Consider the following 55,321-nt stretch of genomic DNA (forward strand, 5'->3'; position numbering starts at 1 on the left):
TTCGTTATGTAAATTGTCCACAGCGAATAACCCATTGGAATTCCGAATACGACGAGAACTGCTGCCGAAATATGACCGAATAACACTGACCCGATTAGGAAACCGAACGAACCAATCTCAAGCCCGTATAGTAACCATTTGGTTTTACTAACTCCAAGAACTATCGGAAGTGTTGTAACTCCAGTACGTTTATCGCCATCGATATCGGGTATATTACAAATTTCAACAGTTATTGCGAACTTTACTATGAAATAAAAGAATATTATAAATAATTTGGTAGAATTAGATTCTCCGGTAAAAGTAACTGGGATCACCGTCGCAATAACTGATAGCGTAACGGCAACAAGAACAGTATTTAAAAGCAGTATGTTCTTGATTCTGTACTTCTTTGCGCTATATAGTATCCCAGATACGAGGCACAGTAGAACCACGAAAGGAGTATATATTCCTCCAAAGACTGAAAGACAGATAGCAACTACTGATGAGATAACCACAAGTGTCGTTACTAATCTCCGATTCTGTAAAGCAAAGTCGGCATTATTCGGGTTGTTGATCTTATCTTCGTCTACATCGTATAGACTATTGATATTGTATATCGAAAGAGTAGTGAAGAAAGCGATAAAGATGGTGATCGGTGAAAATACGTCGAGTAGTAATGAACCCGCAACAGTTACTGCTGCCGCATATATTGCTGGAAATACCCGCCAATAAGCGATCTGGTTGTACACTGTAGAAATATTGCTCCTGAGCATTCTCGAAGTCAGTCGTAATAATCCCGACATCATGTAAAGTTGTAATAGACTTTGATTATATATTTATTGATTTAGAAGAATATTATATCTGCGTGAACGGACAAAGACAGTCGGTTACGCCACCGGTTAGCTAAGTAGTGGCCAAAGTCCACCGACGAAAATTGGAATAGAGACAAGCAAGTTAATTATTGGAATGTAATACAACAGGTCTTGAACATCGATATCAGTAATAACTGCAATGGCAACAAGAGCAGGGTATACCGCAAAGAGAGCGCCAGCGTACACGTAAACTTCTGCTAAGGCCAGAGCGGCGATCAACCAGGTGAGTCCGCAATAGGTGAGCGACAACCTCTTCCCGAGCACTGTTGCCAATGTTTGGATGTTTGCTTCCCTGTCTGGTTTTATGTCTGCTGTAGCAGCGAGTGTATGGTAGCCCATTGTCCAGATCCAAAACCCAACGATTGCGAGGATTGGTGGTATTGTCTCACTGACAGCGATGTAAGCAGCAATACCTGGAAGGATGTACACTCCATTAGAGATTGAGTCCAAAAGTGGAACCGACTTGAAACGGAACGGTGGCATATTATAGGTGATATTTATACCGATCCAGGCTGCAATTGTCAGAAGGACTGGAACTGAAGTAGTGAAGAATATGACTGTTGTTATCAACAATCCACTTCCAATAATCGCAATGACTGTCTCGAACCGTTGGTTGAATTTCCCCTCGATGCCGCCTTCACTTCGTTTCCGTGGATTGTGCTCATCTGTTTCCTCGTCATACATATCATTTATTCCATAAAGGAACAAATTCCCAGGCAGAAAAAAATACAAGACGAACCACAGCGAGATTGGAGTCAACACTTGCTCGATCGAATTCGCGCCGTAGAGGATCGCAAACAATACTGGTGCAACGAGATGGAACCAGTAATGCGGTCTAGAGATCCGAATCCATTCTTTAAACAGCGGCTGATATTGGTGTAGTACCGACAGATTTTGTCTTTCCTCGGATGTCATCCCACCCATAATCCCAATTATAACTATATATTTCTAACTATTTAATACATATGCTAAAAACTTATATTCTATTTACATTAGAAAAATACATATATGTCAATGCCTATCTGCCGTACATGAAAGAATACGTGTATCTTGCGGGTGCGATTCTGACAGAAGTGATCGGAACGACGGCCCTCAAATCATCGAACGGGTTTGAGAACGTCTTTCTTGGTGTGCTAGCGATCGGATTGTATATCGCCTCATTCTATTTCATTAGCCTCACATTGACGAGTTTGCCCGTCGGTCTCGTTTATGCTACTTGGTCGGCAGTAGGAATTGTCCTACTAGCGACCATTGGAATTCTCTTCTTCGGTGAACGAGTCGATGCAGCGGGCATCGCTGGATTCGTATTCGTGATCATTGGAATTACACTTCTTAACGTGTACTCTGAGGCATACACTCCCGCATAACGTATGAAAGCCGCGGGGATTCCGAATCGAACGAACCGAGGGGGTTCAAGGAAGGACGCCCTCTCGCTATGCCGAACGGCGTAAAGTACCGTTCGTCACGATCTCTGCCCCTCGTATATCGCTGTCGACGAACGCGCCTCGAGATCGGCAGCTTGCGGGACGGTCCGCGTGGTTGAAACGCTATCTACGACAGCACCTCAAAAACGTCAGAACTGCGTTTCGACTGTCCGAGAAACTCGCTTCCGGCTACGCGAGTTTCGCGATGTCACCAGACACCAACGGTGTCTGATTGCTCGAAAACTGGCGTTATGCCAGTTTTTCGATGTTCTCACGGCAAGGCCGTGAGAGGACGAAAAGCTCGTTTATGCGAGCTTTTCGATGTTGTTGACGACTTCCTCGGCGAACTCGCTGGTGGCGAGCTTCTCGGCGTCGTCGAGCTGACGCTCGAGGTCGTAGGTGACTTTGCCGGAGGAGATGGTCTCCTCGACGGCGTCGCGGACGAGGTCGGCGGCGTCGGACCAGCCGAGGTACTCGAGCATCATGCGGCCCGAGAGGATCATGGCGGTCGGGTTGACCTTGTCCTGGCCCTCGTACTTGGGTGCGGAGCCGTGGACGGGCTCGGCGAGCATGCGGCCGTCGCCGAAGTTCGCGCCGGGCGCGATGCCGAGGCCGCCGATCTGGGCGCCACAGGCGTCGGAGATGTAGTCCCCGTTCAGGTTCATCGTCGCGAGGATGTCGTACTCGTCGGTGCGGGTCAGGACCTGCTGGAGCATGTTGTCCGCGATGCGGTCGTTGACGACCACGGCGTCGTCCGGTGCTTCGCCGTCGCGTTCCTCCCAGAGGGTGTCCTCGGTGATGACCTCGTCACCGTACTCCTCTTCGGCGACCTCGTAGCCCCAGTCGCGGAACTGGCCCTCGGTGAACTTCATGATGTTGCCCTTGTGGACCAGCGTGACGGAGTCACGGTCGTGCTCTAGGGCGTAGTCGATGGCACGGCGGACGAGTCGCTTCGTTCCGAACTCCGTGATCGGCTTGACGCCGATGCCGACGGGACCGTCGTGGATGACGTCGTCGAAGCCCATGTCCTCTTCGACGAACTCCTTGACCTCCTCGACTTCGTCGGTGCCTTCCTCCCACTCGATACCGGCGTAGACGTCCTCCGTGTTCTCACGGAAGGTGACCATGTCCATCTGACCGGGCTCGGAGACCGGCGACGGGACGCCGTCTAGGTGGTAGGTCGGTCGAACGTTCGCATAGAGGTCGAGCAGCTTGCGCAGACCGACGTTCAGCGAACGGAAGCCGGCACCGACGGGCGTCGTCAGCGGGCCCTTGATCGCGACGCGGTGTTCCTTGATGGCCTCGACGGTCTCGTCGGGCAGGTTCTCGTCGTATTTCTCGCGGGCGGACTCGCCGGCGTAGACGCGCATCCAGTTGATCTCGCGGCCGGTCTCCTCTGCAGCGGCTTCCAGCACCTTCTGTGCGGCCGGACCGACGTCGCTTCCGACACCGTCACCGTAGATGATCGGGATAATCGGGTTGTCCGGAACCTCGAGCTCGTCGTCCGTACCCTCTTTCAGCGTGATCTTTTCTCCCGCTTCGGGAACCTCGATCTTGTCGTAGCTCATCTCGTCTAGACGGTGCTGCAAGCGGGGGTAAAAGGTCTACCATTTCCGTCTACGGCCGGCAAACGTCGGTTCACTATCGATCGAAACGAGATCCCAATTCGACATAGAAGGGGGCATTACCCCGCCGAGACGTCAAAAATCCCTCTCCGATCTCGTACGAAAGACCATTATATAATCGCCCTACTGTGTCAAAAAATTGATGGCTGTTGGTGAACGACCGCGGTCGCACGACCGAGTGATCACTCCCAGTAATGGACGACTACCGCCACGCCGGCGCCGCCGACTCCGAGTCCGACGGCTACAATCAGTACCTGACCCGACGACGAAAGCAGCGACGACTCCCGAATCGCCCACGACGCACTCACTAGCGTGATCCCGATGACGGTAAGCGCCGAGCCGACGTCGACGGGGCTCGGCGTGTCGTCGGTCGCCAGTCGCCCGAGCGCTACGGCCGCCATCGCCGCACAGAAGCCCACGAGAAAGGCAACTGGCGTCATCGTCGTCGTCGCTACACAGGCCGCTCTCGTAAGTGTGGGGGATTTCGTCGCGCCGCGAAACGCCTTCCCCCGATCGGGTCGATAGCGGACGTATGCAGGTACTCGTCCACGGCGGTGCCGGAAGCGAACCCGACGAGCCCGGGCCGCGACGGCGCGTCCTCGAGCGGGCAGCCGCCGTCGGCGCGGATCGATCGCGACCGGTCGACGCAGTGGAGACGGCAGTACGTGTCCTCGAGTCCGATCCCCGATTCAACGCCGGCGTCGGAAGCGCCGTCCAGAGCGACGGCGAGATCCGAACCGACGCGGGGATCATGACCTGTGACCGGTCGGTCGGCGCTGCCTGTTCGATGCCGGGGGTCGAACACGCCGTAAGCGTCGCTCGGCTCGTTATGGACGAGACGCCACATGGGTTCGTCGCGGGCCAACACGCCGTCTCGCTGGCCGACGCCTTCGGGATCGAGACCGACGTCGACTGCTGGTCGGATCGCAGCCGGGAGCGGTGGGCCGCCCTCGAGACCGCGGTGGCGACCGACGAGCCGAAGGCACAACTCGAGTGGCTCCGCGAGCGCTATGGACGGTCGGATCACGACACGGTCGGCGCCGTCGCCTTCGACGGCGAGGCGTTGGCCGCGGCGACCTCGACCGGCGGCCGCTGGCTCGCACTCGCCGGCCGCGTCGGCGACGTCCCGCAGGTCGGCGCCGGCTTCTACTGCTGTCCCGCCGCAGCGGTCAGCGCTACGGGTGCCGGCGAGGACATCGCCCGCGTCACGCTCTCGAGACGCGTCGCCCGCCACGTCGAGGAGGGCCGTGACGCCGAGGACGCAGCGACGCTCGCACTCGAGGAGTTCGCCGAACTCACCGGCTCGTCGGCCGGTGTGATCGTCGTCGACGCGCGTGGTACCCTCGGCTCGGCGTACAACAGCGCCGCGATGCAGACCGCGCGGGCGACGCGCGACGCGTGAGCGCCACCGCTCTCTTGCTGTGTTCGTGACTCGAGCGGAGACGGAACCTCTTTTTGTCGACCGGTACAAGCCGGTTGCATGGCCGAATCCGAGGTGGATCTCGAATCCGAGAAGTACGAAAAGCACCGCGAGGCCGGCGAGATCCTCGCACAGGTGCGCGAAGAGACAGCCGAACGCGTCGAGGTCGGCGCGAGCCACCTCGAGGTCGCCGAGTACGCCGAGGAGCGCATTCGCGAACTCGGCGGCCAGCCCGCATTCCCAGTCAACATCTCCGTCGACGAGGAGGCGGCCCACGCGACGCCGTCGATCGACGACGAGACGACCTTCGGCGAGGAGATGATCAACCTCGATATCGGTGTCCACGTCGACGGCTGGCTCGCCGACACCGCGATCACCGTCGACCTCTCGGGTACCCCCGAACTCGCCGAGGCCTCTGAACAGGCCCTCGAAGCCGCGATCGACGTCATCGAGCCCGGCGTCGACACCGGTGACATCGGCGCCGAGATCGAGGCCGTCATCGACGGCTACGGCTACAACCCCGTCGTCAACCTCACGGGCCACGGGCTGGGCCACTGGGAGCAACACACCAGTCCGAACATCCCGAACCGCGCCGTCTCGCAGGGGACGACGCTCGAGGTCGGCGACGTCGTCGCGATCGAGCCCTTCGCGACCGACGGCGGCGGCAAGGTGACGGAAGGGGCAAGCGAGGAGATCTTCGCCCTCGAGCGGGAGGGGTCGGTGCGCAACCGACAGGCCCGCCAGGCGCTCGAACAGATCACCGAGGAGTTTCGGACGCTGCCCTTTGCGACGCGATGGCTCGAGACCGACCGCGCGGAGATGGCGCTGCGTCGGCTCAAGCGCAACGACATCGTCCACGGCTACCCCGTCCTCAAGGAAGACGACGGTTTCCTCGTCAGCCAGAAGGAACACACGATCATCGTCACCGAGGACGGCTGTGAAGTGACGACCGCGAACTGACACTCGAGAACGTCAGTTTCCCGTCTCGACACGATCACGGGAGCCGCCGTGGTCGTGACGGCACCGACGGAGTGTCGTTCGAACGAGGAAGGCACGTTCTCGAAGACGGGAGACGAAAAGAGAAACGGGTGACCGAGCAACGAGGGCGAGCGCGTACGGTCTCCTGGAGTAGTCCCGCCGATCGCCGACCCCGCGTGGCGATCGGTGGGGCGGCGGTCCAGCAGTCCGTATCAGGCGTTGTTCATCCGCTGGCTCGTGCGATTCCCACACCGTTGACACTCCGCAACGCGATAGGGCTCGCGAGAGAACTGTGCGTTTTCCTCTTTCAGGCTCTCGGTCCGGAGTTGGACCGACACCTCGTGGAGGGTGTCCAGCCCACAGTCCTCACAGTGCTCGGTCATCCCGTTGACGGAGTCGTCTGTCGTTGCCATTACCGAACCACTTCGGGGGTGCTCGCTTAAATCCTGTTTCATTTCGAGTTTCGTGGTGAAAATCCCAAGGGCTACCCCTCGCTCACTACCGAGGCAAAACGGAACATCGGCACCGCTCAGCCGCCTCTCCAACCGTCGCTTTCGAAACTCAATCGTATACGACAGGAACGAGAATTGTATTATATAAAATTCGGGCCGAATCACCTGACTGATATCCGTGGCTCGGCCGTGGGCGTAGCTACCATATCCGGGAGCCCGGGACAGGGAACCGTATGAAACGCTTTAGTTTCGTCCCGAGTGGTCTCTGACATGGAGCAGGTATTCGCACCGTGGCGGATCGAGTGGATCAAACGCGACGACGGCAACCCCGAGGTCGACGACTGCGTGTTCTGTGAACTGCCCGAGTTGGGTGCAGACAGGGAACACCTCATCGCCGCCCGAAGCGAGCACGCGTTCGTCATGCTGAACAACTACCCGTACAATCCGGGCCACGCCATGGTGATCCCCCACGCCCACACCGGCGACTACACCGACCTCACCGACGAGCAACTGCTCGATCACGCTCGCCTGAAACAACGCACCTTCGACGCACTCGAGACTGCCCTCGAGCCCGACGGCTTCAACGCCGGGCTGAATCTGGGCGACGGTGCCGGCGGCTCGATCGACGACCACCTCCACACCCACGTCGTTCCTCGTTGGGAAGGCGACACCAACTTCATGCCAGTCCTGAGCGACACGTCGGTGATCGTCGAGGCCCTCGAGGACACCTACGAGCGCGTCCACGAGGCGTTTGCCTCCCAGGACGGAGCTACCGTTCCCGACGAGGAGAGCGCCGTCGTCTTCGAGTGATACTGCCGGTCATACCGATCACGCGTACGTCGTCTCGAGAAACGTTCCTCGAGACGGTCGACGACGCGTTTACAGCACGGACAGCCCTCGAGCAGATACAGCGTGACCATACGTCGCCTTCGCGTCGCGACGCCAACACGGTCGTCTACGGTTTATACTGTCGAAGCCGCGGACACTCGAGTATGGATCGCTCGACGGAACCGATGCGATCGTTTGGCTCCCGAATCACGAGTCGTTCGCTCGTTGACGCCATGCCCAATATTGTCTGGTACGCACAACAGAAGTAATACTATCGAGCGATCTGTGTCGGTGCCTGGTGCTGATATTCACCGTTTAGGTCGACCGAGGGCGTGTTAGCAATCCATAGACGAGTATATGATCCCTGTTCTGTCAGCACTGGTTGTATAGAATTGGGGAATCACCGCAATACTTATGGCGATGGTCTCCCAACCCAGTATTGCATGTCAACTGAAAACCCGAGATCGCTGGCGTTCGACTACGAGTGGGAGTACTCCCCACGCGTGTCGTTCCTGTTCGGCGTCTTCACCCTCGTCGCCGTGATGGGCTGGTTAGTGACCGTTGCCCTCACGGCGATCCACCTCTTCGCCATTCCGGCGATCCCCGCAGACGCACCGGTACAGGGTAGCATCGAAGTCATCACGAGCCAGTGGGCGTACGTCTTCGGCGTGCCACTCGCGACGTTGGGTGGGTTCTACTACCTGACGACGATCGGGCTCTCCCTCTGGTGGTTCGACACGCGCCACCCCCTGATCATCAAGATCCTGACGCCCATTACCGCAAGTGGCGTGGCGTTCTCGTCGTACTTCGTCTACCTCCAGTTGGGCGTGATCGGCGAGATCTGCCCGTTCTGTATGATGTCGGCGGCCGCGACGGTCATCCTGTTTGCCCTCGAGCTGGTGATCCTACAGAAGAGCGCAACGCCGTCGCTTTCGAACATGGTTGGTGACCTCGGCGGCGTGGTCGGGAAGACGAACGTTCCGCTGATCGTCTTCCCGGTGCTCGTCGGTCTGGTCACGCTTGCCGGCATGTTCATGGTCCCGCTCCTGCCGCTTCCGGAGCCGGTCCCCTTCAGCTAAATCGGTTTAATTTCTGTTCGATGCCTCTAAGCTTGTTTGACGTCGTTCGACGCGACGCGTGATACGGACTGCTGTCCCGCGGTCCCGCCGATCGCCACACGGGTCGGCGATCGACGATAACTGACGACAGGAGACCGTATGAGCGGTTCGAACTGGCCGCTGCTTTCGATATTTTCGAATTCAAAACACCGCTCGGTCGACGACAGTCCCGTCTTCGACCGTTGCTAGATCGGCTCGCCGAAGGCGTACATCGTCTCGTGGGCCGTCACCTCGAGGTCGACGAAGTCGCCGGGCTCGAGGCCGTAGTCGCTTGCGTTTTGGACGATGAGCTGTCGATACGCGGAGTCTCGGCACTTGACGGAGTCGGCGGTCCCTTCCTCGACGACGAGGGCGTCTTTGCGGGTCTCGCCGACCATCGATTCGTAGGCGTCGCCGACGATATCGCGCTTGAGGGCGCTCATCTCCTTCGAGCGCTCCTTCTTGACGGTGCCGCCAAGCCCCTTCATCTCGGCGGCGTCCGTTCCGGGTCGCTTCGAGAAGCGGGTGACGTTGATCTTCTCGGGGCGAGTCTCGCGCAACAGTGCCAGTGACTGCTCGTGGTCGTGGTCCGTTTCGGTCGGGAAGCCGACGATGAAGTCCGTCGACAGGGTCCAGTAGTCGAGTCGGTCGTCGAACGTCTCGACGACCTCGAGATACTCCTCGACCTGATGTTGGCGGCGCATGTCGCCTAAGACGTCGTTCGAACCCGACTGAACGGGCGCATGCAGGAAGTCGTAGAGTTCGTCGTACTCGGCGAAGACGTCGGCCAGCTGCTCGCGGATGCCGTGGACACCCTTCGGGTTGGCCATCCCCACACGGACGCGGAAGTCGCCGTCGATCTCACAGATGCGCTCGAGCAAGCGATGGAGCTTGCGCTCGCCTTCCTCCCAGCCGTAGACGCCGGTGTCCTGGCCCGTGATCCGGAGCTCCTTCGCACCGGCGTGGATCAGCGCACGAGCCTTCTCGACGTTTTCCTCGATCGGCGGCGAGTCGATCTTCCCCGTCGCGTGTTTGGTGATGCAGTACGAACAGTCGGACATACAGCCCCTGGCGATGGGGAGGATGCCGACGACACCGTCGAGGATCGGTTCGGCGTCTGGCGTCGTCGTCGGACACTCGCCGTTAGTGACGGCCTCGGGGACCTCGTCCCAGTGGAGCACCTGGCCGTCGATGTCGGCCTCGGCGAACTCCTCGCCCTGTGCGAGGGCCATACAGCCAGTAATGAACAGATCCGCCGTCTCCTCGGAGAGTTCCTCGGCACGGCGGAGCATGTTCCGCTCGGTCTTCTCGACGACGGTGCAGGTGTTGAGGATGGCGACGTCGGCCTCCTCGACCCCGTCGACCCGGTAGTGGCCCGCATCGCGGAGCCGGCGCTCGATCTCGCGGCTCTCTCCGCGATTCGACGTACAGCCGTAGGTTTCGATGTGATACCGGGCCATTCGCGTATCCATTGCTCGGGGCTCGCGGGTCAAAAGCGCGACGGATCCCATCGCCTTCGGATTCGTGTGTCGCGCCGGTCGCACTCGAGTGTCGCTTCCGAGCCCGCGCCTGCGGGCGCCCGTATGCTTCACAGCGGACTACATCAGTCGGTGGACTGCTCTCCGTTCGGCCACAGGGCCCACAGCAGGAGGAGTCCGATCGCGACGACGCCGATCACGATCGTCGCGCTAAAGGAGAGTTCGATCCCGACGAACGCAAACGCCGTCCGAAGCTCGACGAGGATCACGAGCACCAGCGCGAGTAAGATGAACAAGCGAGGGAGAGACGTCCGCATCCAGCGATCACCGGCCGAGGTTAGCGAGCAGGGATTCGGCGACGGTGGTGATAAACTGGACGCTTACGATCGTCTCGAGGGAGACTGGGAAGGGGCTGACGTCCGGTCCGAACAGGCCGCCTCGACTCGCGATACTGGCCAGTGGAACCACGTACGCCAGCACCACCAGGACGGCCGCGATGGCGACCCACAGCTTCAGGTTGTCGAGGACGGCCGGCGAGTCTTCGGGACCGGACAGCGGGGCCGGGATCGTCCGTTCGTCGATCGGCTCGCTGTCGTTGTTGAACAGCGTCAGGAGCATGAGCGAGAGAAACAGCAATGCCGAGACGAACAGGAGCACGCCACCGAGGGCGAGCTGGACGTTGAGTTCGCCGACCGAGCCGGCCGCGATCTCGTACTCGAAGCCGTCGTACTCCGGCTCGGCCGTTCGACGGGGCATGCCGATCAGCCCGCCGCGGTACATCGAGTTCGTCATGAACACGATTCCGACGAACCAGAGCAGGACCTGAAACAGTGCGACACCACGGCCGACGAGACGGTTCCCGGTCAGTTGTGGGATCAGCCAGTAGGAGCCGGCCATAAACGTCAGTGCGACGGCGGTGCCGACCTGCGTGTGGATGTGACCGGGCACCCACAGCGAGTTGTGGACGAGGTAGTTGATGTTCATCCCGGCGTTGACGATGCCGGTGAAGCCGCCGAACGCGAACACGAGTCCTGCCAGTGCCATCCCCGTAAACGCCGGCTCACGCCACGGGAGTGCCTTCAGCCAGCCGAGATAGCCCGTCCCGCCACGTTGGCGAGCGCCGTGTTCCATGCTGGCGACGACGGTAAACGCAGTCAACAGACTCGGCAATAGCAGGAACATCGTGTTCGTCATCGCAATGTATTTGAATCCCTCGGCGATGCCGGGGTCGAGATACTGGTGGTGGATTCCCACCGGAGTCGACAGGAGAACGAACAGGATGAAGACGACGCGTGCGAGCGGATCGCTGAACAGCCGTCCGCCGGAGAGTTTCGGCAGCAGAATGTACCACAGCAAGTACGCCGGCAGCAGCCAGAAGTAGACGACCGGGTGCCCGAAGTACCAGAACAGCGTCCGCGTCAGCGTTGGGTTGAGCGACTCGATGAGGCCGATCGACCACGGCAGGATAAAGAGGATGATCGATGCGGCGACACCGATCGACGAGATGTACCACATGATCATCGTCGTCAGTACCATAAACGTCGGCAACGGGATTCGTTTGTCCGGATTGTCCTTCGTCCAGGCCCACCAGGTACGGAACCAGTCGGCACCGGCAAGCCAGGTCCCGACGACGAATATCACGAGCCCGATATAGAAGAGTGGGTGGCCCTGCAGTGGCGCATAGAACGTAAAGAGGACGTCCGCGCTGATGTCGATCGCGTCCGTAAAGCCAGCCAGAATGGCGATCGCCGCCAGCAGTGTCCCGAATACCATCGCTCCATACCAGAACCAGGTAAAGCGCATGTCGACGGGCTCGCGTTCCAAGCTCTCCGTCACCGCCCACTGATAGACGCCGACGAGGAAGAAGATCGTAAACGAGACGACGAGGAAGACGCCGTGACCCGTCAACACGGTGTAGTATGTCGATGACTCGATCGGTCTCCAGATGTCCGTTCGGTGTAGCGCCTGGAGAAGACCGAAGAACGCACCGACCCCGAGCGCGACGAACGACGTCAGAAACGCCTGCCGAATGAGACGGGACTGTCTCGGGTAGGCGTCGACGAACGTGTTACTCATCGCCGTCACCTCCGTCGTTCTCGTCGTCGCCGTCGTCCTCGAGTTCGTCGACGACGGTCACAGTGTCGCTGTCCTCGTAGTCGTCGACGGTGACAGACCAGTCGTGGTCGCCCTCGCCGAGGTCGGCGGCGTCGACGGTGATCGTCGTCTCGTAGGTACTGTCACCCTCGACCGTGACGTCCTCTTCGAACGTCTCCTCGCCGATCTCGGCTTCGATCGTCGTCTCGAGGTCGTCGAGCATGCCGTTCTCGATGGAGACGTTGAGCGCCACCTCGTCGCCTTCGGCCACCTCGTCGTCGGCTTCGACCTCGAGTTCGGTCATGTCGAACTCGTCTTCGGGGACGACGTGGAGCTCGCCCTCCATGTTGTGGTGGCCCGAGCCACAGTACTCGTTACAGATGACACCGTGTTCGCCGGGCTCGTCGAGTTCGACGGTCATCGTCGAGATTTCGCCGGGGATGACCATCGTGTTCGTGTTGGTTCCGACGACGCTGAAGCTGTGAATAACGTCAGTACTCGTCACGTAAAACGTCACTTCGCTGTTCGCCGGCACTTCGATCGGATCCGGCTGGAACAGGAACGTCCGGGCGACGACGTAGGCTTCGTACTCGTTTTCACCCACGTGTTCGACGCGCGGATCGGCGAACCGTTCGTCTTCGTCGAGCGCGTCGGGTTCGATCGCCGGCTCGTCGTCACCGATCATCGTGATCCCGAGCCCGACGGACCCGTAGGTGATCGTCGCGATGAACCCGACGATCAACACCATCGCCGCACCCAGCCACAGCTTCTCGTAGGTGTGGATCTTCATACGATCACCAGTGGCGTCGGATCGTTACCGAGAAACTCGATGAAGTACGTAAACAGCCACAATAATACGAGAGAGAGAAAGTACAGCACGATCAGCGAGAGCGTGCCAAGTGGATCGAACTCGTCGTGTTCGACCGTTCGGTCCGGTGCCGACAGCTCGTGGGTGTTCGCGTCGGACATACTCGGTTCTCGACCACAGGGAGACAGATAAAACATTCATAAGAACGGTTGATTGTCGGTGTTTCGTTCATCTCTACCGCCGGTTTCTGTCGTCACGGAACCGTCGACGGAGCCGAACTACGACCGGCGATCGTAGACCGTTTCGCGATCGCTATCGAGGACGAACGGCCCCTCCTCGGGGGTGCGTTTCGTCACGTTCGCGGCTCGCAAGACGTAGGCGGTGAGTACGGCGTACGGCGCGAGCGCGATAGTGTATGCGAAGCTGATGAAGACCGTCAACGGAGTGTAGCCGAAGACGGTGACGTCGGGGAAGAACCCCGAGTCGAGCGCGAGCAGGACGTAGGTGATGAAGACGATGATCGGCAGGGAGACGGTCAACAACGTCGTCGAGAGGTCCGAAAGCTCGAGTTTGTAGTACAGCGTCTTGAAGTACTCGCGACTCACCATCAGTTTTCTCAGCAGTTCCATGATGTCCTCGATGCGTTCGCGTTCGGTTGGCGTGAGCTCGTCGTCGTACTCTACGAGAATGCGCCGCGTCTGATGGAGTTGCCACGAGGAGTCGTAGTTCAGCCCCGTCAGCAGCTCGTCCGTCGAGCCGTCGGGAACACGTGAGAGCGTCGTCAGCACTTCCTCGGTGTTCGCGTGGATGTCCTCACGCAGCCGGTCGACTTCGTTGTGGTACTCCCGGTCGGCAGTCCCGTCGATCTCCTGGAGTTCGTCAGCCCGCTGTTTGACCGAGCGGAGAACGACTGCCGTGAACTGTCCCGGCCGTGCCGGACTGACGTCGACGATATCGTCCGCCTCGAGGGTCTCCTGGAAGTCGATGATCGTCTCGACGCGTTCCGACTGGTCGCCAAGCGAGGTCAGCTCCTGGGAGATGCCGACGGCTGCGATCGAGACGACGATCGAGACCAGCAGGATCGTCCCCGAGAGCAACGTGTTGAACACCGTCTGCACCATCGTCGTCTCGGCCAGCAGCTCCTGATACTCGACTGGCCAGAGCCCACCCAATACGAGCATGACGGCGAAGACGGTCGCGAGCAGCGCGGTAGCGACCCACTCGCGATTGCCGTCGAACAGGACCCACCGCTTGAGGCGGTTCTCGCTCGAGCGGTCGATCCGCCCCACAGTCCCACTGTGGCTCCGGGCGGCCCGACGTGCTGAATCACCGTCGTTCATCGATCGATGACCGACAGCGTCGACGACCAAAGAAGATCCACCGGCGATCTCCGACGAACCACGGATCGGCCACAGCTCATACTGTTGGACAGCACGAGTCGACGATCGGTCGCGCGACTGCGGCCGTCCCGTAGGTGAGGTCGCGCGTTCGCGACCGACGGCGCACTGACTGCTGTCCGACAGTATCAGGCGTCGGTCGTCCCGGGCTCGTCCTCGAGGTCCTCGTAGTACTCGTCGACGACGTTGACCGTCGCGAGCAGCGCTCCGAGGACGACGGGGCCGAAGAACAGGCCCATGATTCCGAAGGCGTAGATCCCGCCGAGGACGCCGAGGATGATGACGGCGGGGCTAATCTCGGCGAACTGATCGACGACGATCGGTCGCAGGTAGTCGTCGGCGACGCCGACGACGATGGCGCTGTAGACGGCGAGTGCAAGCGCCATGAGCGGTTCGCCGGTCACGAGCAAGTAGATCGAGGCGGGGATCCACACCAGTGGCGCCCCGATCAGCGGAATCAGCGAGAGGATCACCATGATGAACGTCCAAAATGCTGCGTTGGGTATCCCGGTCGCGAACAGGCCAAGACCGGCGATGACGCCTTCGATGATCGCGATCAGGACGTGGCCGGCCAGGACCGCCCACATGACCTCGTTTAGCTCGTTGTAGAGGTCGTCCTGGACGCCCTCGGGTAGCGGTGTCACTCCACGGAGCCATCCCATGAGGTTGTCGCCGTCTTTGAGCAGGTAGTAGAGCAAGAAGAGCATGAGCCCGAGCCCGATCAGCGCGTGGGTGAACGCGCCGAACCACGCCGTCATCTGCTCGAGCAACAGCGTCCCGATCTCTTCGGCCGATTCCATCAACTCCTCCGTGATGTCGATCTCGATTCCCGTCTCCTCCTCGATCCGATCCTCGATCTCTGCCAGCTGTAGTGTCTCAGGGTCGATGTCTTGGAGGAGGTCGGCGACGTCGCTTGCGATCACCAGGCTGACGACGGCGAACGGAACGATGACGCCGATCACCGCGAGGAACACGAGCAGAAAGGCGGCAACCGTTGCCGGCACGTAGCGCTCGAGTCGCGCCTGGAGCGGAAAGAGAACGAACGCGATGAGGATCCCACCGAGAACGTACTGAGCGAACGGGAGCACGAGCAACAGCGAGAGGTAGGCGAAGACGGCGACGAGCGCCAGCAGATACCCTTTGCTGAGGTTCACGGGAATTTCTATCCACTCCGTGGCGCATAAAACTGCAACCGGATTTATCCGGCGGTAAGACTGTCGCTCTCACTCCCACATGGCTTCAAGGCACTGGTTGGAGAATGTGTGAACGAATGTCTACCCAGCTCGATCCCCTCTCCCTCTCGGCTGATCTGCTGTACGCAGTCAAGACCGAGGGTGATACCGACCGGTTGCGAGACCATCTCGCGACCGTCGAGCGGTCGCGGCTCGAGCGGACACTCGAGGAGCGGACGGACAAACTTGCCTTCTGGCTCAACTGCTACAACGCTTACGCGCAGTTGCTTCTCGAGGAAGAACAGCCCAGCTTCGACGGCAGCCGTCTCGAGCGCTGGAAGTTCGTCTCACGGGATCGAATTCCGATCAGCGGCGCCTGGATCAGTCTCAACGACATCGCACACGGCATGCTCCGCCGGTCGAAACACCCCTGGGGGTTTGGCTACGTGCCGCGGCTGTTTCCCTCGTCGTTCGAGCGGCAGTTTCGGCTTCCGGAGTGTGACCCGCGGATCCACTTCGCGATCAGCGACGACACCGACCACTGTCCGCCGGTGACGGTCTACTCCCGGCCCGACGTCGACGCAGTCCTCGATATCGCCGTCGAGTGGTATCTCGAGGAGACCGTCACCTACGACGCGGACGCAGACGTCGCCACGGTACCGCGACTCTTCCATCGCTACCGCGGCGATTTCGGCGGCAAACCCGGCGTCATTTCGTTTCTCCGGAAGTACAACGCCATCCCGCCGGACCGACGGCCGACCCTCGAGTACGAGTCGGGGAGACGAGCGCCCGACGTCGATTTCGACGCCGGTGGAGACGAGTACCGGCTGTGATACTGTCGGACAGCAGTCAGTGATCCGATAAGAGAGACGGACGAGGGTCCAACGCTGCTGCGGACCGAGTTTTTTCGGCCGCTCGACCACGAGAACCCTCTACGACGGGTCGACGGCGAGTACGACACCGAACAGTCACACGGACTGATGTCGGTCGGCCGACACAGCTGTGATCCGGCTGGTCCGGGCCGGGAATCAGGACACGGATCGTATCAGACGACCGTAAGGACTCCCATCGCCAGAAAGACCAGACCAAAGCCGGCCAGGACGACCCCGCTCAGTGCGGCGATAGCCGGTGCGAAGGCGTCGACACGGCGACCGGCCGCGACCAGTGCCGCAGGGTAGGCGACGATCCAGATCGCGATCCCGGCGAAGAAACCAGCCAGCAGCGTTGGAGACCCGGTTTGAACGACGAGTGCGTTCTCGAGTGCAGCGCCGATAGCGGGGACGTGAGCGAAGACGTCGAGTGTTCCCGGCTGGAGTAGGCCAACCCCGACGGTGAGCCAGAAACCGATCTGATACGGGTTGGTCAGCGAGAGCACGAACGTCTTGCGAAAGCCCGTCGCGGCGCTTTGGCCGGCGTCGGTAAACGACGCGGTCGCCCGGAGGTCCCGAACGGCACCCACGGCGAAGTACAGCATGAGCAGCCCACCGGCGAGATAGAGCGCCGGCCGCACGGCCGGATACCGATCGAGTACGGCAACGGCACCGGCTACTGTGAGCACGAAAAAGAGCACGTCAGCGAGCATCGCGCCGAGGCCGGCCCAGAACCCCGACGACCAGCCGCGGGTGACGCTCTCCTCGGCGATGATGGCGTTCATCGGCCCCGGTGGCGCAGCGAGTGCGAGCCCGAAGACGATCCCCGCGAGTGCTGTCGTGACGGCGGTCACTGATTCTCTCCCGAAAATCGGCGCCGAGCCGTGAAAAACTCGCTGACTTCGGCGTCCATCACCGTCGGCTACGGACGTACCAGAGACAGGGCGGACATGCGGACTCAGGTGGACTCGAGACGATGGCTTTGACGTATGGGCCGCCGTACCCGACAGTATGGTCGACGTTCTCACGGATGACATCGCCCGCTTCGTTCGCACGGTCGGACCGGATCCAGACGAGACGCTGCGTGAAATGGACGACTACGCCGACCGCGAAGGGTTCCCCCACGTCGGGCCCGAAGTCGGTGCGTTCCTCCGGTTTCTCGCCCGCGTCACGGACGCCGAGCGGATCTTCGAGTTCGGCTCCGGGTACGGCTACTCGGCCTACTGGATGGCCGAGGCGCTCCCCGAAGACGGCGAGATCGTCCTCACCGAGGTCGACGCGGACGAACTCGAGTTAGCCCGCGAGTACATGGCCAACGGTGGGTACGACGACCGCGCTCGGTACGAGCGCGGGGACGCACTCGAGACGATCGAGGCGTACGAAGGCCCCTTCGACGTCGTCTTGATCGACCACCAGAAACACCGCTACCTCGAGGCGTTCGAGGCGGTTCGGTCGAAACTGCCGGTCGGTAGCGTCGTCGTCGCGGATAACGCGATCACTGCCGGCCCGATCCAGTTCGAGAAGCTGAGCGAACTCGTCGCGGGCGGCGATCCCGGCGGCGTCAACGACGACACGCAGGGGATCGCTGCCTACCTCGAGTGTGTCGGCGACGACCCCGACTTCGAGACGATCGTCCTGCCGCTGGGGGAAGGGATCGCGGTGAGCTACCGAGTTTCGTAACTGTCGACAGAAATCGTCACCGCGTCGAGTAGTCGGAGTCGCCCTCGAGAACCTGTTCTTCGGGCGCGTCGGTGCCGGTAGTCGCGCCGTACTCACGGAAGCCGAGGAACACCGTCGTCGCGCAGGCGGTCAACAGCGTCGCCCACGTCAGTGCCGTCAGCGAGCCGACGATCGCGGCGGTGTTGCCGGGAACGGCGGCGCCGACGGTCTCGAGACCGACGACGTGGAGACTGGTGATCGCAAGGAAGCCGACCCAGAAAGCAAACGCAAGGGCGGCGAGACGCCGCCGAGTGACACGCGTCGCGTACTGGGCGACACAGTAGACCCCCGCGATGGCAAGCGCCGTCGCCACGACCGTGGGGGCGAGCGCGTCGACGGCGCCAGTCGCGACGCCGGCGACGGCAAAACAGGCGAACGAAACGACCAGCAGCAGCCGATCGGAGCGGATGGTAGTCCGGATCACGTCGTGCACCGCTTTGCTGGGACGAATAGGCGATCAGATATATAGTTGTTGGCTCAGTGTCCCGGCAGAGAGCTCATACTGTTGGACAGCACGATTCGACGATCGGTCGCGCGACTGCTGTCCGACAGTATCAGTACCGGCGAACGGACGATTCGACCGTGATTCGCCGATAAACCGTTACAGGAGACCGTATCAGTTACCGAGCGCAGCGATCTCGTCCTCGAGCCACTCCTGAAACCATTTCACCCGCTTGAGGCGCTGGTGGGCGATTCCCTCGGCGGTCTCACTCTGGACGCGCGAGGCCGCGTCGTACCCTCGTTCCAAGACGCGGTCGACCATCTCGTCGGCGTCCATGTGCGTGCGGGCCTCGTAACCCATCCGTAACAGCATCAGTGCCGTGCCGTTCGCGCCGACCTTGTCGAGCAGATCGGCCTCGATGAGACACTGCGTCTCGAGGGTGAGATCGGTCACGTCGCCCTGGTAGGAGTGGTTCTCGACGGCCCGACACACCTGATCGATAAAGGAGTCGGGGTAGTCGGCGCGTGACTCCAGATACTCACGGGCGACGCGAGCGCCGGCCTCGGCGTGGAGTTCCTGGTCGGTCTCGAGTTTTGCGACGTCGTGAAAGAGGGCGGCGACACGGGTGACGTCGACGTCTGCGCCCTCTTCTCGGGCGATCTCCTCGGCGAGGTCGACCACGTTGAGGATATGATTGTGCCGATACTCCGCGGAGTGCCAGGGATACCACCGCATTCGGCCCCCTTCCTCTTCTTTTTCGACGCTGGCCGCGAGATACTCGTAAACGAATCCTTTCATCTCCTCGAACTCGGCGTCGGTGACCCTGGTCTCCTTTATTTCGACGCCCACGAGAGATCCCTCCGCAGTAAACGAATGATAGTCATTAACGGAATGTTAGGCCGTTTCGCTCTTTAGCCTTTGGTTCAGTATCGTTTTGTCACCGCTAGACATATACATGCAGCCGATTGTCACCGGCTGAAAACCGTCTTCGAGCGCGAATCGAAAATGGGGGTCGCTCGTCGCGGCGTCACTCCACAGATCCCTCCGGAATTTCCGTTAAAGTCAAACAGGCGGCGAAGGAAACGGATGGTATGAGCAGCGAACAGGAGCAGGAGTCGATTCGATGTCTCGTCGCGAAAGTAGGTCTCGACGGCCACGACCGAGGGGCACACGTTATCGCGCGGGCATTCCGTGACGCCGGGTTCGAAGTCATCTACTCTGGACTGCACAAGGCACCGGAAGAGGTCGTCCAGGCGGCCGTCCAGGAGGACGTCGACGTCCTCGGAATCTCCATTCTGTCGGGCGCCCACGATACGCTGATCCCGAAGATCATGGACGGACTCGAGGAGTACGGCGCCAAAGAAGACACGCTCGTCCTGGCCGGCGGCGTCATCCCCGACGAAGACCGTGAGGAACTCAAAGCGGAAGGCGTCTCGGCCGTCTTCGGTCCCGGCACGTCCGTCGAGGAGACCATCGAGTTCGTCCGCGAGAACGCCCCCGAGCGATGAGCACTGACGAGGAACTACTCGAGGACCTGCTCGCAGGGGAATACCGCGCGCTGGCTCGAGTCATCTCGAAGATCGAGGACCGTGCGCCCGGCTATCGGGAGCTGGTCTCGGAGCTGTATGCCCACACCGGCAACGCGGACGTGATCGGCATCACGGGCTCGCCGGGTGCGGGCAAGTCGACGCTGGTCGACAAGCTCGCCGAGACCTACCGCGACCGAGGAGAGACGGTCGGCATCATCGCGATCGACCCCTCCTCGCCGTTTACGGGCGGAGCCGTGCTTGGCGATCGCATCCGGATGGCCTCGACGGTAGGCGATATGGACGTCTTCGTCCGCTCGATGAGTGCCCGCGGCACCCTCGGTGGGCTGTCGACGGCCACGGCCGACGCCGTCAAAGCGATGGACGCCTTCGGCAAGGACAAGATCATCATCGAGACCGTCGGTGCCGGCCAAAACGAGATCGACATCGTCCGTACTGCCGACACCGTCGCCGTCCTCGTCCCGCCCGGCTCGGGCGACGAGATCCAGACGCTCAAGGCCGGCATCCTCGAGATCGCCGACGTCTTCGTCGTCAACAAGGCCGACCGCGACGGCGCCGATCGAACCGTCCAGGAGCTACAGGACATGATCCAACTCGAGGGCGGTGGTGGCGGACTCGGCGGTGGCGGTAGCAGCGATGGCCACCACAGCCAGGAGGTCATCGACGCCCACGACGACTGGGACCCCGAAACCGACGAGACCGACGAGCCCGAGGGCTGGACGACGCCCATCGTCGAAACCGTCGCGATCCGAGGCGTCGGCGTCGAGGATCTCATCGACGAGTTTGGGGCCCACCGCGAGTATCTCGTCGACTCCGGCGAACACGCCGAGCAGGTCCGCGGACGCTATGCCGAGGAGATCCGCACGCTGCTTCGCGAGGACGTCCACGCCATGCTCGAGGACGAACTCGAAGCTGCCGGCGGGGTCGACGACCTCGCCGAGGCAGTCCGGCAGGGTGAGACAGATCCCTACTCGATCGCCGACGACGTCCTCGACCCCGTCGAGACCTGTCTCGAAGGCCTCGAGACCGACGATCGCTCTAGTGGCGGTTCAAGCCTGAACTGATGGGTCGAATCCTGCGGTGTCGTCCGATTCGACCCATTAGTCGACGGTTGGAACGGTACTAGTGGCGGTCCAAGCCTGAACTGAGACGGATTGCTGTACCGATGTACCGGCGCAACCGCCGCCGGATCGGCTGGACCGGGTTCGGCCGATCGGCCGTGCTAGCTCCGCTGACTCTCGTCCGCCAGTCGTGTTCCGACCGGAACTCTAAACCGATCGCCATTGTACGGCCGCACATGAAAGCCCGAACCGTCCTCGGTGCAGCGGTTGGAACCGTCGGCACAGCCGTACTCGGGAACCGCCTCCTGCGAACGCGGGCGGACGACCTCGAGAACCCGCTCCCGGGAGTCGAGCGGACCATCCGCTGGCGAGGCATCGAGACGACCTACACGGTCGCCGGCGATCCGAACGATCCGGAGATGCTTCTCGTACACGGGATCTACCCGGGTGCGAGCAGCCACGAGTTCGCGCCGATCGTCGAGCGACTCGCCGAGGACTATCGCGTGATCGCGGTCGACCTCCCCGGATTCGGTCGCTCTGAGCGGCCGCCGCTGGTCTACTCCGCGCCGCTGTATGCCGAGTTCGTCCGTGACTTCGCAGCTGACGTGGCCGACGAACCGATCGTCGTCGCCTCCTCGCTGACCGGGTCGTTCGTCGCCGAGGCGGCGACGGAAACGGCGTTCGAACGGCTCGTCTTGATCTGTCCGACCGACGAAACCGTCGACGAACGGCCGTGGCTCCGAACGCTGCTCCGGACCCCCGTCGTCGGGACGACGCTGTGTAACCTGCTCTCGAGCAAGCCTGCGATCCGCTATTTCTACACTCGTGACGGCTACTACGACGCCGACCGCATCGATGCAGCAGCAGTCGACTACGCCTGGCAAAGCGCCCACCAGCCCGGCGCCCGGTACGCTCTCGCCTCCGCTCGCTCCGGGACGCTCGACCCCAACTCCGAGTTCGACCTCGCGACGGAACTGGCCGCCGTCGAGACGCCGACGACGCTCGTCTGGGGTCGTGACGCCGAACACGTCTCGCTGCGTGAGGGGCGTGACCTTGCCGAGGCTGCGGATCTCGATCTCGTCGTCATCGACTACGCGACACAGCTCCCACACGCCGAACATCCCGACGAGTTCGTCGAATATCTGGCTGCAGAGTTGTTACACGTCGGCGAGTAATTATAACGCCACGACGCCCCGTAACTCGATTCGTTCGAACGTCTTCTACCACACACACATCCGATGACATTTATTCGGCTGAACTCCGATAGCTAGACGGATGTTCGTTTCCGAGCGCGAAAGAAACGAAATGGCAAATATTTAGTCCCGATACTAGGAATATAGATCGTTAAATGAAGACGCTCAAACTCGATATGGTGCAGTACGACTGTCCATACATCCGGACGACGCGCCAACACGACGTCGCGTTCCATACCCAACACTGGGAGTTCGACCAGGCCGATCGGACCCTCGAGACGCGACTGCTGGCGATCGGCTCGAGTCGATCCGAACTCAGCGACGCCCTCGAGACGTTCAGCACGTTCCAGATGTCGAATGGAATCGAACTGCTCTCGCGAAAAGCAAATACGGCGATGTTGCGCTCCCAGATCGACGAGACCAACGCCATGCGGACGGTACTCGACAACGACGGCTACGTGACCGGTCCGTTCGTCATCCGCGACGGCAGCGAGATCTGGAACGTCGGGTTCGACACCCGGGAAAGCGCCGATCGGACCCTCGCCGAACTCGAGCGCGAAAACGAGTACGACGTCGCGAGTGAGGGGTCACTGGAGGTCGACGACTTCTTTACCATCCTGCAGAACCTCGACTCGCTCGGACCGTTGCTCTCGGCCCTCCAGCAACTCACCGATACCGAACTCGAGACACTCGAGACAGCCGTCGAGAACGGTTACTTCTCGACACCGCGGGGGATGAACCTGGAGGAACTGTCGAACGAGTTCGACGTCTCGAAGATGGGTGCTTCGAAGAACCTGCGACGGAGCCAGCGCAAGGTCCTCCGGGAAGTCGTCCGCGTCGCCAACGACCTCGACGCCCAGGCGGATCTACAGGACGATTCGTCGTTCCGACTCGAGAACTGACCCGCAACGAGCGTCTTCTCTTCGCCCGCGTCCCCCGGCCGTCAACGGCTACAGGGATCGATCGCGAGAATCTGGGCCGGGACCGGATGACTTTCGAGCGTCAGCGAATGATACCGCGGGGATCGATCTCCTCTCGCAGGAGCCGGAGCTGTTCGTCCGTCGGCTCCGGACTCCGTTCGTACTCTCCGACGTCGATCTCGAACGAGCTGTGCTCGTTGACAGTGTCTTCCTCGATTCCAGGGTGGAGGAACTCGAGTTTCATCTCCCGGCTCTCCTCGTCGAAGCCGTAGACGCCGTACTGGGTGATGACGTAGCTGGGGCCGGTCTCCCGCGGGAGCCCCGCGTCGGCTCGCGAGCCGGGGCCCTCTAAGTAGCCAGGCGTCGTCCGGAAGTCGAGTTCTTCGACGAAGCTACTCTCGTCCTGGCGCATCGCGACGATCGTCTCGTGGGCAAGCGAGCCGATGTCGTTTGCGCCGCCGCTTCCCGGGAACCGGACCGTCGGCTGCTCCCAGTCGCCGATAACAGTCGAGTTGAGGTTGCCGTACTGGTCGATCTGTGCGGCGCCGAGGAAGCCGTAGTCGACGAACCCCGCCTGCATGTGTGACATCACGTCGTGCATCCCCGCCGCCTGGATGCCGTGGTGGAACGTCCGTTCGTCGCCGACCGAGATCGGGAGTTCGGGGGCGTCCGGCCCGATCCCGCCGGCTTCGTAGATCATCGTCGCGTCGGGCGCGTGGGTCTTCTGGGCCAACATCGCGGCGAGCATCGGCATCCCGGTGCCGACGATGACGGTGCTCTCGTCCTCGATGAGGCTCGCGGCGACGGTCGTCAGCAGTTCAGTCGGCGTGTAGTCGTCGCTCATACCCGATCACCTCCGTTCGGACCGCCTTCGTCCGGGCGATCGTAGTTCTCGATCGCCTCGAGTTCGGCGAGTCGATCCGGCCCGCCGACGGCCTCGAGGTACTCCTCGAAGTCCTCGGTGCCCGTGACGTAGCGCTCGAGGTACTCCTCGACGCCCTCCTCGGTCTCGGTGAGCTCCATCCACTCCTCGAGGTGGGCCTCGTCGAAGTAGTACTGGTAGGGCATCTCGCCGGGATGGCTGCCGTAAGGCGCCTCGACGACGGCGTCGACGAGGAAATAAGGAATCTCGATCTCCTTCGGTCGGGCGCGCAGTTCGTCGCTGTCGACGATCTCCTCGGCGGTGAGGATCACCCGTTTCGCCGCGCCGGCGAGTTCGGGGTCCTCGACGCTGATGCCGTCGATGACCGCATTGCCGTACTTGTCGGCTTTCGTGGCGTGGATAACGGCGACGTCGGGGTGACAGGCCGGGACGAGCGCGATCGGGTCGCCGCTCCAGGGATCCTCGACGACCTTCGCGGAACTCTTCTCGAAGGTGTCCGTCCCCGAGAGGATGCGGGCCGGAACGAATGGAACACCCATCTTCCCCGCGAGGAACCGCCACTGGAGCATCGCGTTGCTCGCTTCCGCGACGACTTCGACCTCGCCGTTTTCGACCTTGCGGCGGCCGGCGGGGGCCAGTCCGCGGGTCTCGTGGGCGAAACAGTATGCGGCTTCGACCCGGGAGACGGCGCCGGCGGCGATCAACAGGTCGGCGTCGAAGACGGTCGTCTTCCCCGAGAGCGTCAGATCGCTGATCCCCTGTCTGACGATCTCGTGGAGGATCGGCGTCGAGATACGGACGTGGCCGAAGCCGCCGCTTGCGATCAGGTCGCCGTCGTCGACGTAGCGCTCGACGGCCTCGGTCGCGCTGACGCGTTTGTCGTCGAACGCGCGCGAACGTTCCTCGCGGTTCCACCGACGGATCTCGTCGGGGTGTTCCCAGCCGACGAGTTCGCCGTCGCCCTCCTCGAGGACGTTCATCGGTCGCTCACCTCCTCGGCTGCGGGGACGAATCCGACGAGTCGCTCGTCGTCCGTTGCCGAGCGACGCACCGTCGGTTCGACCTCGAGGCCTCGTTCGACTGCCTCGGGATCGACGCCGGTGACCTGTCCCGTCAGGGTGACCGGTCCGAAGTCGACGAGCGCGACCGCGTAGGGCGCGTCGTCCGCGAAGTCGGGATGGGGGACGTGGATCGTCGTCGTCGCCGTCACCGTGCCGGTCTCCGGCAGTGGTTCGCGCTCGAGTGTCGACGACGGCCCGACGGCGGCCGGCGGCACGGTCGGTTCCCCGTCGGCAAGCAGGTAAAAGCCGTCGTCGGCCTCGAGGGCGTCGAGCCAGTCTCCGTGGCCGACGTCTCGGAGCTCGGTCGTCGCTTCGACGCTCATGCTCCCACCTCCTCGAGGACGTGTACCGAAGCAGTCGCGACCGTTCCACCCGCGTTGTGTGCGACGCCGGTCGTCGCCGCAGGCACGGCGTCGGCGTTGGGGTGGCTTCCGTCGAGCAGCTTCGTCAGTTCGACGAGCTGGCTGACGCCGGTCGCGCCGACCGGGTGACCCTTGGCCTTGAGCCCGCCCGAGAGGTTGACCGGCAGATCGCCGTCGGCAGTCGTCTCGCCGTTTCGGGCGGCGCTGGCCGCCTCGCCGGGCTCGTACAGACCCAGGGCTTCCAGCGCGAGGAGTTCGGCGATCGTAAAGCAGTCGTGGACCTCCGCGAGGTCGACGTCTGCCGGTTCGATGTCCGCCTGCTCGTAGGCGTCGTCGGCCGCCGCTTCTGCGGCTTTCGTTCGCGTGAGATCGTCCCGATCCTGCAAAGCGAGTGCGTCGGTTCCCCGACCGGAGCCGGTGATCGCGGCCGCGGGCTCGAGGTCCTGAGCCGCGGCGTACTCCGGCGAGACGAGCACCGCCGCGGCCGCCCCGTCCGTGATCGGACAGGCGTCGTACAGGCCAAGTGGGTCGGCGACCGTCGGCGCCTCGAGGACGTCCGCGACGTCGATCTCCTCGCGGTACTGGGCCTTCGGGTTGGTCGCCGCGTTCGCGTGGTTTTTCACCGCGACGTGGGCCAGGTCCTCGTGGCTCGCGTCGTGGCGCTCGAGGTAGGCGTCGGCGAGCAGCCCGTAGGCGCCCGGGAACGTTACGCCGGCGCCGACCTCGTGGACGGCGTCGGCAGCGTGGGCGAGCGTCGCCGTCGTCGCTGCCGTCCCGAGGTTGGTCATCCGCTCCATCCCACCGACGAGGACGACGTCGACGTCGCCGCTGCGGATCGCCCTGACGGCGTCGGCGACCGCGTAGCCACCGGACGCACAGGCGTTTTCGACCCGCGTGGCCTCGAGATCCGGACCGGCGAGTCCGGCGGCCATCAGCGGCGCCTGGTGGTTCTGTTCTTCTGCGGTCGCACCCAGGAAGTTCCCGTAGTAGAGAGCGTCGAGGTCGGTATCCGAGACGGTGCTTCGCTCAAGCGCCAGCGACCGTGCCTCGGCGAACAGCTCCCGACCGGTCCGGTCGGGGTGTTCACCGAAGTCGGTCGCGCCGACACCAGCGACGAGTACCTCTGTCATACCTAACACATGGGACGCTACCGATGAGAAACGGCTGGTTGATATATATACGCTCGAGGACTGTGGGCGGCGACGGTGTCGAAATCGACTGTGGCCGCTGGAATAGTAGTTTCGGTGAGTCGGAAAACGTCCGTATCGAACTGCGGCCGCGGAACCGCCGCGGCCTAGATTTTCAGGAAGAGGACGACCAGGTTGATCAACAGCATCGCGACGAAGCCGACGAGCCAGAGTGCCACGTTCTCATCACCTCCGTTAGAGCTTGAAGATCGGTTTGACGTGTTCGGGCACGTTCTCGCCGCTCGCGCCGTTGGTGAGATAGGAGACGAACACCGTCACGACGATTGCGACCGAGATCGCGATGAAGTAGAAGTCCATCCCGATCGGGAACGCGAAGCCGAGTTGGGTCGCGACGAGGAGTGCGACGTTGAGCACCAGCGCCGACACGAGGCCGGCCGCGACGCCTTCTCGACTCGCACCTTGCCAGAGCAGGCCGATGACGACGGCCGGCACCGTCCCGCTGACGAACGTTCCCCAGCCGAAGGTGCCGAGGATCGCGACGAGGTGGCCGCCGTAGAGCCCGAAGAGGACCGAGCCGACGCCGATCACGAGCACGGCCACGCGACCGAGCCACGTCTCGCGTCGCTCGTTTGGCTCCAATCCTGCGGCACGCACGAGGTCTCGAGCGATCGCTCCGGACGCGACCGAGAGGAAGAACGCGGCCGTCGACATGATCGCCGCGACAAGCCCCGCGTAGATGATCATCTGGAGGACGATGTGGAGCCGTTCGACGAACTCGAAGGCGGCGAAGTCGGGGTCGGCGAACGGCTCGATCGTCCCCGAGGCGACGAGATAGAGCGCGACGAAGCCGATGAGCATCCACAGCAGGCTACCGACGGCGTAGGTGACGCCGCTGATGAGCCCGACCGTTCGGAGCCCTTTGGGGTCGTCGATCGAGAACATCCGCTGGAGGACCTGTGGCTGGCCCATGACGCCGATGGCGAACACGATGGGCCAGATCAACAGCAGTCCAGGAGCCTCGCTTTCGGCGAGACCCCAGCCGTCGAGCATCTCGGGGGTAAACGCCTTCGTGACGTCCTCACCCGAGAGTTGGTCTGCCGTCGCGACGGTCATCGTCGTGTTCTCCATGCCGCCGGCGATCTGGAAGAAGCCGACGACGACGCCGACGACGCCGACGAGCATCACGGCACCGGTGTAGGCGCCCGCGAGCTGTGCGGAGGCCATCCCGCCGACCGCGACGTAGACGATGATCAGTCCGAAGACGAGCCAGACGGCCGCCTCGACGGAGATTCCGAGGATCACCGAGAGCACGTAGCCGCCGCCGGCGACCTGTGAGGCGAGATACGACCAGCAGGCGATAAACAGGATCAACGCGAGCAACCCACGGATCAGCCCGCTATCGAACCGTTCGTCGGCGATATCGCCGAGTGTCCCGATGTCGGCGACGTCGGCCATCCCGCGGACGCGCTTGCCGATGATCCAGTAGGCCATCGCGAAGCCGATCCCGCTGGCGAAGGTCATCCACAGCGACGAAACGCCCATCTCGTAGACCAGTCCGGGGCCGCCGATGAACCCGAAGGCGCTCATGATCCCGGACATACTCGCGAGAGTGATCACTGCCGCACCGAACATCTTGGTCGCGCCGTAGAAGTCGTCCGAGTCCTCGACCAGCCGCTTACTGTAGAGGCCGACGCCGAACACCGAGAGGATAAACAGCGCGACGAAGCCGGGCACGATGAGGTCCATCATCGGTTACGCACCTCCGTGGGCTCCGAACTCGACGTCTGGGCGCCGTCTGTGGCCTGCTCGGCTTTGATCTCTTCGACCTCCTCGAGGAACCGGTTCCACTCCGACTCGGGCAGAAACTCCGAGCGGAAGTAGAGGCCGTAGGCAAGCGTCACCGTCATGAAGCCGCCGATCCAGTAGAGCCAGTAGGCGGCGGCGAAGGAGGGATGCATCCCGGTGATCAGGAACTCGGGGGGCTGGCCGGCGAACGCCCGGGAGTAGTACTCGATCAGCCCGAAGGCCGCGAGCTGAAGGACGGTCCAGGCGCCGAGAGGATACACGAGCAGCTTCGTCGAGATCGTCCCGTTCGAACTCGCCCCGATGATGAACCACGGATGAAACAGGAACACGCCAACGAGGAGGCCGACGAACCAGTAGCCGGCCAGCCCGAGGACGAGCACGGCCAGCCACAGGACGCCGCTTGCAAGCATCAACGGCGTCGTCAACCCGTCGACGTCGATTTCTCCGTCTAGCATGTGTCGGTACCTCCACCGTGTCTCGTTTCGTTCGCTCCGTTTGCAGTGCCCATCGATCCATCACTCGTAGGTGTTGACGTAGCCGCCGTCCCATAGCAGATCGCCGCCGTTGAGGTGTTTGCCGTGTTGGGAGAGGCCGAACGCGAACAGGTTCCCGACGTCGACCGGCTCCATCATCTCCGAGGTCCGGGCCTGGCCGAGCATCACGTTCTCGACGACCTCCCGTTCGGTGATGCCCCGTTCCTGTGCGGTATCCTCGATCTGGTTCAACACCAGCGGCGTCTTCACGTAGCCCGAACTGACGGAGAACGCGCGAACGTCGCCATCACCTTCCGCGGCGATCGATTGGGTGAGCCCGCGAAGCCCGAACTTCATCGTGTTGTAGGCAGCCTTGTCGCGGGTGACGTAGTGGCCGTGGACCGACGCCATGTTGGCGATGGCGCCGACGCCGTCCTCGGCGTTCCGGATGTGTGGCAGTGCGAGCTTCGAGAGGTACATCGGCGCCCGCAGCATGACCTGATAGATCAGGTCGAACCGTTCCATCGGGAACTCCTCGATCGGGGAGATGTACTGCATGCCGGCGACGTTGACGACGTACCGAAGCTGGCCGATCGCGGCCGCCTCCTCGACGAGGGCTTCGATCTCCGCGTCGTCGGTCAGATCACACCGGATCGTCTCGAGGCGATCCTCGACGCCCAGCTCGGCCGCCTTCGTCGTGGTTTCCTCGAGACCGTCCTCGTCGACGTCCGTCGCGACCGTCGTCAGGCCGTTCGCCGCGAGGACGAGGGCGGTCGCACGTCCGATCCCGGACGCGGCACCGGTCACGATCGCGACGTTCTCCGGCGCGAACCGCGGGTCGTCGAGCGTCATGATCGCGTCGGTGGTTATCTCCGGCGGGTCGATACGTTCGTCAGTACCGTCTGCTACCATACTACCGAATATTCGACGCGAGCCCCGAAGTTACGCAGGTTTATATGTAATCACGAGTCCGATAGTGGCGTCGATCGCGTCGGTACAGATGTCCGACGCCGAAGTGACTCGAATCGGTAGAAACACTATTCACGCCCGATCGTACGCAATCGATCGGACGGTCATTGTCGTCCGGGGTTCCTAATCGTCGGCGACGGACTCGTCGAAGGTGGACTTCGATCCGGGAACGGTGACGTCGTCCTCCTCGCGGAGGAAGATCGAGTTCCGGTTGCCGAAGGCCAACACCATCGAGACGACGGCCAGCAGCGTGATGATGGCAAAGGGGCCGCCGGTGATGATCGCGGCCGCCTGCAGCGCGTCGACGCCGCCGGTGACCATCAGCAGCGACGCGAGCGCGCCGATGAGAAAGCCCCAGACGACCCGGTTGATCGTCGAAGGTTCGCGTTTCCCGCCGGTCGTCAGCAGTCCGAGCGCGAGCGTCGAGGAGTCGGCCGACGTGACGAAAAACGTCGTCACCAACACGAGGAACATTGCGGTCAGGAGTCCGCCAAGCGGCATCGACTCGAACAGCGGATAGCCGGATCCGGCTTCACCGAGGTTCGAGACGACGCTTAGGATGTCCGCCTGGCCGGTCTGCTGGAAGAAGATCGCCGAGCCGCCCATCGTGGCGAACCACGGGATCGTGACGCCGGTCGAGGCGACGACGCCGGTGACCGCGACCTGGCGTACGGTACGGCCTCGGGAGATGCGGGCGATGAACAGCCCGACGAACGGCGCCCACGAGAACCACCAGGCCCAGTAGAAGACGGTCCATTCGCCGACCCACGCCGAGACGCTGGCGCCGGTGCCCGCGTCGGCACCGGTGTAGAAGCTCATCGTGATGAACTGGTTGATGTAGCCGCCAAGCGCCTCGGTGCCGACGGCCATGATGTACCGCGTCGGGCCGAGCACGAACGTGGCGCCGAGCAACAGGAGAAACAGCGCGAGGTTGAAATACGAGAGCCGCCGGATCCCCTTCTTGACGCCGAGCGCGACCGAGATCGTGAACGCGACCGTCAGCCCCGTGATGATGAGGATCGTTCCGAGGTCGCCGACCGTAGTCCCGGTCGTCCACTCGAGGCCGACGAGGAACTGGTCGCCGACGAACCCGAGTGTTGCGGCGACGCCACCGATCGTCGCGAACACCGCGAGCACGTCGACGACTTTCGCGAGCGGCCGATCGAGGTCGTCGATCCCGAGCCAGGGCGCGAGGATCGTCGAGACGCGCAGGGGTGCCCCGTACCGGTGACCGTAGTACGCGATCGGGATCCCGAGGACGACGTAGGCCGTCCACGCGGAGATCCCCCAGTGGAAGAACGTGTACTGAATCGCTCCCACCGCGGCCTCGGGTGTTCCCGACTCGGCGCCGATAAACGGTGAGACCGAGTCGAAGTGGAAGATCGCCTCCGCGGGACCCCAGAAGACGATCCCGGCGGCGATCCCCGCCGAATACAACATCGCGAAGTAGGCGGGGAAGCTAAACGCCGGCTCTTCCCCATCTTCGCCGAGCGTGATGTTTCCCCACGGCCCGAAGACGAGAAAGCCAACGAAGAGGACGAGGACGAACATCACGAGCAGGTACGCCCAGCCGAGGTTCACCCAGAGGGCGTCGTTGATACCATGCATCAGGTCGGCCGCGGCCTCGTCTCTGAACGCGAAAGCGAGCACGGCAAGCGCCGTGACGAGGAAGCCGGCGCCGAAGACTGCGTAGTCAAGTTCGGCCGTGAATCCGCGCCAGAGTTCTTTGATGTCTGTACTGCTCATACGATACTCACTGCCATACGACACGTAGTACTGCGCATTCTCGTGGAACGCTGTGGATTTTCCGACGGTCGCTCGCTGCCGATACGTCGACGATCGGTCATCGAAACGTGAGCGTTGCTCTCACTCGAGTAGAATCAATTCGTGTTCGTTACCGTTCGCTGTCGGTATGATCGACGGTCAGCAACGGTCGTCGGTCGGTGAGGGACATCCGTCTCGATCAGAACAGTGGCTCCGGCGCGGCCGGTGGCGTTCGCTTGTGTTCGCTCTCCTCGTGGAGCGATTCGACGTGTTCGACCTTCTCGACGGTGGTGTCGGCGAGTCGTGCGGCGACCGACGCCGGGAGATTGCCGTCGATATAAAAGGCGAGGACGGCGTCGAGCGTATCGTAGTCGAGTCCGAGTTCCTCCTCGTCGGTCCCGTAGTCGACCATGTCGCCGGTCGGTGTCTTCTGGACCAGCGATTCTGCCACGCCGAGGTGGGCCGCGACCTGGCGGACCTGCTGTTTGTACAGGTTTCCGAGAGGGTTGCAGTCGACGCCCCCGTCGCCGTATTTCGTCACGTAGCCGGTCGCCAGTTCCGCGCGGTTACCGGTTCCGAGGACGATCCGGTTCTCGCGGTTGGCGACGAGGTAGGTCATCGTCATCCGGACGCGGGCGCTCGTGTTCCCCACGTACCGACCTTCCCACTGGTCTTCGGAGGCGTTGTCGTTCTCGGCGTCGGCTCGCTCGAGGGTCTCCTCGACGATCGGATCGATGCCGATCACGTCGTAGTCGATCCCCAGGTTCTCAGCGACCTGTTCGGCGTCGCTCATGTTTTCGTCTTCGTTTACCGCTTTGGGGAGGATGATGCCGTGGACGGCGTCGGCCCCGAGGGCCTCGACGGCGAGGTGGGCAGTCGCCGTGCTGTCGATGCCGCCGGAGAGTGCGATCTCGGCACCGTCGGCGTCTGCCGCCTCGACTCGGTTGCGGATGAAGGCAGTGAGATGATCGACCTGTGTCTCGAGTTCCGATTCCGAAAGTCGGAGATCGACAGGTTCGATCGCGTTCTGCGTCTGCTCGTAGAGACTCGCCATGTGGACCCGCAAGTAACCGGAAGCTCACATAAAAGCCGTGTGTTTTCGAAATCAGCCGGTACAGTATAGTGTGTGGGTCGTTTTCAAGGCTCGTGCCTGTCGATCGTGGGGTCGGTCGAGCGGTCGGTGGCGGTAGACGGACTGCTGTGCCGAGTTACTGCCGATCTCCAGAACGGGGGCGGTCAGTGACGACAGGAGACCGTATCATACGGATTGCTGTACCGATGTACCGGCGCAACCGCAGCCCGGGTCGCGGTTGCGACGGTACCGACTTACAGTAGTCCGTATCAGACCGGGGTCAGCGCCAGTACTCGCTCGCCGGTCGTCTCCGAGACCGTCACCTCGATCTCGACCTCGAGGCCTGTCTCGACGTCGCCGAGATCGATCCCGGCGATCTGCCCGGTGAGCCGAACGGGACCGAAGCTGGCGACGGCCGTCGCGTAGGGTGCGTCCTCCTCGAACGCCGGCGTCGGGACGTGCGTGACGGTGAACGTCCGAACCTCGCCCGTCCCGGGGAGGGGGACCTCCTCGAGGTCGGTCGCGCCGCAGTCGGGACAGACCTGTCGGGGCGGCAGGGAGCCGTGTCCGTTCGGACACTCGAGGTAGTACGCCTCGTCCTCTTCGGCGGCGTCGAGCCACTCGTCGAAGCCGGCGTCTCGGGTTTCGTTCTCGGACATTACTCGCTCACCTCCTCGAGGACGTGGACTGTCGCACTCGCGACCGTCCCACCCGCGTTGTGGGCGAGGCCGGTCGTCGCATCCGCGACGAACTCGCTGTTGGGGTGGTCGCCCGACAGGAGTTTTGCGACCTCGGCGATCTGGGAGGCGCCGGTCGCGCCGACGGGATGGCCCTTAGCCTTGAGCCCGCCCGAGAGGTTGACCGGCAGGTCGCCGTCGGCGGTCGTCCGGCCATCGCGGGCCGCCGAGATCCCCTCGCCGATCGGGAATAAGTCGAGTGCCTCGAGTGCGAGGACTTCGGCGATGGTAAAGCAGTCGTGGACCTCCGCGAGGTCGACGTCAGCGGCGTCGATCCCGGCGTCGGTGTAGGCTTCCGTACCGGCCTCACGGGCCGCAGGCGAGCGTGCGAGGTATTCGCGGTCGTGCAGCGCCATCCGGTCGCCGCCCTGTCCGGTACCGGTGATCGCGACCGGTGCTTCGAGGTCGTGTTCCTCGGCGTACTCCTCGCTCGTCAGCACGACGGCGGCGGCACCGTCCGAGATCGGACAGGCGTCGTAGAGACCGAGCGGCTCCGAGACCGGCGGGGCCTCGAGGACGTCGTCGACGTCGATCGCGCTCTGGTATTGGGCCTTGTCGTTGTTCAGCGCGTTCTCGTGGTTCTTGACCGCGATGTGGGCCAGATCCTCACGTTCGCCATCGAACTCGTCGAAGTACGCCTGAGCCATCAGCGCGTACGCGCCGGGGAAGGTCATCCCTGCACGGACCTCCCAGAGGTCGTCTGCGGCGATGGCGAGTGCATCCGTCGCACCGGCAGTGCCGAGGTTGGTCATCCGTTCGGCGCCGCCGACGAGGACGACGTCGTCCTCGCCGTTGCGGATCCGCATGACCGCATCTCGGACGGCCGTTCCGCTCGAGGCACAGGCCGACTCGTAGCGAGTCGCGGGGGCCTGGATCCCTGCGGCTTCGGCCATCAGGGGGCCGTGGTGGCCCTGGTGTTCGGCCAACTCCCCCATAAAGTTGCCATAAAGGAGGGCGTCGACGTCGTCGCGTGAAACGCCGCTGTCGTCGAACGCCGTGATGCTCGCTTCCGCGAAGAGGTCCCGGCTCGTCCGCTCGGGCGTGTTTCCGAACGGCGTCAGACCGACACCTGCGACACGTACGTCACTCATATACACACTCTTAACAGGTCCGTCCGTTAATACTCCGCGGTTAACATCGCAACCGTCCCGGCAGTTGGTGCAGCAAGCGATCAACCACTGTCACCCGCGGGTTTATAACCGAACCGCTCACAAAAGCGAGTATGGAATCCGCTCCGTTCGATTTCGAATTTCTCGCGGAACTGACCGAGACGAGCGGCGTCCCCGGCTACGAGGACCGGGTTCGAGAACGGGTCAAAGACGTGTTCGAAGCAAACGTCGACCGCGTTCGAACCGACGCGATGGGCAACGTCGTCGGGACCCTCGAAGGCGACGCCGACTTCTCGGTCGCTGTCGCCGCTCACATGGACGAGATCGGCTTCATGGTCCGGAACGTAGCCGGCGACGACGACGGCGACGGGTTCGTCGAACTCGACGCCCTCGGCGGCTGGGACGCCCGGATCCTCAAAGCTCAGCGTGTGACGATCCACACCGACGACGGCGACCTCCCGGGCGTGATCGGCTCGCCGCCACCACACACCCTAGACGAGGCGGACCGCGAGTCGACACCCGACGTCGAGGACGTCGTCGTCGACCTTGGCCGCCCCTACGAGGAGGTCGACGAGCGAGTCTCGCCTGGCGATCTCGTGACGATGGACCAATCGACCGAACGCGTCGGCGAGACGGTCACCGGCAAGGCGCTCGACGATCGGGTCTGTCTGTTCGCGATGCTCGAGGCCGCTCGCCGGCTCGAGGACCCCGACGTAACGATCCACTTCTGTGCGACGGTCCAGGAAGAAGTCGGCTTGCGTGGCGCCAGGGCGCTTGGCGTCGACGTCGATCCCGACTTGGCGATCGCCCTCGACGTCACCGTCGCCAACGATATCCCCGGTTTCGATGCCGGCGAGCACGTCACCGAACTCGGCGACGGCGCAGCGATCAAACTCAAAGACGGGAGCGCGATCACGAACCCGAAGGTACACAAACGACTGCAGTCGGTCGCCGAAGAGCGGGCGATCGACTATCAACACGAGATCCTCCCCTCGGGGGGCACCGACACGGCCGGCTTCCAGCTCGCCGGCGGCGCGACGCCGGTCGGCGCGATCTCGGTTCCGACGCGATACCTCCACACGCCGACCGAGACAGCCCACGTCGACGACGTCGCGGCGACGATCGAGCTGCTCGAGGCGTTTCTCGAGAGCGAGGACGGCGAGTACGACTACACGCTCTAATTAGGGCATCTGGTGTACGCGTAACTCGACGTCCCGTCGCTGGCCTTCGATATCGGTGACGAGCCGCTGGACGACTTCCTCGGCCTCGTCTAAGATCTTGGGTTCGACCTTCGAGACGACCCAGTCGAGCGAGACGAACCGCGGCAGCGAGAGTGCGTCCTCGTCGGCCGAGTGTGGATCGTAGGCCGCCTCGAAGAAGATCCGACTCGCCGTCTCCGCGCCGGCCGGCGCCGAGTCGGGCTCGGGTTCGACGCGCCACTCGCCGCGGGCATCGATCTCGTTGCGGAGTCGCCACTGGATCGACGTCGGCGGCGTGATCTCCGTCACCTCCGATCGAGCAGTGTAGCCGAGTTTCCACCACTGGAGTCGGAGGTCGTAGACGGAGCCGACGGTGCCGTTACCGTTTGCTCGGACCTCCTCGAGGTGTTCCGTATACCGCGGGTAGTCGGTAAACGACCGCACGTACGGGAAGACCTCCTCGGGCGGGCGGTACGCGAGCGTGCTGAGGAGAATTCTGTCCACGGATCCGTTACGAGCGATTCGAACGTAAGGATTGCTATCGAACCGGTCGGAAACTGACTGTTTCCCGACAGTAGTATCGGTCAATCGATCCCGCTCCCGAGCCAGAGCGGTTGGCCGGAGTCGCCACCTTCTATACCGACGGTGCGGTACGTCGAGGCATGCGAGACGTCTGTATCGTCGGCGGCGGTGTCTCCGGTCTCGCCGCCTCGATTTTCACCGCACGCGCGGGACTCGACACTCTCGTCATCGACGGCGGGGAGTCGATCCTCGCGCGCAACGCCAGCCTCGAGAACTACCCTGGCTTTCCCGATGGGGTCGACGCCCGCCAACTCTTGGAACTGATCCGCAAGCAGGCCCACAACGCGGGTGCGACGTTCGAACTGGGGCACGTGACACACGTCGAACCGGTCGACGAGACGGACCTCGAGCAGGGGTTCGTTCTCGAGACCGACGGCGGGGAGCCCCTCGAGGCCCGGCGCGTGATTGCAGCCTCCTGGAAGGACAGTGAGTATCTGGTCCCGCTGGACGTCGGTCGCACCCAACGCGGGACCAAGTACTTCGTCAGCACCGACGACGCCGGACGGACCGCCGTCGACGGCGTCTACGCGGCGGGACGGATCGCCGACGAGCCCCACCAGGCGATCGTCGCGGCCGGCCACGGGTCGAAAGTCGGGCTCGCAGTCATCCACGACTCCGAGGTGAACTTCTACCACGACTGGGTCGTCCCCGAGGGCTATTTCACCGAACGCGACATCGAGGTGCCGCCGGGCTGTGAGGAGATCGACGACGAGGAGCGACGTCAGCGCGACCAGCAAGCCCGGGAGACGATCCTCGAGGCCTTTTCCGAACCGCTGGACGAGCGGCCGACGATGCACCCAAGCGTCGTCGACGACGAGTAATACTGCCGGACAGCAGTCAGTGAACCGTCGATCGCGGATTCGCGGCCATCACCGCCGGCAACGGCCGCAGTAGTGTGACCGACGGTGAATAGTTCTGTCCGGCAGTATACCCGTCCGCGGACGGGAGACACACCGTCGCAGTGTGTTTCCAGCCAGTGTATCGCCACCCGATGAATTATCCTGGTTCACGACGAATCGACCGGGAGACGGCGTCGTACGTATGACCGGAACGAACCAGGGGCCTCGAACTCGAGGGCGATGTTCGCTTCGAACGGCAGCCGAGCGTGACGCGTTCGGCGTCGCAACGCAATATACGCGGGCACACGACCTCGCGGTGCCGGCCGAATCGGCCTATCTCGAGGCCCTGCCGGCCGCTCGCCGCGAGATCAGCCACCGGTTTGCTCGCGGGCTGTTACGCGGGAAGCCACGTGGTCTCTCGGCCCCGCGGTTCGTGAGTCGTGAGTCCCTCGAGTCGGAGTCGGCGTCGGTCCCCGACGGCTCCGCGCCGCTGTCGGCACTCGAGGCAGACCGGCTCGCGTCGATCGCTGCCGACTGCCCCGAGTCGTGTCGTCGGCTGGGGCTGGTGGCGCTACCCGGCGCTGAGTGTGTCTTGTTCGTGCCGATCGCGACGCGTCACGGCTACGACCGGTTTCGGCTGGTCGGCACGATCCGTTCCTGGACGCCAAACACCGACGCGGTGACCGAACTCGATCATCCGGTTGATCTCGTTTCGCTGGTTGCGCGTGAGGGTGCGTTCAGCGACGACGAGCAGGCCGACCGCATCAGAACGGAGATCGCCGAGAGCGTCGCCAACCTCGCGCTGGCACGACTCGCCAGCGCCGTACACGGCACGCGAGTCGACGGCGTCGGAGACGACCCGCCTCTCGAGGCCGTCGCGAGTGGCGTCCCGGCTGCCGACGCCAGTGCCGCTTTCGAACGGATCGTCACCGACGGCCATCCGTTCCACCCCAGCGGCAAGATCCGACGCGGAATGTCACCGGGCGAGGGGCTCGCGTACGCTCCCGAGTTCACCGACCGGATCGACGTTCGGTTCGTCGCCGTCGACCGGGCGTTCGCCCTCGAGACGCGGGCGGCGACGGCCGGTGGCGAGCGGTTGACCGATCGGTTGTACGCCGCCTTCGAGGGCCTCGAGGGCGCACTCGAGCGGGCGTTGCCCGCCGGCTGCGAGCCTGACGAGTACGCCGTCGTGCCGATCCATCCGCTGCAGTATCACCGGACGATTCCGGACCGGTACGGCGATCGGATCGCCGACGGTCGCGTCGTACCGATCCCCGACTACAGCCGGCCGGCGACGCCCCAACTCAACCTCCGGACGGTCGTTCCCGACGGCGATGGGACTCACTCGCCCGACGACGTGCCGTTCCACCTCAAACTCGCGATTCCCGTCCAGACGACCAACGTCGTGCGGACGCTCTCGCCACACGCCGTCTCGAACGGCCCGCAGGTAACCGACGTCGTGCGCTCGATCGTCGATCGCGACGGGTTCGAGACGCTGGGGCTGCTGGCCGAGCCGGCCGCGACGTGTTACTACCCGCCCGGCGGCCCCCACCCGAGCGGCGATGGGTTCGACGACGCGCGACACCTGTCGGGCCTGGTGCGGACGAATCCGCTGTTACACCCACACGTCGCGGAGCGGACGGCCGAGACGTATCCGGTGGTCGCCTCGAGTCTCGTCGCCGACACGCCGACGACGGGACGACCGCTCGTTGCCGAACTGATCGCACAGTACGGCGACGCGATCGGGTGTCCCAGTACTGAACGCGCCGCACTCGAGTTCGTGACACGGTACGCCGCGGTCGTCGTCCCCGACCAACTGCGGCTGTTGTGTACCTACGGTATCGCCCTCGAGAGCCATCTCCAGAACAGTCTGGTCGTCTTCGACGCCGAGAGCGCGCGACCGCTGTCGACGCTCGTCCGGGACCTCGGCGGGATTCGCGTGTACGGTGGCCGACTCGAGAACCACGGACTCTCGATCGATCCGTATCCCGACTCGGATCTGGACGCCGACGACGAGTCGGCGCTCTACCGGAAGCTGTACTACGCGCTCTTTCAGAACCACCTCGCGGAACTCGTTGCGACGATCGCTTACGAACTAGACGTCGACGAACGGGCGTGTTGGGCGCGGATCCGCGAGCAATGCGAGCAGGCGTTCGAGGCGATTCGAGCCGACGGAGACGCCCCAGCGGACCGAGTCCGACGCGACCGACGGACCCTGTTTGACGAGCCGACAGTCCACAAGGCCCTGACCGCGATGCGACTGCAGGGCAACCGCCACGAGTACGTGACCAGCGACGTCTCGAACCCGCTTTCGACTGCGGGCCGCGAGCGGATCGACCGTCCTTCGAAGTAACGAATTGCTCGACGGGCTCGAGATCGGTTGGAGAGACGTCTCTGGCAGCAGTTACCGACCCCGTGTCGATCGGTCGGCACGGCGGACCGTCTCGACACTCGAGCGGCGATACCTCGCTATACTTAACATAGTGGGTGCGTGAAGAGGAAACGAATGCTCGAGGGAGTCAACGTCGCGCTCGGGGTGACGGGATCGATCGCGGCCGTCAAGACGGTCGAACTGGCCCACGAGTTGCGACGCCAGGGCGCCGAGGTACAGGGCGTGATGACCGAAAGCGCCCAGGGAATCGTCCATCCGTGGGCCGTCGAGTTCGCCACGGACAACGACGTCGTCACGGAGATTACGGGGAGCGTCGAACACGTCGAACTCTGTGGGTACGACGGCTGGGCCGACGTCTTCCTGATCGCGCCGGCGACAGCGAACACGGTCGGGAAGATCGCCGGTGCGGTCGACGATACGCCCGTGACGACGTGTGCGACGACCGCGCTCGGGGCCGACACGCCGGTCGTGATCGCGCCGGCGATGCACGAGCCGATGTACGACCATCCCGGCGTCCTCGAGGCGATCGAGACGGTCGAGGAGTGGGGCGTCGAGTTCGTCGATCCACGCATCGAGGAGGGGAAAGCCAAGATCGCCACCGAAGAGGCGATCGTCACAGACGTCGCACGCGCGGCCGGCGACCGACCGCTCGGGGGAACCCACGTCGTTCTTACCAGCGGCGCGACCGCCGAATCGATCGATCCAATTCGCGTGTTGACGAACCGCTCGTCGGGGCAGATGGGCCGGGCGGTCGCGAAGGCCTGCTACGTCCGTGGTGCCGACGTGACGCTCGTTCACGGCGTCGTCGGTCCCCGGGCGGTCACGAGTGACGCGGCCGCGTTCGAATCGATCCCGTACGCGACCGTCCAGAACGTCGAGAGCACCGCCGAGATGCTCGCGGCGACTCGTGAGGCCTGTACGGACGCGGACACACTGGTCTCGGCGGCCGCGATCGGTGACTACACTGTCGAGGAGAGTACAGAGAAGATCCGATCGGGCCAGCAGCTTACGCTTGAACTCGAGCCGACGCCGAAACTCATCGACGAGATCCGAGCCGAGCGACCGGAGCTGCCGATCGTCGGCTTCAAGGCCGAGACGTCGGGTGACGAGACGGCAATGGTCGAACAGGCACGGGAGACACTCGAGCGCGCCGGTCTGGCCTTCGTCGTTGCCAACGACGCGAGCGTCATGGGCGCCGAGGGAACGAAGGCGCTGCTGGTCCACGCGGAAGACGTTGCCCGCTACGAGGGGACGAAGGCGGGACTTGGCGGCGAGATCGCCGATTCGATCGCCGCGATCGTCGGTGACTCACAGCCGTAGTCGACGACCCGTCACGAGAGTTATATAGGTGGCGTTCGTGCCACGAATTAATACGTATGCGATCGGTTTCAGCTATCGTCTCGACTGCAATGCCGGGAATCTCATCCACCACAGATCGACCGCTCGTCTCGAGTCACGCAACGAGGTGAGCCAGCCGTGGCCCAGCAACAGGTCGGCGAATCGGACGACGACCGCCTCCCGAAAGGCGAGATCTTCGAGGTACTTCGCAATCAGCGGCGCCGCTACGTCCTCCAGTATCTGAAACAGGACGGCCGGCCCGTCGAACTCGGCGACCTCGCACAGCAGATCGCCGCCTGGGAGTACGACACGACGCCCGCGGAGGTTACGTCCGCACAGCGAAAGCGCGTCTACACGACGCTCCAGCAGACGCATCTCCCGAAGATGGATTCGGCCGGAATCCTCGAGTTCGACGCCGACGACAGAGTTATTCGGCCGACCGATCGCACCCGTGATATCAGCGTCTACCTCGAGATCGTCCCTGGCCACGAGTTCGCCTGGCGGGAGCTGTATCTCTCCCTCGGGGCAGTCAGTTCCGCGCTGGTCGCCGCACTGTGGCTCGACATCTACCCGTTGACGCTGCTTTCGGATCTCACCTGGGCCGCGATCATCGCCGTGACGGTGACAGTGACGGCCGCCGTCCACGTCTACTACGAACGCAACATGCGTCTGGGACACGGCCAACAGCCGCCGGAGCTCAGCTACACCGGCGACGAGTGATACGGACTGCTGGACCGATCTCCCGCCGACTGTCGGTACGGGGTCGGCGATCGGCGGGACGTGACGACAGGTGGCCGTACGACGGAGTGGTCATTCATTACGCCGAGGAGCGCCTGCCGTGACATCCGTTCACGTCCTGTACGGCTCGATCGTCAACTTTTACTCCGCTACCGCCCGACCGACGACATGGATCAGTTGAAGCGGTCACTTCTCGAGGCGCCGATTATCGAGAAAAACGGTTATCACTACTTCGTCCATCCGATCAGCGACGGTGTTCCGAAGCTCGATCCCGGCTTGCTCCGCGAGATCGTCATCCGAATTATCCGGAAAGCGAAACTCGAGGAAGTCGACCGGATCGTCACGCCGGCCGCGATGGGGATTCACATCTCCACCGCCGTCTCGCTGATGACCGACATTCCGCTGACCGTCATTCGGAAACGGCAGTACGGGCTCGAAGACGAAGTCGCAATCTCTCAGCAGACCGGTTACTCGGAGAACGAGATGTACATCAACGACGTCCGTGAGGGCGAGCGCGTGCTCGTCCTCGACGACGTCCTCTCGACGGGCGGCACGCTTGCCGCGGTCCTCGAAGCGCTCGACCAGATCGGCGCCGAGGTCGTCGATACGGTCGCCGTCATCAAGAAGGTCGGTGGCGAGAACAAGGCCGCCGACGCCGGCTACGACGTCAAGACGCTGATCAACGTCGACGTCGTCGACGGCGAGGTCGTCATCGTCGACGAAGACGGCGACTCCTGATACCGTCCGACGAAATCACGCTGTCCGTCAGGTCGCGATCGGATCGGTAATACTGCCGGACAACACGATGCACACTCCGATCGCACTCGAGACGCTGTCGCGTTCCGCGACAGGCGTCGAGGCGCGATCGGGTGTTTAGTGATTAGTCACAGCAGTCCACGTGAGACGTACTCGAGTGCTTTTGACCGTCGTCCGACAGGATGGTCCATCGACTCGGTTCGCGGCATCGACTGGCTCGTATGGCGACTGGTAATTCGTATCTGCTGTTAGGTATCTCGGTAACAAGGAATATAGTAGCCGACTGGCAATCGAGACGTAATGGCAGAACGCGGTGACAGGGACACCGGGGGCCTTCCACGTCGGTCGGTGCTCGCGGGACTCGGTGTGGCCGGGATCACCGGCACGGCCGGCTGTATCAGCGCCGACGATGTCGCCGTCGATGGCGACGCCGAGGAACTCATCGCGGACGGGTTCCGGGAGGAAGGTGTCGAGCCGCCTGTCGAGGCCACGATCTACGCGAACTCGGAGTCGGACGAACGCGTCGAGTGGGCACAGCTGGTCGCACACGAACTGAACGCGACGGGCCTGTTCGACGTCGGTTTCGAGTCTCTCGAGCTCCGCTCGTACATCGATCTGGTCGACAACATGGCCGAAAACGAGGCGAACGCGCTGATCTGTTTCGGCTTTATCGGCGGCTGGGATCCACACGCGTACGTCTACTCGGCCTTTCACTCCGATAGCGCCACTCCGAACGGACACAATATCACCCACTACGAGAACGAGACGGTCGATCGGCTCATCGACGAGGGCGTCGAGACAGTCGACAGCCACGAACGCGTCGAGATCTACGAGAAACTGCAGGAACGGCTCGTCGAGGACGCGCCGCTGTCGTTCGTTCGCGCCCACGAGGAGAACGTCGTCTACCGGGCCGACGTCGTCGACGGCTTTCGTGCCTATCCCGTCTCGGGCGGCGAGTACACGTCACTTTATGCCCCGACGCTCGGGGTCTATACGGAGCTGCGAACCGACGCGGACGAACTCGTCGGCGACGTCGGGGCGGGAATCAGCAGCTACGACCCGACCGCGATCGACGACGACGTCTCGCGGATTGTCACCGGACCGATCTACGAAGGGCTCCTCGAGGTCGACTTCGACGGGCGAATCCGCCCACTGCTCGCGACCGACTGGGAGCAACTCGACGAGACGACGTGGCGATTCGAGCTCCGCGAGGACGTCCGGTTCCACACCGGCGAGCCGTTTACCGCTGCCGATGTGCAGGCTACCCTCGAGCGATACGAGGACACGCCTCGCGAGCGAGCCGTCTTCGAGTGGTACGACGACGTCGAGATCCGCGACGGTCACGAACTCGACCTCCACCTCCGGCGACCGTACGGGCCACTCGAGACGACGCTCGGACAGCTCCCGATCGTTCCGGAGAGCGTCGCTGACGGCGAGTACGACCTCTCGAACAGGCCGATCGGAACCGGTCCGTACGTCTTCGACGAACACGACGAGGACCAGTACTGGCGGATGAAAGCCAACCCGGACCACTGGCACGACGGCAGCGGCGGCGTCCCCGAGACACCGCCGATCGAGACGGTCACGTTCCGAATCGTCACCGAGCCGTCGGCCCGACACGGGGCCATAGCGCGTGGCGACGTTCACCTGTCAACGGCGCTGTCGGGCGAGAGCGTCGCGGCGTTTGCCTCCGACGACGAGTACGTCGTCGACCGGACGACCGGTGCGGCCGTCGACTTCCTGGGGTATCCGATCTACCGCGAGCCGTTTACTAATCCGAAGGTTCGGCGCGGAATCAGTCGCCTCATCCCGCGTGAGCGGATCGTCGAGGATGTCTTTCACGGCGCCGGTCGCGTCGCGTACACCCCGATTTCCCCGCTTCACGACGAGTTCGTTTCGCCGGCGTTCGAGTCCGAACTCGTCGACGAATACTTCAGCTAGACGGTACGGAAAGCCGAATCATGTCACTCGCGAACTACGTTCTCAGACGGGTGGTGGTGACGATCCCGGTACTGCTCGGTGTGACGGCGATCACGTTCTCGCTGCTTCACGTAGCACCGGGTGATCCGATCGACGTCGTGACCGGCTTTCAGAACGTCGACGACGACGTCGAGGCGTCGCTACGCGCCGAGTACGGCCTCGATCGGCCCGTCTGGGAGCAGTATCTCGTGTGGGTGGCCGACGTACTCACCCTCGAGTTCGGCGAGTCGCCGGTTACGGGTCGTGACGTCGGGGCGACGATCGCCGAGCGACTCCCGTACACGCTCTTGCTCGGCGGTTCCGCCTGGCTGCTCTCGCTTCTGATCGGAATCCCGGCGGGCGTCGTTGCGGCCGTCAAACGGGGCGAGCCGGCCGACGAGGTCAGTCGCATCGCGGCGCTTGCCGGCATCGCCACCCCGAACTTCTGGCTTGGGCTGGTCCTCCTGCTCGTCTTCGGTGTCCACCTGGGCTGGTTCCGGGTGATCCCGCCGGACGCGCCGCTTTTGAGCCTCGAAATGCTGTGGTTTATGCTCCTCCCGACGATCACGCTCGGGACGGCCTCTGCCGCACTCGTCATGCGACTGTTGCGGTCGTCGATGCTCCGGGAGTTGAACGAGGGGTACGTCCGTACCGCCCGTGCGAAGGGGTTGCGCGAGCGGACGGTGATCTGGAAACACGTACTGCGAAACTCCTTGATCGCCGTCGTCACCGTCGCCGGTCTCCAGATAACGCTTCTCGTCGACGGCGCGGTCGTCGTCGAGCAGGTGTTCTCCTGGCCCGGTATGGGCCGGCTGCTGGTCGACGCGATCGGTCGGCGCGATTTCCCGGTCGTACAGGCGAGCGTGCTGTTGATCGGCGTCACCGTCGTCGTCGCGAACCTGCTCGTCGATATCACCTACTCCTATCTCGATCCACGAATCAGATACGACCGATGACCGAGCATCAACCGACCACCGAACGCGGCCGGATTCGAATCGAGGGCTTCGAGGAGGCCGTCGACGAGACGGACCGCGACGGCGTCGACGTCTGGGACGACGACCGACGGTCCGAGCGTCGAGGTCGTCTCGAGGACGTCTGGCGTCGGTTTCGGTCGAACCGATCGGCGATGGTCGGACTCGGAGTCGTCGCCGGGCTCGTCTTTCTCACGGTCTTTGCACGGCCGCTCGAGTTCTCGACGATGGGGTATACGATCACGGTCCAGCCGTTCTCGCTTGCACCCCACGATCCAAGCGAGATGTACGTCGGACCCGCAAACGCCGGTCCGTCGCTTGCCCATCCGTTCGGGACCGACTGGGCGGGTCGCGATCAGTTCTCCCGGGTCCTCGCTGGCGGTCGGTTCAGCCTGAGCATCGGTGCGATCGCCGTCGCGCTTGCGCTCCTCGTCGGGATCCCGCTGGGTGCGATCGCCGGCTACGCCGGCGGCTGGGTCGACGAACTCGTCATGCGGCTGGTCGATACGCTCTATGCGTTCCCGTTTCTGGTCCTCGCGATCGCGATCGTCGCCGTCCTCGGCCAGGGCTACTGGAATCTCGTCGCCGCGCTTGCGCTTACCGGCTGGATCGGTTACGCGCGCCTGCTTCGGGGCGAAGTCCTCGCCGTGAAAGAACGCGAGTACGTCACCGCAGCGACGGCACTTGGCGTCCCAGATCGGACCGTCGTCTTCCGCCACGTCGTCCCGAACGCGATCGCCCCCGTAATCGTCCAGGCGACGTTAAACGTCGGCACAGTCGTGCTTTCGGCCGCGGCGCTTGGCTTTCTGGGGCTGGGTCTCGATCCGAGCACCGCCGAGTGGGGCGCGATGCTCTCGCGAGGTCGTGACTCGCTCGTCCACGGCCACTGGCACGTCACCGTCTTCCCCGGGTTGGCGATCTTTCTGTTCGTGATGGCGATCAACCTCGTCGGGGATGGCCTCAACGACGCGCTCGATCCACAGGGCGAAACGGTCGAACGGAGGCGACGATAGATGGCGCTGCTAGAAGTCGAGGACCTCGTCGTTCAGTTCTACACCGAAGATGGCACTGTCCGTGCCGTCGACGGGATCAGCTACGAGATCGACCGCGGCGAGACGGTCGCCCTCGTCGGCGAGAGCGGTGCCGGCAAGAGCGTCACCTGTCTCTCATTGCTTCGACTGCTCGAGCGTCCCGGCGAGATCGTAAGCGGCGAGATCCGATTCGACGGCCGAGACGTCCTCGGACTCTCGGACGAGGAGCTCCGGGACCTCCGTGGCAACGAGATCGCGATGGTGTTTCAGGACCCGTCGGCGGCGCTCAACCCCGTCTACACCGTCGGCGAACAGATCGCCGAAGCGATCCGGGCCCACGAGGACGTCACCGACGAGACGGCCCGTCGCCGGGCGATCGACCTTCTCGAGCGCGTCGAGATCCCCGACGCCGCGAGCCGCTACTCGGAGTACCCACACGAGTTCTCCGGCGGCATGCAACAGCGGGTCGTCATCGCGATGGCGCTGTCCTGTGAGCCCGACCTCCTCGTCTGTGACGAGCCCACGACTGCACTGGACGTCACGATCGAGGCCGGAATCCTCGAGTTACTCGAGGACCTCGCCGCGGAGTTCGATACGGCGATCCAGCTCGTCTCTCACGATCTGGGCGTCGTCGCCGGACTCTGTGATCGTGTCCAGGTCATGTACGCCGGCGAGATCGTCGAGCGTGCGCCCACCGAGGAGCTCTACTACGACCCGAAACATCCCTACACGGTTGGACTGATGGCGTCGATCCCACGGATCGGTGACGACCGCGACGAACTTCCGACGATTCCGGGATCGATGCCGGATCTCGTCGACGTGCCGACGGGCTGTCGGTTCCATCCGCGCTGTCCGTACGCCGAGGAGGCCTGCAGACTCCGTGCCCCGTCGCTCGTCGACGTCGAGACGGGCGTCCCCGCCGACGAGCCGGCGCCGAACGACCATCTCGCGGCCTGTCACGAGTACACCGACGACCTCGTGGACGGGCTCGACTACGAGGTCGTCGTCGAGGACGGGGGTGGGCTCGAGTGAGCGACGACGAACTCCTGTTGCGCGTCGAGGGGCTCGAGAAGGAGTACACGACGACCGAGGGCGTTCTCGATCGACTGCTCGGCAACGGAACGCGAGTGACGGCCGTCGACGGTGTCGACCTCGAGATCTACGAGGGCGAGACGCTCGGTCTGGTCGGCGAGAGCGGCTGTGGGAAGACCTCGCTCGCTCGCTCGATCCTGCGGCTCACCGAGCCGACCGCCGGCTCGGCCGTCTACCGCGACACCGATCTGACGACCCTCGAGGGGTCGGCGCTGCGTGAGCTTCGAGCGGACGTCCAGTACGTCTTCCAGAACCCCTTCGAAAGCCTGAACCCGCGACTGACCGTCGGCGACATCGTCGGTGAGGCGCTTTCGGTTCACGACGTCGTCCCGCCCGACGAGCGAGACCGGCGAGTCGGAGAACTGCTCGAGACCGTCGGCCTGCGGGCCAGCCACGCCACCCGCTATCCACACGAGTTCTCCGGCGGTCAGCGCCAGCGGATCGGCATCGCCCGGGCGCTGGCGGTCGAACCCGAGTTCGTCGTCCTCGACGAGCCCGTCTCCGCACTCGACGTCTCCGTCCAGGCGGGGATCCTGAACTTGCTCGAGGAGCTTCAGACCGAGTTTGGCCTCTCGTATCTCTTCATCGGCCACGACCTCTCGGTCGTCGAACACGTCGCCGACCGGATCGCCGTGATGTACCTCGGCGAAATCGTCGACCGCGGCCCGACCGAGGAGCTCTTCGACGGCGACGCCCACCCGTACACGGAGGCGTTGCTCTCGGCGATCCCCGAACCCGACCCGCTCTGGGAGGGCGATCGGATCGTTCTCGAGGGATCGGTGCCGTCACCAGCCGACCCGCCCTCGGGCTGTCGATTCCACACTCGCTGTCCGAAACTGCTCTCGCCGGCCGAGTACGACCTCGAGCCCACGACGGTCCGGGCGCTTCTGGAGCTTCGAACGGGACTCGCCGAGGCCGACGGTCTCGAGTCACTGCCAGTCGATCCCGATCCCGACCCCGAGGCCGACGATGTTCAGGCCGCGCTTCGTGACGCGTTCGACGTCCCGGCTGACCTCGGTGACGACGCGGCCGAGGCCGTCCTCGAGACCGCACTCGAGACAGCGGCCGCCGGCGACGTCGAAACCGCCAGGGCACGACTCGAGTCGGCGTTCACCACACCCTGTGAAACCGACCGACCGCGACTCGAGCCCGTCGATAGCGGTGCCGGCGGTCCCGATACTCACGCGGTTGCCTGTCATCGGTTCGACGACGCAGGTACGGAGACGGACGAACGACCGGACCGAGCCGAAACGACACCCACACAGCAATGAGACGGGCCGACGACTCCCGCGCCGTAGAGCGCGACACGGACGATCCGTTTACGCCTGCAGCGACCGACGAAGGCAGTCGCCACACGATCGATTGGGAAGCACTGAGCCACGCTTTCCTGCCCGTCGCGGTTCGCCACCGGGCGATCGACGTCTCGATCACGACCGACCGCGACGTCTACGCTCCCGGCGACCCCGTCTCGATCGGGATCGAGTTTCGCAACCGGCTGCCGTTTCCGGTCCGGCTGCGGACCGACTCACCCGAGCCGTGGACCTGGGCCGTCGACGGCGCGACGGCCGCCTCTCGACTCGAGCGGCCGATCCCCGACCGGCCCGACACGTTCTCTTTCGCCCGGAGCGAACGCAAGCGGTTTCGCCGCGAGTGGCCCCAGCGCATCCGTATCGCCGACGACGAGTGGACGCCCGTCGATTCCGGGCAGTATACGCTCGAGGCATGGATCAACCGCGAAGATGCCGCCGACTGTGGGCTCGTCGCGACGACCGAGATCGAGATCCGAGAGTGATACTTCCGGACAAAATCACTCGTACTGATATCGGAGAATGGACGGGAGCCCCTCGAGGAAACGAATCGACACGTGGTCCTCGAGAGGTGAGTTCCGTAAAACGGGAGTAGCGGGAAGTGGATTTGAACCACTGGTCTGCGGGTTATGAGCCCGCCGGAATCTCCTGGCTATCCCATCCCGCTACTTCTTCGTAACGCCGTGGTCTAGTTAAGGGTTGTGATTCGGTCGCCGTATGGGGATTCCTCCCGCTATTCTGTGTGTACTTTCCACGTATAGAGGCTCTCACAGGTGTAGTTGACGAAGAACCCGACCCCGATGCCGATCGCGTTTGCGACCACGTACCAGATGCCGAACCAGTCGACCAGTATCGCCAGTACTGCAAGTGTCACCAGAAAGCCACCGAACCGGACCGCGTTCGAACGGACGAACCGCCGCCCGAGCGCTCGAGGCGTCATCGTGCCGTAGTCGGCGAACGTCCACCGTTCGTTGATCACGAAGATCACGATGATCGAGAGTTCCCAGGAGATCACTTTTCCCGAAATCGGGCCGAGCGGAGTGAGTTCGACCAACAGTGCGAGTGCGACGATGTCGACTGCGGCGCCGACGAACCCGACGCCGGCGAACTGGCTGAATCGCGTCGTCGAGAGCAACGCACGAAACCGCGTTCGAACGGCTTCGAGAAACGACTCACTCATCGCCGCCTCCGTCGCGTGACCGACCGCTGCGTTCGTCTGTGAGACACACGAGCGTATCGACCACTGTCTGAGGCTCCAGTATCGGTTTTGCGGTCTAGACCGATCGTCGTGACCGACGGACGGTCGGAACGACTCGAGCCGGCGACTCGAGCGGTATCACAATCGAGGTTTGGCGAGCGACGGGAGCGACGGAATCCCCATTCGCGGGCGTACGCGCGAAGGAAACGACCGGTTCGAAGCGCAGGGCGGCCCGATGAATTCGAGGGACGCAAACGGCTTCGAGACGCAGTTGGTGCCGTTCAGATCGCGAGGTCGGCTTTCGGACGAACGACGTCGACGTCCTCGGCGTCGACGCGATCGACGTCGAGGAAATGCGGCATATAGTTTCGCTTCTCGTAGTCCTCGTACTCGTCTTCGGTGCCGACAGTACACCACAGCTGGACCTCCTCGGGGCCGTGCCACTCGCCGTTGCGGTTGATCCCGAAGCAGACCAGTTCCTCCCCGTCGTAGTCGACGATGGCCCCCTTCCGGATCCCGGGATCGCCGTGGATGATGAGCCGCTTCATGCCGCCGACTTCTCTCGAGAGCGGATTAAGCTTTCTGATACTACCGGACAGAAGTCAGTACCGTCGCTCGAGCGAGCGCATCGGAGGGCGCTTGCGAACCGTACTCCGCTGGTGGGCACGGGCGGCGACGAACCAAACGGGTTTTAAACAGCGCTGCCTTAGCCCACGTCAAGTGAGATAACCATGCAGATGCCACGCCGATTCAATACGTATTGTCCGCACTGCAAAGAACACCACGAACACGAAGTCGAGAAGACCCGTACCGGCCGTTCCAGCGGCATGAAGTGGGACGCTCGCCGAACTCGACGCAACACCGCGAGCATCGGTAACTCCGGTCGCTTCTCGAAGGTTCCGGGTGGCGAAAAGCCCACCAAGAAGACCGACCTCAAGTACCGTTGCAGCGAGTGTGGCAAGGCCCACCTCCGTGAAGGATGGCGTGCCGGCCGACTCGAGTTCCAGGAGTGATTACGATGACAGGAAACTTCTATTCCGTTCGCTGTGGTGACTGCGAGAACGAACAGACCGTCTTCGGCAAGGCCTCCACGGAGGTTGCCTGTGCCGTCTGTGGAACGACGCTCGCGCGACCGACCGGAGGGAAAGCCGAGATCGAACACGAGATCCTCGAGACAGTCGAGTCACGATGAAATACAGCGGCTGGCCCGACCCCGGCGAGCTCGTCGTCGGTAAGATCGACGAGATCGAGGACTTCGGTGTCTTCGTCGATCTCGAGGAGTACGAGGACAAACGCGGCCTGATCCACATCTCGGAAGTCGCGAGTGGCTGGATCAAAAACGTCCGCGATCACGTCCGAGAGGGCCAGATCGTCGTCTGTAAGGTCCTCGACATCGACGAGGAGTCCCAGCAGATCGACCTCTCGTTGAAAGACGTCAACGACCACCAGCGCTCCGAGAAGATCCAGGAGTGGAAAAACGAACAGAAAGCCGACAACTGGATGGATCTGGCGCTTGGTGAGGAGATCGACGACGAGTCCTACACCGCGATCGCAAACGAACTGATCGGGGCTCACGGCAGCCTCTACAACGGCTTCAAACAGGCCGCGATCCACGGCGACGAGGCCCTCGAGGACACCGATCTCGACGACGACGAGATCGATGCGATCGTCGGGACGGCTCGCGAGAACGTCTCGGTGCCCTACGTCAACGTCACGGGCTACGTCGACCTCGAGAACGCCTCGCCGAGCGGCGTCGACGGCATCCGCGAGGCACTTCAGGCCGCAGAAGGGAACGGCGAAGTTCCCGAGGAAGTCGACCTCGAGGTCAGCTACGTCGGCGCACCCGAGTACCGCATCGAGGTACAGGCGCCCAACTACAAGACCGCCGAGGCCCAGCTCGAAGCGAGTGCCGAACGCGCCATCGCTGCCATCGAAGACGAAGGCGGCGAGGGCGAGTACCACCGCGAGCGACGGACTGACGACGAGTAATGAAGTCCGATATCCGGGTGTGTTCGGCATGGCGCGAGGCACACGACCGCCCGGTGTATACCCTCTCTTCGACGTGTCCCGACTGTGGCGCTCCGGCCGAAAACAGTGCCCCGGCGCCGTTCGACCCGAACGATCCACACGGCGAGTACCGACGCGCTCTTAAACGTCGCCATCGCTGATACGGTATGGACGAACTCGAGATCGACGCAGTCGCCGAGGTCGAACTGGACGACCCCGTTCTCGTCGAGGGGCTACCGGGTGTCGGCCACGTCGGTAGCCTCGCCGTCGAACACATACTCGAGGAACTCGAGGGCGAGAGCACGCTCGTCCGGCGGGTCTACTCCCGAGAGTTCCCACCGAAGGTGAGCGTCGAGGACGGTGTCGCGGACCTGACCTGTGCCGAACTGCACGCCGTCTCTCTCGCGGACGGGCGCGATCTGTTAGTGTTGACCGGTGACCACCAGGCACAGACCAACGACGGCCACTACACGCTGACCGGCGCTTTCCTCGACATCGCCGAGGAGTTCGGCGCGAGCGAGGTGTACGCGCTCGGCGGCGTGCCGACTGGCGAACTCATCGAGGAGTACGCCGTCGTCGGCGCCGTCAGCGACGAGTCACTGCTCGAGCCCCTCGAGGACGCCGGCGTCGAGTTCCGCGAGGACGAACCGGCCGGCGGCATCGTCGGTGTCTCCGGACTCCTGCTCGGGCTCGGCGAACGTCGTGGCTTCGAGGCCGCCTGTCTAATGGGCGAGACCAGCGGCTATCTGGTCGATCCGAAAAGCGCCCGGGCAGTACTCGAAGTGCTCGAGGCAGTCCTCGAGTTCGAACTCGACTACGAGTCCTTAGACGAGCGGGCCGACGAGATGGAAGACGTCATCGGCAAGATCCAGGAGATGGAACAGCAACAACAGCAACAGCAGATGGACGTCCCGACCGACGACGACCTGCGGTACATCGGCTAAGCGTTCGGCGGGCGCTCGATTTCGACTCGACCGACTTCACTCGGTAGCGACCGCTCGAGCCACCACGCCGCAGTTCGTGTCGGCCCGTCTCGAAGGTACTGCCACTGATACGGTTCCCTGTTGTATCATGCGTTCGTCAGTTCGGGCCGAAACAACGCACAGTTGGGACACCAGGCGGAGCCGTCGGTGCGCGCGATCTTCTTTCCGTTACAGTCGGGACAGCGCTGGTCGAGATAGCGAGCCATTCGATATCAGGTGCTGGGACGCCAGGTGTTACTATGGGCCTTTCGGGTATCCGACTCGAAAAACCGGCCGTGAAACGGCGCTAGAGATCGGCTCCTGACGATCCCCGGCGATCCGAACGAACCAGCGTCGCCAACGTATCGACGACGGAGACGGTGACGTGTGACCCGATACTGACCGTCTCGACGGGTGTCTCGTCGGCAACGACGGTCACGTCACACTCGTTTCGCTCGACCGTAAGCGTGAGCGTGTCGTCTGGAAGCACCCACCGACGCGTATCGGTGACGAAGGGTGCGATCGGGGCGACGGCGACGGCGTCGACGGCCGGAGAGAGCTGTGGCGCGTCGAGCGCGCTGGCGTAACCGTGGCTGCCCGCGGGCGTCGCGGCCACGACGCCGTCGGCGCGAAACGTCGCGACCGACTCGCCGCGGCTCGCGACACTGTATTCGGAGATCCGCGCCGGTTCGTCGGCGACGAGCGTCACGTCGAACAGAGCGCGTTCGCACGTTCCGTCGGCGTCGGCACGGTCGGCATCGATCTCGAGACCGAGAATCGGGTAGTTGCGGATGTCGGCGTCCCGCTCGAGAATCGTCTCGAGGGCCGTCGGGACGCGATCACGATCGACGGTGTCGATCCCGGGTACGTCGCCGACCGCCAGTACGGGGACGCCGGTCCCGACGCGAGCGATCGCCGAGAGATCGGTCTCACCGGCCGCGATCAGCAACGACGGGTCGGCTGCGAGGACGGTCTCGAGATCGCCACGGACCGCCGTCGCGTCGTAGGCGTCGAGGATCGACTCGAGAGTGCCATCGCTCGGTTCCGCGATCGGGTTCGCCGCCGTCTCCCGGTCGACGATACCGACGACCGGTCGCTCGTCACCAGGCCACACGCCATCCATGTCGCTCCGTTGGCACGGGCTGGAAAAAAGGGTGGGGATGTCGTACGGTCTCCTGTCGTCACGTCCCGCCGACCGCCGACCGCCGACCCCGCCCTGGCGATCGGCGGGAGATCGGGACAGCAGTCCGTATCAGTCGTCGTAGGGCCAGTCGCCCGTTCGTCGGAGTCCCGCCGCCACTCCCTGTTCCTCGAGGTCGGCGGCGATCCCGTCGGGGTCGCGATGTTCGACGGTCACGTCCTCGCGAGCGAGATAGACGACCAGGTCGGTCAGAAGGATCGCCTGTTCCCGGAGGGTGCGTTTTTCGAGTTTCTCGATGGTGTCGGCGGCGGTGTGTGCCCAGCCGCGCCCGACCTCGTCGGACGTCGATTTGACGTGATAGCCGGGGACGCCCCACTGGACGAACGGCCAGTGGTCGCTGTGGGGCCCGAGTTTCGGCACCGTCTCGATCGGGTGATCGTAGCGGTCGGCGATCTCGTCGACAGCCCTCTCGAGGCCGTCGAAGTCGTGGGTCGTCAGCGACAGCGTTCGCTCGCGGACGACGCCGTCGTTGTTGACGATCGCTTTGATCGAATCGCGGTCGGTCCGTTCGGCGTACTGTGTCGAGCCGGCCAGGCCGACCTCTTCGGCGCCGTAGACGACGAACTCGACGCGAGTCTCGAGGTCGTCTGCACGCATTGTGAGTGCGTTTGCGATCTCGACGACCATCGCGGTACCGGCCCCGTTGTCGAGGGCACCCTCCGCGATATCGTGGGCGTCGACGTGACTCGTCACGAGCACGCGCTCGTCGGTGTCGGGACCGAGTTCGGCGTGGACGTTCTGGCTCTCGGCTTCGCCGATCTCGGCCTCGACGGTCAGTTCGATCTCCGACCCGTCGAACCGCCGGGCCAGGCGCGCGCCGACTTCACTCGAGACGCCGACGGCCGGAATCTCGCCGATCGGCGCCTCGTCAGTGCCGACGCTGCCGGTCGGCGGCAGCTGTCCGTCGACGTGGTTTCGGTAGACGAACCCGGCGGCGCCGTTCTCGACGGCGTGGTAATACTTCTCTCGGCGGTGGAGATAGCGGTCGTA

The 55,321-nt window shown here is 63.3% G+C and carries 59 protein-coding genes and 1 tRNA gene (1 of these 60 cut by a window edge); 28 read left to right on the forward strand and 32 right to left on the reverse strand.

Features of this window, described 5'->3' with window-relative positions; all coding sequences use genetic code 11:
• Together RBH26_RS04870 and RBH26_RS04875 are read right to left on the reverse strand one after the other, a co-directional pair.
• Window positions 1-752: UbiA family prenyltransferase (locus RBH26_RS04870; protein ID WP_306756957.1), on the reverse strand; the 752-nt coding region annotated here is incomplete at its 3' end.
• Window positions 753-878: 126 nt separating this feature from the next.
• A complete protein-coding gene (locus RBH26_RS04875) occupies window positions 879-1,766 on the reverse strand; it encodes a prenyltransferase (protein ID WP_306756960.1) in 888 nt (295 codons plus the stop codon).
• 116 nt (window positions 1,767-1,882) lie between these two features.
• Between RBH26_RS04875 and RBH26_RS04880 the strand changes: the two genes are divergently transcribed.
• Entirely contained in the window at window positions 1,883-2,218 is a 336-nt protein-coding gene (locus RBH26_RS04880) for a multidrug efflux SMR transporter (protein ID WP_306756962.1), read from the forward strand.
• A gap of 362 nt (window positions 2,219-2,580) precedes the next feature.
• On the opposite strand, the gene icd is transcribed toward RBH26_RS04880, so the two are convergent.
• Both icd and RBH26_RS04890 read right to left on the reverse strand, forming a co-directional pair.
• Window positions 2,581-3,843: an isocitrate dehydrogenase (NADP(+)) gene (gene icd, locus RBH26_RS04885; protein WP_306756963.1), complete on the reverse strand. Its 1,263-nt coding sequence runs from the start codon at window positions 3,841-3,843 to the stop codon at window positions 2,581-2,583.
• Window positions 3,844-4,082: 239 nt separating this feature from the next.
• Window positions 4,083-4,340 carry a hypothetical protein gene (locus RBH26_RS04890; RefSeq protein ID WP_306756965.1) on the reverse strand — a complete coding sequence of 86 codons (258 nt, stop codon included), beginning with the start codon at window positions 4,338-4,340 and terminating at the stop codon, window positions 4,083-4,085.
• A 92-nt stretch (window positions 4,341-4,432) separates the two neighbouring features.
• Between RBH26_RS04890 and RBH26_RS04895 the strand changes: the two genes are divergently transcribed.
• Together RBH26_RS04895 and map are read left to right on the forward strand one after the other, a co-directional pair.
• Window positions 4,433-5,302, forward strand: a complete 870-nt coding sequence (locus RBH26_RS04895) for an isoaspartyl peptidase/L-asparaginase (protein ID WP_306756966.1) — start codon at window positions 4,433-4,435, stop codon at window positions 5,300-5,302.
• A 78-nt stretch (window positions 5,303-5,380) separates the two neighbouring features.
• Window positions 5,381-6,280 carry a type II methionyl aminopeptidase gene (gene map / locus RBH26_RS04900; RefSeq protein ID WP_306756967.1) on the forward strand — a complete coding sequence of 300 codons (900 nt, stop codon included), beginning with the start codon at window positions 5,381-5,383 and terminating at the stop codon, window positions 6,278-6,280.
• Window positions 6,281-6,510: 230 nt separating this feature from the next.
• On the opposite strand, the gene RBH26_RS04905 is transcribed toward map, so the two are convergent.
• A complete protein-coding gene (locus RBH26_RS04905) occupies window positions 6,511-6,711 on the reverse strand; it encodes a hypothetical protein (protein ID WP_306756968.1) in 201 nt (66 codons plus the stop codon).
• Window positions 6,712-7,020: 309 nt separating this feature from the next.
• On the opposite strand from RBH26_RS04905, the gene RBH26_RS04910 reads away from it, so the two are divergent.
• Both RBH26_RS04910 and RBH26_RS04915 read left to right on the forward strand, forming a co-directional pair.
• Entirely contained in the window at window positions 7,021-7,560 is a 540-nt protein-coding gene (locus tag RBH26_RS04910) for an HIT domain-containing protein (protein ID WP_306756969.1), read from the forward strand.
• Window positions 7,561-8,021: 461 nt separating this feature from the next.
• On the forward strand, window positions 8,022-8,657 hold the full coding sequence (locus tag RBH26_RS04915) for a vitamin K epoxide reductase family protein (RefSeq protein WP_306756970.1): 636 nt from the start codon (window positions 8,022-8,024) through the stop codon (window positions 8,655-8,657).
• A 224-nt stretch (window positions 8,658-8,881) separates the two neighbouring features.
• On the opposite strand, the gene RBH26_RS04920 is transcribed toward RBH26_RS04915, so the two are convergent.
• The 7 genes from RBH26_RS04920 to RBH26_RS04950 all read right to left on the reverse strand — a co-directional run bounded on the left by RBH26_RS04920 (window position 8,882) and on the right by RBH26_RS04950 (window position 15,606).
• Window positions 8,882-10,135, reverse strand: coding sequence for a tRNA (N(6)-L-threonylcarbamoyladenosine(37)-C(2))-methylthiotransferase (locus RBH26_RS04920; protein ID WP_306757370.1), 1,254 nt, complete (start codon window positions 10,133-10,135; stop codon window positions 8,882-8,884).
• 143 nt (window positions 10,136-10,278) lie between these two features.
• Complete coding sequence (locus RBH26_RS04925) at window positions 10,279-10,470, reverse strand: CbaC protein (protein WP_306756971.1); 192 nt, start codon at window positions 10,468-10,470, stop codon at window positions 10,279-10,281.
• A 7-nt stretch (window positions 10,471-10,477) separates the two neighbouring features.
• Complete coding sequence (locus RBH26_RS04930; RefSeq protein WP_306756972.1) at window positions 10,478-12,229, reverse strand: b(o/a)3-type cytochrome-c oxidase subunit 1; 1,752 nt, start codon at window positions 12,227-12,229, stop codon at window positions 10,478-10,480.
• The gene (locus tag RBH26_RS04935; RefSeq protein ID WP_306756973.1) at window positions 12,222-13,037 is read right to left on the reverse strand and encodes a cytochrome c oxidase subunit II; all 816 of its coding nucleotides are present in this window, start codon (window positions 13,035-13,037) and stop codon (window positions 12,222-12,224) included. Before RBH26_RS04935 ends, RBH26_RS04930 begins: the two co-directional genes overlap by 8 nt.
• Entirely contained in the window at window positions 13,034-13,216 is a 183-nt protein-coding gene (locus tag RBH26_RS04940) for a cytochrome oxidase (RefSeq protein WP_306756974.1), read from the reverse strand. The genes RBH26_RS04935 and RBH26_RS04940 overlap by 4 nt, the downstream gene beginning before the upstream one ends.
• Before the next feature lie 117 nt (window positions 13,217-13,333).
• Window positions 13,334-14,395 (reverse strand): hypothetical protein, encoded by a 1,062-nt coding sequence (locus tag RBH26_RS04945; protein WP_306756976.1) that lies wholly within the window; start codon window positions 14,393-14,395, stop codon window positions 13,334-13,336.
• Window positions 14,396-14,580: 185 nt separating this feature from the next.
• Window positions 14,581-15,606, reverse strand: a complete 1,026-nt coding sequence (locus tag RBH26_RS04950) for an AI-2E family transporter (protein WP_306756977.1) — start codon at window positions 15,604-15,606, stop codon at window positions 14,581-14,583.
• A gap of 116 nt (window positions 15,607-15,722) precedes the next feature.
• Here RBH26_RS04950 and RBH26_RS04955 point away from each other — a divergent pair, with 116 nt between their 5' ends.
• On the forward strand, window positions 15,723-16,457 hold the full coding sequence (locus tag RBH26_RS04955) for a DUF547 domain-containing protein (protein ID WP_306756978.1): 735 nt from the start codon (window positions 15,723-15,725) through the stop codon (window positions 16,455-16,457).
• Between the two features lie 212 nt (window positions 16,458-16,669).
• Here the strand turns inward: RBH26_RS04955 and RBH26_RS04960 are convergent, their stop codons facing one another.
• Window positions 16,670-17,347, reverse strand: a complete 678-nt coding sequence (locus tag RBH26_RS04960) for a LysE family transporter (protein WP_306756979.1) — start codon at window positions 17,345-17,347, stop codon at window positions 16,670-16,672.
• A gap of 157 nt (window positions 17,348-17,504) precedes the next feature.
• Between RBH26_RS04960 and RBH26_RS04965 the strand changes: the two genes are divergently transcribed.
• Window positions 17,505-18,173 carry an O-methyltransferase gene (locus tag RBH26_RS04965; RefSeq protein ID WP_306756981.1) on the forward strand — a complete coding sequence of 223 codons (669 nt, stop codon included), beginning with the start codon at window positions 17,505-17,507 and terminating at the stop codon, window positions 18,171-18,173.
• Window positions 18,174-18,189: 16 nt separating this feature from the next.
• Here the strand turns inward: RBH26_RS04965 and RBH26_RS04970 are convergent, their stop codons facing one another.
• Entirely contained in the window at window positions 18,190-18,645 is a 456-nt protein-coding gene (locus RBH26_RS04970) for a hypothetical protein (protein ID WP_306756982.1), read from the reverse strand.
• 183 nt (window positions 18,646-18,828) lie between these two features.
• Window positions 18,829-19,503, reverse strand: a complete 675-nt coding sequence (locus tag RBH26_RS04975) for an HD domain-containing protein (protein WP_306756983.1) — start codon at window positions 19,501-19,503, stop codon at window positions 18,829-18,831.
• 242 nt (window positions 19,504-19,745) lie between these two features.
• Here RBH26_RS04975 and RBH26_RS04980 point away from each other — a divergent pair, with 242 nt between their 5' ends.
• The 4 genes from RBH26_RS04980 to RBH26_RS04995 all read left to right on the forward strand — a co-directional run bounded on the left by RBH26_RS04980 (window position 19,746) and on the right by RBH26_RS04995 (window position 23,357).
• Window positions 19,746-20,162 (forward strand): cobalamin B12-binding domain-containing protein, encoded by a 417-nt coding sequence (locus tag RBH26_RS04980; protein ID WP_306756984.1) that lies wholly within the window; start codon window positions 19,746-19,748, stop codon window positions 20,160-20,162.
• The gene (meaB, locus tag RBH26_RS04985; RefSeq protein WP_306756985.1) at window positions 20,159-21,265 is read left to right on the forward strand and encodes a methylmalonyl Co-A mutase-associated GTPase MeaB; all 1,107 of its coding nucleotides are present in this window, start codon (window positions 20,159-20,161) and stop codon (window positions 21,263-21,265) included. The genes RBH26_RS04980 and meaB overlap by 4 nt, the downstream gene beginning before the upstream one ends.
• 233 nt (window positions 21,266-21,498) lie before the next feature.
• Entirely contained in the window at window positions 21,499-22,437 is a 939-nt protein-coding gene (locus tag RBH26_RS04990; RefSeq protein ID WP_306756987.1) for an alpha/beta hydrolase, read from the forward strand.
• A gap of 173 nt (window positions 22,438-22,610) precedes the next feature.
• Window positions 22,611-23,357 (forward strand): helix-turn-helix domain-containing protein, encoded by a 747-nt coding sequence (locus RBH26_RS04995; protein WP_306756988.1) that lies wholly within the window; start codon window positions 22,611-22,613, stop codon window positions 23,355-23,357.
• 100 nt (window positions 23,358-23,457) lie between these two features.
• Here the strand turns inward: RBH26_RS04995 and RBH26_RS05000 are convergent, their stop codons facing one another.
• From RBH26_RS05000 to RBH26_RS05050, 11 genes are all read right to left on the reverse strand, one after another.
• Window positions 23,458-24,219, reverse strand: a complete 762-nt coding sequence (locus RBH26_RS05000; protein WP_306756989.1) for a CoA-transferase — start codon at window positions 24,217-24,219, stop codon at window positions 23,458-23,460.
• Window positions 24,216-25,238 carry a CoA-transferase gene (locus tag RBH26_RS05005; protein ID WP_306756990.1) on the reverse strand — a complete coding sequence of 341 codons (1,023 nt, stop codon included), beginning with the start codon at window positions 25,236-25,238 and terminating at the stop codon, window positions 24,216-24,218. Before RBH26_RS05005 ends, RBH26_RS05000 begins: the two co-directional genes overlap by 4 nt.
• Window positions 25,235-25,642: an OB-fold domain-containing protein gene (locus RBH26_RS05010; RefSeq protein WP_306756991.1), complete on the reverse strand. Its 408-nt coding sequence runs from the start codon at window positions 25,640-25,642 to the stop codon at window positions 25,235-25,237. The genes RBH26_RS05005 and RBH26_RS05010 overlap by 4 nt, the downstream gene beginning before the upstream one ends.
• Window positions 25,639-26,811, reverse strand: a complete 1,173-nt coding sequence (locus RBH26_RS05015) for a thiolase domain-containing protein (protein WP_306756992.1) — start codon at window positions 26,809-26,811, stop codon at window positions 25,639-25,641. The genes RBH26_RS05010 and RBH26_RS05015 overlap by 4 nt, the downstream gene beginning before the upstream one ends.
• Before the next feature lie 252 nt (window positions 26,812-27,063).
• Window positions 27,064-28,578, reverse strand: a complete 1,515-nt coding sequence (locus RBH26_RS05020) for a sodium:proline symporter (RefSeq protein WP_306756994.1) — start codon at window positions 28,576-28,578, stop codon at window positions 27,064-27,066.
• Window positions 28,575-29,090, reverse strand: coding sequence for a hypothetical protein (locus tag RBH26_RS05025; RefSeq protein ID WP_306756995.1), 516 nt, complete (start codon window positions 29,088-29,090; stop codon window positions 28,575-28,577). The genes RBH26_RS05020 and RBH26_RS05025 overlap by 4 nt, the downstream gene beginning before the upstream one ends.
• 60 nt (window positions 29,091-29,150) lie before the next feature.
• Complete coding sequence (locus tag RBH26_RS05030) at window positions 29,151-30,020, reverse strand: SDR family oxidoreductase (RefSeq protein ID WP_306756996.1); 870 nt, start codon at window positions 30,018-30,020, stop codon at window positions 29,151-29,153.
• Between the two features lie 180 nt (window positions 30,021-30,200).
• Window positions 30,201-31,823, reverse strand: a complete 1,623-nt coding sequence (locus RBH26_RS05035; RefSeq protein WP_306756997.1) for a BCCT family transporter — start codon at window positions 31,821-31,823, stop codon at window positions 30,201-30,203.
• Window positions 31,824-32,040: 217 nt separating this feature from the next.
• Entirely contained in the window at window positions 32,041-32,895 is an 855-nt protein-coding gene (locus RBH26_RS05040; protein WP_306756998.1) for an NAD+ synthase, read from the reverse strand.
• Window positions 32,896-33,182: 287 nt separating this feature from the next.
• Window positions 33,183-33,572, reverse strand: a complete 390-nt coding sequence (locus RBH26_RS05045) for a Zn-ribbon domain-containing OB-fold protein (RefSeq protein ID WP_306756999.1) — start codon at window positions 33,570-33,572, stop codon at window positions 33,183-33,185.
• On the reverse strand, window positions 33,572-34,741 hold the full coding sequence (locus tag RBH26_RS05050; protein ID WP_306757000.1) for a thiolase domain-containing protein: 1,170 nt from the start codon (window positions 34,739-34,741) through the stop codon (window positions 33,572-33,574). The genes RBH26_RS05045 and RBH26_RS05050 overlap by 1 nt, the downstream gene beginning before the upstream one ends.
• 131 nt (window positions 34,742-34,872) lie before the next feature.
• Here RBH26_RS05050 and RBH26_RS05055 point away from each other — a divergent pair, with 131 nt between their 5' ends.
• Window positions 34,873-35,940 (forward strand): M42 family metallopeptidase, encoded by a 1,068-nt coding sequence (locus RBH26_RS05055; RefSeq protein WP_306757001.1) that lies wholly within the window; start codon window positions 34,873-34,875, stop codon window positions 35,938-35,940.
• Here the strand turns inward: RBH26_RS05055 and RBH26_RS05060 are convergent, their stop codons facing one another.
• A complete protein-coding gene (locus RBH26_RS05060; RefSeq protein ID WP_306757002.1) occupies window positions 35,941-36,462 on the reverse strand; it encodes an SRPBCC family protein in 522 nt (173 codons plus the stop codon).
• A gap of 110 nt (window positions 36,463-36,572) precedes the next feature.
• On the opposite strand from RBH26_RS05060, the gene RBH26_RS05065 reads away from it, so the two are divergent.
• The 11 genes from RBH26_RS05065 to RBH26_RS05115 all read left to right on the forward strand — a co-directional run bounded on the left by RBH26_RS05065 (window position 36,573) and on the right by RBH26_RS05115 (window position 49,448).
• Window positions 36,573-37,361: an NAD(P)/FAD-dependent oxidoreductase gene (locus RBH26_RS05065; RefSeq protein WP_345784077.1), complete on the forward strand. Its 789-nt coding sequence runs from the start codon at window positions 36,573-36,575 to the stop codon at window positions 37,359-37,361.
• 220 nt (window positions 37,362-37,581) lie between these two features.
• Window positions 37,582-39,732: an IucA/IucC family protein gene (locus RBH26_RS05070; protein ID WP_306757005.1), complete on the forward strand. Its 2,151-nt coding sequence runs from the start codon at window positions 37,582-37,584 to the stop codon at window positions 39,730-39,732.
• A gap of 153 nt (window positions 39,733-39,885) precedes the next feature.
• Window positions 39,886-41,091: a bifunctional phosphopantothenoylcysteine decarboxylase/phosphopantothenate--cysteine ligase CoaBC gene (coaBC, locus tag RBH26_RS05075; RefSeq protein ID WP_306757006.1), complete on the forward strand. Its 1,206-nt coding sequence runs from the start codon at window positions 39,886-39,888 to the stop codon at window positions 41,089-41,091.
• Window positions 41,092-41,247: 156 nt separating this feature from the next.
• Window positions 41,248-41,829: a hypothetical protein gene (locus RBH26_RS05080; RefSeq protein WP_306757007.1), complete on the forward strand. Its 582-nt coding sequence runs from the start codon at window positions 41,248-41,250 to the stop codon at window positions 41,827-41,829.
• Window positions 41,830-42,015: 186 nt separating this feature from the next.
• A complete protein-coding gene (gene hpt / locus RBH26_RS05085; protein WP_306757008.1) occupies window positions 42,016-42,585 on the forward strand; it encodes a hypoxanthine/guanine phosphoribosyltransferase in 570 nt (189 codons plus the stop codon).
• A 318-nt stretch (window positions 42,586-42,903) separates the two neighbouring features.
• Entirely contained in the window at window positions 42,904-44,544 is a 1,641-nt protein-coding gene (locus RBH26_RS05090) for an ABC transporter substrate-binding protein (protein WP_306757009.1), read from the forward strand.
• Between the two features lie 20 nt (window positions 44,545-44,564).
• On the forward strand, window positions 44,565-45,518 hold the full coding sequence (locus RBH26_RS05095; protein ID WP_306757011.1) for an ABC transporter permease: 954 nt from the start codon (window positions 44,565-44,567) through the stop codon (window positions 45,516-45,518).
• A complete protein-coding gene (locus tag RBH26_RS05100; protein WP_306757012.1) occupies window positions 45,515-46,546 on the forward strand; it encodes an ABC transporter permease in 1,032 nt (343 codons plus the stop codon). Before RBH26_RS05095 ends, RBH26_RS05100 begins: the two co-directional genes overlap by 4 nt.
• Window positions 46,547-47,596: an ABC transporter ATP-binding protein gene (locus tag RBH26_RS05105; protein ID WP_306757013.1), complete on the forward strand. Its 1,050-nt coding sequence runs from the start codon at window positions 46,547-46,549 to the stop codon at window positions 47,594-47,596.
• A complete protein-coding gene (locus RBH26_RS05110; RefSeq protein WP_306757015.1) occupies window positions 47,593-48,927 on the forward strand; it encodes an ABC transporter ATP-binding protein in 1,335 nt (444 codons plus the stop codon). The genes RBH26_RS05105 and RBH26_RS05110 overlap by 4 nt, the downstream gene beginning before the upstream one ends.
• Window positions 48,924-49,448, forward strand: a complete 525-nt coding sequence (locus tag RBH26_RS05115; protein ID WP_306757016.1) for a hypothetical protein — start codon at window positions 48,924-48,926, stop codon at window positions 49,446-49,448. The genes RBH26_RS05110 and RBH26_RS05115 overlap by 4 nt, the downstream gene beginning before the upstream one ends.
• Before the next feature lie 107 nt (window positions 49,449-49,555).
• Here RBH26_RS05115 and RBH26_RS05120 read toward each other — a convergent pair.
• The 3 genes from RBH26_RS05120 to RBH26_RS05130 all read right to left on the reverse strand — a co-directional run bounded on the left by RBH26_RS05120 (window position 49,556) and on the right by RBH26_RS05130 (window position 50,709).
• Window positions 49,556-49,630, reverse strand: a tRNA-Met gene (locus RBH26_RS05120).
• Between the two features lie 66 nt (window positions 49,631-49,696).
• Complete coding sequence (locus RBH26_RS05125) at window positions 49,697-50,143, reverse strand: GtrA family protein (protein WP_306757017.1); 447 nt, start codon at window positions 50,141-50,143, stop codon at window positions 49,697-49,699.
• A 299-nt stretch (window positions 50,144-50,442) separates the two neighbouring features.
• Window positions 50,443-50,709: an HAH_0734 family protein gene (locus tag RBH26_RS05130; RefSeq protein WP_306757018.1), complete on the reverse strand. Its 267-nt coding sequence runs from the start codon at window positions 50,707-50,709 to the stop codon at window positions 50,443-50,445.
• A gap of 183 nt (window positions 50,710-50,892) precedes the next feature.
• On the opposite strand from RBH26_RS05130, the gene RBH26_RS05135 reads away from it, so the two are divergent.
• Genes RBH26_RS05135 through RBH26_RS05155 form a run of 5 tightly spaced genes read left to right on the forward strand, consistent with a single transcriptional unit; the run spans window position 50,893 to window position 53,112 of the window.
• Window positions 50,893-51,174: a 50S ribosomal protein L44e gene (locus tag RBH26_RS05135; protein WP_306757019.1), complete on the forward strand. Its 282-nt coding sequence runs from the start codon at window positions 50,893-50,895 to the stop codon at window positions 51,172-51,174.
• Window positions 51,175-51,179: 5 nt separating this feature from the next.
• Window positions 51,180-51,353, forward strand: coding sequence for a 30S ribosomal protein S27e (locus tag RBH26_RS05140; RefSeq protein WP_306757020.1), 174 nt, complete (start codon window positions 51,180-51,182; stop codon window positions 51,351-51,353).
• Window positions 51,350-52,150 (forward strand): translation initiation factor IF-2 subunit alpha, encoded by an 801-nt coding sequence (locus RBH26_RS05145; RefSeq protein WP_306757021.1) that lies wholly within the window; start codon window positions 51,350-51,352, stop codon window positions 52,148-52,150. Before RBH26_RS05140 ends, RBH26_RS05145 begins: the two co-directional genes overlap by 4 nt.
• Window positions 52,150-52,329, forward strand: coding sequence for an RNA-protein complex protein Nop10 (locus RBH26_RS05150; RefSeq protein WP_306757022.1), 180 nt, complete (start codon window positions 52,150-52,152; stop codon window positions 52,327-52,329). Before RBH26_RS05145 ends, RBH26_RS05150 begins: the two co-directional genes overlap by 1 nt.
• Before the next feature lie 6 nt (window positions 52,330-52,335).
• On the forward strand, window positions 52,336-53,112 hold the full coding sequence (locus RBH26_RS05155; protein WP_306757023.1) for a proteasome assembly chaperone family protein: 777 nt from the start codon (window positions 52,336-52,338) through the stop codon (window positions 53,110-53,112).
• A gap of 325 nt (window positions 53,113-53,437) precedes the next feature.
• Here the strand turns inward: RBH26_RS05155 and RBH26_RS05160 are convergent, their stop codons facing one another.
• Both RBH26_RS05160 and RBH26_RS05165 read right to left on the reverse strand, forming a co-directional pair.
• Window positions 53,438-54,253 carry an NAD(+)/NADH kinase gene (locus RBH26_RS05160; protein WP_306757024.1) on the reverse strand — a complete coding sequence of 272 codons (816 nt, stop codon included), beginning with the start codon at window positions 54,251-54,253 and terminating at the stop codon, window positions 53,438-53,440.
• 129 nt (window positions 54,254-54,382) lie between these two features.
• Window positions 54,383-55,321, reverse strand: partial view of a M28 family peptidase gene (locus RBH26_RS05165; RefSeq protein ID WP_306757025.1) — the 3' portion only. Its footprint extends 372 nt past the window's final position; 939 of the gene's 1,311 nt are visible here — the last part of the coding sequence; its start codon lies beyond the right edge, outside the window; it ends in the stop codon at window positions 54,383-54,385.

It is taken from the genome of Natronolimnohabitans sp. A-GB9, assembly GCF_030848565.1.
GTDB lineage: Archaea > Halobacteriota > Halobacteria > Halobacteriales > Natrialbaceae > Natronolimnohabitans.

Excerpts from the sequence above, each read along its gene's own strand:
- RBH26_RS04880 (WP_306756962.1), top strand. The coding sequence starts at position 1,883 with ATGAAAGAATACGTGTATCTTGCGGGTGCGATTCTGACAGAAGTGATC.
- RBH26_RS04935 (WP_306756973.1), bottom strand. The coding sequence starts at position 13,037 with ATGAAGATCCACACCTACGAGAAGCTGTGGCTGGGTGCGGCGATGGTG.
- coaBC (WP_306757006.1), top strand. The coding sequence starts at position 39,886 with ATGCTCGAGGGAGTCAACGTCGCGCTCGGGGTGACGGGATCGATCGCG.
- RBH26_RS05095 (WP_306757011.1), top strand. The coding sequence starts at position 44,565 with ATGTCACTCGCGAACTACGTTCTCAGACGGGTGGTGGTGACGATCCCG.
- meaB (WP_306756985.1), top strand. The coding sequence starts at position 20,159 with ATGAGCACTGACGAGGAACTACTCGAGGACCTGCTCGCAGGGGAATAC.
- RBH26_RS05045 (WP_306756999.1), bottom strand. The coding sequence starts at position 33,572 with ATGTCCGAGAACGAAACCCGAGACGCCGGCTTCGACGAGTGGCTCGAC.
- RBH26_RS05025 (WP_306756995.1), bottom strand. The coding sequence starts at position 29,090 with ATGCTAGACGGAGAAATCGACGTCGACGGGTTGACGACGCCGTTGATG.
- RBH26_RS05000 (WP_306756989.1), bottom strand. The coding sequence starts at position 24,219 with ATGAGCGACGACTACACGCCGACTGAACTGCTGACGACCGTCGCCGCG.
- icd (WP_306756963.1), bottom strand. The coding sequence starts at position 3,843 with ATGAGCTACGACAAGATCGAGGTTCCCGAAGCGGGAGAAAAGATCACG.
- RBH26_RS05035 (WP_306756997.1), bottom strand. The coding sequence starts at position 31,823 with ATGAGCAGTACAGACATCAAAGAACTCTGGCGCGGATTCACGGCCGAA.
- RBH26_RS05130 (WP_306757018.1), bottom strand. The coding sequence starts at position 50,709 with ATGAAGCGGCTCATCATCCACGGCGATCCCGGGATCCGGAAGGGGGCC.
- RBH26_RS05055 (WP_306757001.1), top strand. The coding sequence starts at position 34,873 with ATGGAATCCGCTCCGTTCGATTTCGAATTTCTCGCGGAACTGACCGAG.
- RBH26_RS04910 (WP_306756969.1), top strand. The coding sequence starts at position 7,021 with ATGGAGCAGGTATTCGCACCGTGGCGGATCGAGTGGATCAAACGCGAC.
- RBH26_RS05005 (WP_306756990.1), bottom strand. The coding sequence starts at position 25,238 with ATGAACGTCCTCGAGGAGGGCGACGGCGAACTCGTCGGCTGGGAACAC.
- RBH26_RS05070 (WP_306757005.1), top strand. The coding sequence starts at position 37,582 with ATGACCGGAACGAACCAGGGGCCTCGAACTCGAGGGCGATGTTCGCTT.
- RBH26_RS05020 (WP_306756994.1), bottom strand. The coding sequence starts at position 28,578 with ATGATGGACCTCATCGTGCCCGGCTTCGTCGCGCTGTTTATCCTCTCG.
- RBH26_RS04925 (WP_306756971.1), bottom strand. The coding sequence starts at position 10,470 with ATGCGGACGTCTCTCCCTCGCTTGTTCATCTTACTCGCGCTGGTGCTC.
- map (WP_306756967.1), top strand. The coding sequence starts at position 5,381 with ATGGCCGAATCCGAGGTGGATCTCGAATCCGAGAAGTACGAAAAGCAC.
- RBH26_RS05010 (WP_306756991.1), bottom strand. The coding sequence starts at position 25,642 with ATGAGCGTCGAAGCGACGACCGAGCTCCGAGACGTCGGCCACGGAGAC.
- RBH26_RS04895 (WP_306756966.1), top strand. The coding sequence starts at position 4,433 with ATGCAGGTACTCGTCCACGGCGGTGCCGGAAGCGAACCCGACGAGCCC.
- RBH26_RS05030 (WP_306756996.1), bottom strand. The coding sequence starts at position 30,020 with ATGGTAGCAGACGGTACTGACGAACGTATCGACCCGCCGGAGATAACC.
- RBH26_RS04930 (WP_306756972.1), bottom strand. The coding sequence starts at position 12,229 with ATGAGTAACACGTTCGTCGACGCCTACCCGAGACAGTCCCGTCTCATT.
- RBH26_RS04890 (WP_306756965.1), bottom strand. The coding sequence starts at position 4,340 with ATGACGCCAGTTGCCTTTCTCGTGGGCTTCTGTGCGGCGATGGCGGCC.
- RBH26_RS04980 (WP_306756984.1), top strand. The coding sequence starts at position 19,746 with ATGAGCAGCGAACAGGAGCAGGAGTCGATTCGATGTCTCGTCGCGAAA.
- RBH26_RS04965 (WP_306756981.1), top strand. The coding sequence starts at position 17,505 with ATGGTCGACGTTCTCACGGATGACATCGCCCGCTTCGTTCGCACGGTC.
- RBH26_RS04990 (WP_306756987.1), top strand. The coding sequence starts at position 21,499 with ATGAAAGCCCGAACCGTCCTCGGTGCAGCGGTTGGAACCGTCGGCACA.
- RBH26_RS05100 (WP_306757012.1), top strand. The coding sequence starts at position 45,515 with ATGACCGAGCATCAACCGACCACCGAACGCGGCCGGATTCGAATCGAG.
- hpt (WP_306757008.1), top strand. The coding sequence starts at position 42,016 with ATGGATCAGTTGAAGCGGTCACTTCTCGAGGCGCCGATTATCGAGAAA.
- RBH26_RS05135 (WP_306757019.1), top strand. The coding sequence starts at position 50,893 with ATGCAGATGCCACGCCGATTCAATACGTATTGTCCGCACTGCAAAGAA.
- RBH26_RS05050 (WP_306757000.1), bottom strand. The coding sequence starts at position 34,741 with ATGAGTGACGTACGTGTCGCAGGTGTCGGTCTGACGCCGTTCGGAAAC.
- RBH26_RS05145 (WP_306757021.1), top strand. The coding sequence starts at position 51,350 with ATGAAATACAGCGGCTGGCCCGACCCCGGCGAGCTCGTCGTCGGTAAG.
- RBH26_RS04905 (WP_306756968.1), bottom strand. The coding sequence starts at position 6,711 with ATGGCAACGACAGACGACTCCGTCAACGGGATGACCGAGCACTGTGAG.
- RBH26_RS05015 (WP_306756992.1), bottom strand. The coding sequence starts at position 26,811 with ATGACAGAGGTACTCGTCGCTGGTGTCGGCGCGACCGACTTCGGTGAA.
- RBH26_RS04920 (WP_306757370.1), bottom strand. The coding sequence starts at position 10,135 with ATGGCCCGGTATCACATCGAAACCTACGGCTGTACGTCGAATCGCGGA.
- RBH26_RS04955 (WP_306756978.1), top strand. The coding sequence starts at position 15,723 with ATGTCTACCCAGCTCGATCCCCTCTCCCTCTCGGCTGATCTGCTGTAC.
- RBH26_RS05140 (WP_306757020.1), top strand. The coding sequence starts at position 51,180 with ATGACAGGAAACTTCTATTCCGTTCGCTGTGGTGACTGCGAGAACGAA.
- RBH26_RS05150 (WP_306757022.1), top strand. The coding sequence starts at position 52,150 with ATGAAGTCCGATATCCGGGTGTGTTCGGCATGGCGCGAGGCACACGAC.
- RBH26_RS05090 (WP_306757009.1), top strand. The coding sequence starts at position 42,904 with ATGGCAGAACGCGGTGACAGGGACACCGGGGGCCTTCCACGTCGGTCG.
- RBH26_RS04940 (WP_306756974.1), bottom strand. The coding sequence starts at position 13,216 with ATGTCCGACGCGAACACCCACGAGCTGTCGGCACCGGACCGAACGGTC.
- RBH26_RS04915 (WP_306756970.1), top strand. The coding sequence starts at position 8,022 with ATGTCAACTGAAAACCCGAGATCGCTGGCGTTCGACTACGAGTGGGAG.
- RBH26_RS05160 (WP_306757024.1), bottom strand. The coding sequence starts at position 54,253 with ATGGATGGCGTGTGGCCTGGTGACGAGCGACCGGTCGTCGGTATCGTC.
- RBH26_RS04995 (WP_306756988.1), top strand. The coding sequence starts at position 22,611 with ATGAAGACGCTCAAACTCGATATGGTGCAGTACGACTGTCCATACATC.
- RBH26_RS04875 (WP_306756960.1), bottom strand. The coding sequence starts at position 1,766 with ATGACATCCGAGGAAAGACAAAATCTGTCGGTACTACACCAATATCAG.
- RBH26_RS05040 (WP_306756998.1), bottom strand. The coding sequence starts at position 32,895 with ATGGCGAGTCTCTACGAGCAGACGCAGAACGCGATCGAACCTGTCGAT.
- RBH26_RS04945 (WP_306756976.1), bottom strand. The coding sequence starts at position 14,395 with ATGAACGACGGTGATTCAGCACGTCGGGCCGCCCGGAGCCACAGTGGG.
- RBH26_RS05105 (WP_306757013.1), top strand. The coding sequence starts at position 46,547 with ATGGCGCTGCTAGAAGTCGAGGACCTCGTCGTTCAGTTCTACACCGAA.
- RBH26_RS05115 (WP_306757016.1), top strand. The coding sequence starts at position 48,924 with ATGAGACGGGCCGACGACTCCCGCGCCGTAGAGCGCGACACGGACGAT.
- RBH26_RS05125 (WP_306757017.1), bottom strand. The coding sequence starts at position 50,143 with ATGAGTGAGTCGTTTCTCGAAGCCGTTCGAACGCGGTTTCGTGCGTTG.
- RBH26_RS05155 (WP_306757023.1), top strand. The coding sequence starts at position 52,336 with ATGGACGAACTCGAGATCGACGCAGTCGCCGAGGTCGAACTGGACGAC.